This window comes from Treponema bryantii, from assembly GCF_900113965.1.
In the GTDB taxonomy this organism is placed as follows: Bacteria; Spirochaetota; Spirochaetia; order Treponematales; family Treponemataceae; genus Treponema_D; species Treponema_D bryantii_A.
The window spans coordinates 1-57671 of sequence record NZ_FORI01000010.1; the positions used below are offsets into that span (position 1 = coordinate 1).

Below are 57671 nucleotides of genomic sequence, written 5' to 3' on the forward strand. Positions count from 1 at the left end.
CCCATATAACTATCGGCATCGTATGATGACCATCTTATTTTTGCTTCAGGCTTGGCACGGGTACCGGTGAAATTCTTCGTGCCGGAAATCTGTTTTTTCAGGTTTGCCGTGACCGACTATATGTGTTTGATTCAGGACGCTTTTCCTGGAATCTTTTTCTGAATTGCGATTCAGGCTTTGCTTTTTTATTTTGAACGGAAGCTCTATTTTTCTCAAAAAAGAAGACTGCCTGAAAAAGACAGCCTTAAGTGATTATTTTTTGAGGATTCTTATTGACAAGCTGGGGCCTTATATGTGTTATACGATTTCTATTTTTCTTCTTCTTCAGTTTTCTTGAAATGTTTTCTGTAATAAATATCTGAAATTGACAGTGTATGTGCTCCATCTCGAAATGAGCCGTCTACTTGAGCGTAAAGATTACTGTGGAATTCATTTGTATATTCAATATAGTAATTGAGTTTTTCAGACAATTCATAATTTTTATAAGCAAGATATCCGATTGCAATAAATGCAAAAATTAAAAATATTTTAATACCAATTAATTTTCCTGTGTTTTTTTCTTCTTGCATTCTTCCTCCACAGAATTCTTTATCATCATTGGATTGACCAATGATGATAATTGAACATGCGATTATTGAAGATATTAATTATCATTGAGCTTGACTCAATGATAATTAATTACTATTTATTTTAAAATATAATAGACTGTATTTCCTGTTCTAGAAGCTAGGAAACCATGATCTATAGTAGCAAACCAAGCGGATTCTTTTGTAGATTCTGAATCACCGAAACCGCGTCCGAGAAGCCAATCTTTTATTTGACTTTTTGTCCATGAGTGCCGACCTTCACTTGTTAATGAACTAGAGATTTGATCCCACTGAGATGTTGTTAACTCAAGACGAACATACATACCGTCGTTTAATGTTGTGTTAAAATCAGATTGGAATGCAGAATATGTACTTACATCAGTCCAAACCGTATAGGTTTCTTCTGAAGGTGTTGACGGATTACTGCAACTCAAAATAGTAAAACAAAATGCAACAACTGCTAATAAACCAAAGTTTTTGATTTTCATTTTTCCTCCTGCGCCCCAGTGCGGGCGTCCGCCTAACATTTCTTAGACAGTTCCATTAAAGAATATTTTGAATGTTTTTTATATCTATTATAAGAAACTGTCTTTTTTTTATCATACAATAGAATAGGCTGTTTTCAAAGTTTTTTATGCGTATCTGTATAAGAGTTTTATTTTGTTTGTAAAAGGAAGTGCAATATATTCAAAAACGTTTTTTGAATAGGAGTAATAATATCCATTGTCTGCATCAATAGTGAAAAGGCCTGCTTTTAATGAAAAATAGGCAAAAAAATCACTATTTAGACTCCTTTGACTCTGCTTTCATCATTTCTAAAGCCTTGCGTTCATAAGATTTTTTACTACTTGCGGCTTTTTTCTTCCTGTAATAATAATTGAATATTATACTTTTCAATTTCTGTTAATTCATTTTCGTTGAAATCAGGATTAACAGAATATTTTGGATACCAGTTTTTTCCCCATTTATTAAATAACTCTTTTAAATCCTCAGACTTAAAATTGTATCCATGCAGAGCGTAAATTGTATTTCTCAAGATTCTTAATTGTGGCTTTGTGTACCATTTAAGCCAGGATTTTTCAGCTTTTACGTCTCTGAATTTATAACCATATCCCGGGAAAGCTCTTGGGCCTGTATCTTCCAGAATATCAGTCGTATGAATTGTAATACAATCTGTGTATTCAGGTTCAATATCTGTAAAATGCGCTTCCCACTTATTGTCTGCAATATGTGTAAAAGCAGAAGAGTCTCCTTGAGGAAGTTCGAAGCCATTCGGTTTGTCATATGGAAGATTGTTTTCCAATATTAAAGTTATATGCCCGATTTTATTTTTCCAGCTGCTTCCTGTTCCATATAAGTATTTAATAATGCAGCCTTCAGTATCATAACCATATTCAGATTTGTATTTTACAGTTGTATTTGTAATTGATTTTGCCGGAAATGTAATAGTTCGTGTGTAAGCATTTTCTAATTCGGCTGCATCAAAATTGTGATTTGAAAAATCTCTGATGATTGGAATATCAGAATAGTCCTTCAATTGTCCGTTAGTCCAGCATTTAAAATCATAAAGTTTTCCATGACCACCTATTCCCGCTTCAAAGTAGGGAAAGCCAACCAGTAAATCTACTGTTTTTCCGTGGTTGTAAAATTCAAAATCTACAGTAACTTCATAATACCTAGGCTCTAAAACAATGCTGATTACTTCTGCTTTCATTTCAATCGAAATATCTTTTTCTTCTGCAGGAATCAGATTTCCTCCGGAAGTAAAAAAATAAGTATCATTTGCAAATGCAAAAGCAGCTAAGAAAAATGAAAGAAGGCAAAAAAAATTCTTTTTCAAAATAGACTCCAATTATTTTTTTATAAAAATATTTTTCTTTTTATCAAACTTATATCTGAACATCCCCTCTTTATCAGCGTACTGTTCATTGCCACACCAGAGAGTAGAAAGGTTATCAAGATTATAGATTACACTGTGAATGGTAAGAACAAAGTCGTCTGCATTTCGGTTAGGTCTTACGGTTCTCTGCGAAACCTTGTGAAGAATATCCATAGCAGCCATTTCATCAGCAACAAGTCCGCCACTTTTTGAAAGCTCATCGTAAATAATGTTGTAGCGTTCCCAGCCGGTCAGGTCATTATTATAAACCTTATAATATCCCGGCTGAATTATAAAATTAGTAACCCACTGAAAATCACTTTCACCTTCGCGCTGGCCAATATTGGAATCCTGGTCATTGTAAGTTACAACTAATTTTCGCAGGCTTCCGTAGTTATCGCTTTCATCAGTATCATTTACCCATTCAAGAATTGCACTACGGCCGGAAGGCTCTGCAACCATTATATGAAAGGAGGTTCCCGCAGAATCGTGCATATCATAACTTCTGGCAAAGTCCACCGCTTCATCAAGAGAATCAGCGTAATCAAGAATCAATCTGATAAGGGCGGTTGGAGAAATGTCGGGAAGGTCTGTATTCTGATCTGTCGCAATCACATTTTTGCCAACTCCCTGATAGGTCATATAAATTCCGCAGCTGACTCCGGCGTCATTCATTCCGTCCAGCGGTGCATAAGGAGCGGCAAGGGCATAAGCCTTGGAAAGAAGATTATTCATATCAGCCTGGGCCGGAATATTTATAAAAGAAGTGTCCACAGTAGAAATTGAAGCATGTCGCTTTTTATTTCCTTTGACCCGGACAATGCAGGTGTTTGTTGCATAAAGGTCGTAGTTTCTTGCAAAAAGATGTTCGCCGTTTGGCTTGCGAGCAGTAAAAGAAGAACAGCCGATTTTTGAAGTATTGATTTTAAGCTTCAAAAGCCCCTTAGTCATTTTATTCATTATGAAGTCCAGAAGCTCGCGGTCATTTTTAGCGCCGCCTTGCTCAAGATAATCTTCAAAATAATAATCACCCTTAAAGGACATTTCGTAGATTCCACACTGCAGGGAATTTTCAACCCGAGGTTTTAGCAATTTAATAGAAGAAATGGCAGAGATTTCATTTCTAAAGATAAAAGTGATTATTGCAAATGCAAGCAAAATCAAAGCCAGAATCGAAGTGAATATAATACAGATGATTTTAGATACTTTTTTCATTTTCTTTTTCCTTATATTTTAATAATAAAGTAAAATGCGTGTAGTGAAAAGTCTGTGAATAGATTGCCACGTCGCATTCGCTCCTCGCAATGACAAGTCACGGTATATCGTCATTGCGAGGAGCCCGAAGGGCGACGCGGCAATCCATGCGTGTTTTTCACGCAATGACATATATTATTGTACAAACTTAATCATAACGATAGAATAGCAATATTATGGAAAACACAAAGAGAACTGTAACTTGCGGCGAGCTCCGCAAGAGTGATGTTGGTAAGAAAGTTGTTTTGAACGGTTGGGTAAGCCGCACTCGTAACTTGGGCGGCCTTTTGTTTATCCGTCTGCGTGACCGCTATGGAATCACACAGGTAATGGTTGGCGATAGTGCTAGTGATGATGTTAAGAAAATCGCCGCTTCCCTCAAGAGTGAATATTGTATCGCAGTTGAAGGCGTTGTAAATGCACGCTCAGATAAAGATATTAATGCTGATATGGCAACAGGCGAAATTGAAGTTGAAGCATCTGATATTCAGATTTTCACAACTTCTCAGGAGCTTCCTTTCTCTATCGAAGAGGTTCGCCAGAAGGACGGAACTCTCGTAGTTGCAAACGAAGATCTTCGTTTGAAGTACCGCTACCTTGACCTCCGCCGCGAGCCAATGCAGCACAATATCATCCTTAGAAGCCAGGTTGCTTTTGCTACACGCGAGTACCTCACTTCGAAGGGATTCTTGGAAATCGAAACTCCTACATTCATTAAATCAACTCCAGAAGGAGCACGCGACTACCTCGTTCCATCACGCGTTCACCCTGGAAAATTCTATTCTCTCCCACAGAGCCCACAGCTTTACAAGCAGCTTCTGATGGTTTCTGGATTTGATAAGTATTTCCAGATTGCACGCTGCTACCGCGATGAAGATGCTCGTGGAGACCGCCAGCCTGAGTTTACTCAGATTGATATGGAGATGTCATTCACAAACCGTGAAGAAGTTCTTTCTACAACAGAAGGAATGATGCAGTATATCTTCAAAAAGACTCTGAATTACGAACTTCCAGCAAAGTTTGACCGCATTGCCTGGGAAGATGCTTTTGACTGGTATGGTTCAGATAAGCCGGATCTTCGTTTTGATATGAAGATGCAGGATGCAGCTTTCATGGCTGACCTTGCTGATTTCAACGCATTCAAGGCTGGTGCCGCAAACGCAGGCCGCGATATTCAGCGCCACAAGAGAAGCGGACTTAAGGCTCTCGTTGTAAAGAACGTTGCAGACAAATACAGCCGCAAGAACATTGAAGCACTCGAAGAAGTTGCTAAGACATACAAAGCTAAGGGCTTGGCTTGGATGAAGGTGGTTTCGACAGGCTCAACCACCGACACAGTGCAGTTCGAAGGCGGAATCTCTAAGTTCTACGTTGGAAAAGAAGCAGAAATCTGCAGCAAGCTTGGTGCAGAAAAGAACGACCTTATCCTTTTTGTAAGCGACGAAAACTGGCAGCTTGCTTGTACAGCCCTCGGTGCAGTTCGTAAGCAGCTTGGTAAGGACTTGAACCTTTACAATCCAAACGACGAGTTCCACTTTGCATGGATTATCGACTTCCCATACTTTGCATGGAATGAAGAAGAAAATCACTGGGAAACAGAACACCACATGTTCACACTTCCACAGAAGCAGTACTGGGATACACTGGAACAGGATCCAGGTGCAGTAAAGGGTGACCTTTACGACCTCGTACTCAACGGATACGAACTTGCTTCAGGATCTATGCGTATTAATGATCCTGCTCTTCAGGAACGCATTTTCGAAATCGTTGGTTACAGCCGCGAACGTGCAGAGAAGGCATTCGGCTTCCTCGTACAGGCCTTCAAGTTTGGTGCTCCACCACACGGAGGAATTGCACCAGGTCTCGACCGCCTCGTAATGCTTATGTGCCACGAAGAGTCAATCCACGAGGTAATCGCCTTCCCTAAGAACAACCTCGCAGCATCTCCTATGGACAGCTGTCCTTCACCTGTTGATGAACAGCAGCTCAAGGATCTTCACATTACCTGCTACGATGTTGAGAAAGATGACTAGATCTTGAAATAACTTCAGGATGATATAAAAAAGGCTGCCCGTTTGGACAGCCTTTTTCATTTATGATGGTTCTACATATTAAGAACTCTTAAAATCTTCTTTGTGAAAATTATGCAGAGGATATCAATAATCCACAGAACGTTCCAGCCGAGCAGAATCAGGCGGATAATACCTGCAACAGGTTTTCCTTCCTGGAAGCGGGTTACAGCTCCAAATAACCATGAAGTTACCGGAATAATTGCCAGAATTACACTGATAATCCATGGTAAACCAAAATAGTCTTTACCTTTTTTTGCCATTAATATGACCTCCTATATTGTATCTAATTATTATTTTATAACGGAATAGTCAATTTGCAATATTTTTTTTTATAGGGGAGTTGGCTGACAATACGGTGGTTGAGCCTGTCGAAACCACCGCAAAATTCATGCTAACGACCGTTAATTTTCTATTAAACTAATTAACGTTAGTTACCGATATTTATAATATGAGTAAGAAAAACATTTCACAGGAAAAAATTATTCAGGCTTTTATGGCCAGTGCTTTTGATAAAAGTGCCGGTGCAAGTTCTCTGGCTGATGTAGCAGATATTCTGGAGATTAAAAAAGCCTCACTTTATAACCACTTTGAGAGCCGCGACGCTATGTATGCCGCAACACTTGCTCATTGTGCAAAAGAAATTGAGAACGTAGGTTTTCTGCAGGAAAAGACTATAGAAGGAATTAAGGGTGGAAAAACAGCTCCTTCTGCAGTATTCAAAAAGCTCATTTCAAGATATTTTGAACTTTTTGAAAACGAACCATTGTTCCAGATGTATGTTTTCGTTCACAGCGAACAGTATTTCAATCTTGATGCATTCAAAATTGTTGAAGGGGAAAACAACAGAATTTGTGATGCAATTAAAGATGTACTTTCTGCTCTCGCTGCTGCAAAGAAAATTACAAAGAAAACAGACAAAGAGCTTAAAGATGCAGCCGCATCACTTGCCGCAATTATTATTCAGCATAGAGATTTCTATATTGCAGCAAGAAAGGAAACTGTGCGCCAGAATCCAGACAGCAAGGCAGGTGGACTTTTTGCTCTTCCAACAGACGAGGCAGCCCTCAGCCGCACACTCAAGCTGGTAGATGCGGTTCTGAAGACTCTTTAATCACCGTATATCCGATGAATCTCATCGGTATACTCACCATTATCATTACGTACTACAAGCGGCGGTTCAATTGTGAGCCGCCGTTTTGCATTTTTACGGGCTTCAATCAAAACCATATTCGGTTCTTTACCCGCAAAGGGCTGAATCAGTCGCATACGCTTCATTTCCATACTGTGCTTTTCCAGTGCAGAAAAGATTTCTGGCAGGCGGAAAGGCCTGTGAATCATAAAAAACTTGCCATGAGTTGCCAGCAGTGTATCAGCTGCCGCTACAACATCTTCCAGCGTACATAAAACCTCGTGGCGGGCAATAGTTTTGGCATCCAGAGCGTTGCCACGGCCATGTTCATCAATCATATAAGGGGGATTACAGGTAACTACATTAAAACTGTGGCGCGGAAAAAGGCGGCCAGCTTCCTTCAAATCACCATGTACAATTTGAATCTGCTTTTCGAGCCCGTTTAAGGCAACACTCTGAGCTGCCATTTCTGCAGATGCTTCCTGAACCTCGAGGCCTGTAAAAGTAACCTGCGTTGCTTGAGTGCCGCGAAGTGGTGTATTGAAAGCACCCTCCGTCGACTTCCACCGCCCAGCCATCAAAAGCGGAATAATCCCGGTTCCAGTTCCAAGATCAATCACCTTGTCGCCTTCGTGAACGCTGCCTGCCGCAAAATCTGCCAGCAGAACTGCATCAATGCCGAATTGAAAGCGGTCTGTATCCTGAATTATTTTATATCCGTTTTTTAATGTGTCTGTTTGAAGCATTTCATCCTCCAGCGTCAATAAAAAAAGATAACACATTTAATAATATTGTGTTATAATAAGTAATATTCACTTTTATTTAAAAATTCTACAGAAAATTCCGTAAAATAGATATAGAGATATAAGGATGGTATTTATGGCAAAAAAAAGCAAGCTGCGTGTAATGCTTACGGTAAAGCTTCTCGTTATGTTTATGATAGTCGTAATTATTTCGAGTCTTGCTGTTGGTATTATTTCTTATAGAAATGCATCAAAAGGTTTGATTCAGGGAGTATATACTCGAATTGATGCAGTTTCTACAGATGTTGTAAACAAAGTTGTTGAAATTAATAAACGACATTTCCAGACCCTTCATGCCCTTGCAGAAATGACTGTCATTAAGGATGAAAATGCTTCCCTTGCAGAAAAGCAGGATCAGCTTACTCATATAGCTTCTTCTATTGCTGCAAACTGTGAGAATGTTGCTTTTTATGATGCAAATGGAGATGCCATTGTTGCAGATGGCCGAATAATGAACTTCAAAACAAGAGCTTATTTTTCAGAAGCTTTTGCAGGTAAAGATTATGCTTCGGATCCAACCTTAAGTCCTATTACAGACACAGTTCTCCAGCATTACAGTGTTCCGGTTCGTAATAATAATGGAAGAATTATTGGTGCAATTGTAATGGTTATCAGTGGAAATACAATTGAAGATACAATTGCGGCAATTGATATGGGTGGCGGAATGCATCCTTCTGTTATCAACTGGGCTACTTCAACCTCCGTTGCAAACTTAAATGAAAATACAGAAACCAGCGAAGAAAATGGTGGTGCTGCACTTGATGAAACACAGGGGCTTGGACTTATTCTTAATAATATTTTTGCTGGAAAAGAAGGTATAGATGAATTTGTTGATCCAAATATTCATGCTCATCTTCTTGCTTCTTATAAGAGAATTCCTGATACTACCTGGACCGTATTTGCAGTAGCTCCTTTTGATATGTATTTTGGTTCTCTTAAGCAGCTTCGTTCATCTGTTTTCCTTATTATTATTCTTACAATTATTTTCGCAAGCGGATTTATTATCTTCTTTATCAATCTGCTTATTAAACCTCTTAAAACTGTTAAGAGTTCTATTGAAACTATTGCAAGCGGAAATGCAGACCTTACACAGCGTATTCCACTGGCAACAAATGATGAAATTGGTGATGTTGTAAATGGCTTCAATACCTTCGTAGCAAAACTGCAGGGTATTGTAACAAATCTTCAGACATCTAAAAAGAATCTTATACTTGTAGACTCTGGGCTTCAGGAAACAACACAGGATGCTTCTACATCTATTACAGAAATCATTGCAAATATTGAAAGCGTAAATAAGCAGATTTTGAATCAGGCTGGTTCTGTACAGGAAACTGCCGGTGCTGTAAATGAAATCAGTGCTAACATCAGTTCGCTTGAGCGCATGATAGAATCTCAGTCTGCAAGTGTAACTCAGGCTTCTGCTTCTGTAGAACAGATGATTGGAAATATCAATGCTGTAAATAGTTCTGTTGGAAAAATGATTCAGTCTTTCTCTACTTTGCAGCAACATTCTCAGGAAGGTTTTAATACACAGAACAACGCAAATGAAAAGATTATGCGTATTGAAGAACAGTCTAAGATGCTTCAGGAAGCAAACATTGCTATTGCAAACATTGCAGAACAAACAAACCTTCTTGCTATGAATGCGGCAATCGAAGCGGCTCATGCGGGTGAAGCAGGTAAGGGCTTTGCAGTCGTTGCCGACGAAATTCGTAAGCTTTCAGAAACTTCTACAGATCAGTCTAAGACAATTGGTAATGAGCTTCAGAAGATTTCTGCAACAATTCAGGAAGTTGTTGATGTTTCAAACGATACAAATACAGCCTTTACTGCAATTACAAATAGTATTGCAGAAACCAGCCAGATTGTTCAGCAGATTAAGGCCGCAATGGAAGAGCAGCAGATTGGTTCTAAGCAGATTATTGATGCTTTGCAGTCTATGAACGACTCTACTTCTGAAGTACGTTATGCTTCTGAAGAAATGACTGAAGGAAACAAGCATATCCAGAGTGAAATTGATAAACTCCAGATGTCTACAGACTCAATGAAGGGCAGTATCGATGAAATGCAGATTGGTATTGAACGAATGAATGCAACCAGTGCGGCACTTTCCGTAATTGCCGGAACCGTTGCAGACAACATTAAGAAAATTGGTGGTGAAATCGACCTGTTCAAAGTTTAAGTAAAGAATAAATTCCTGCCTATTCTTATTCCAAGTCATTTTCTACGTCATTGCGAGCACGTAGTGCGAAGCAATCCATTATTGATTGCTTCGTCGCTGCGCTCCTCGCAATGACGAATTCTCTTGCAATCCATTTAAAATCCCATTATACTTATTTTATAATGACAAAAATCACTAAAAATGTCATTCATTTTGGAGAATAAAGTATTATGATTTTTGATGAGAATTACACAATTCCAAAAATGGTAAGGAATTCTGCAGAGCAGTTTGCTGAAGTAGATGCCCAGATGAAGCGTGTAAAAAATGGTCAGTTTGAACCTGTTCTTTATCGTGAATTGTACCAGCTTGGTTTGGATTTTGGTGCAGCTTTGCTCAGTATTGGTGTACAGCGTAATGAGCCAATTGGTCTTATTTCCGATAACCGTGCTGAATGGCTCTACGTTGATCTTGGAATTATGAATATTGGAGCAGTTGATGTTCCTCGTGGCTGTGATGCAACTCCAATCGATCTTGAGAAAATCCTTTCTGTCACAGAAGCTAAATATTGTGTTGTAGAAAATAACTCACAGGTAACAAAGATTCTTTCGTTAAAAGAAAAGTTGCCTGCCCTTAAAACACTTATTTCTATTGATAGCGATGTAAAACCAGAAAATCTTGAAAATGCAAAAACTGCCGGAGTAGAAGTTCTTCTTTATGAAGATTTGATGAAGGCTGGTCAGAAATGGCGTATTGAAAACAAGGGAAAGGTAGAAGAAGAACTTGAAAAGGGTAAGGGTGATGACCTTGCAACAATTATCTTCACTTCTGGAACTACCGGAACTCCAAAAGGTGTAATGCTTACACATCATAACTTCCTTGCTCAGCTTGATGAAATTCCAGAGCGTATCTTCCTTAATCCAGGTGATAAAGCTTTGAGCGTTCTTCCTGTATGGCACGTATTTGAACGCGAAGTTGAATATGTAATTCTTATTCAGGGTGCTGTTCTCTGTTACTCTAAGCCTGTTGGATCAATCCTTCTTGCAGACTTTAAGACACTTAATCCAAGTATTCTTCCTGCTGTTCCACGAGTATTTGAAGCAGTTTACGATGGTGTTACAAAGAAGATGCGAAAGACTGGCGGTATTGTTCTTGCTATGTTTAACTTCTTTGTAAAAGTTGCAAAGCTTCAGAAATCTATGACACGCCGCATGTTCAATCAGAATGCATGTTATACACGCTATTACACAGCAATCTGGTGGATTCTTTTCCTTATTCCATGGTGCCTTCTCTGGCCAATCTATGGACTTGGAAATCTTTTAGTATTCAGAAAAATTAAGGCTATGCTCGGAAACGATTTCCGTGCCGGTGTTGCAGGTGGTGGAGCATTCCCTAAGTTTATAGATGAATTCTTCTGGGCAATCGGAGTAGAAGTTGTAGAAGGATACGGACTTACAGAAACTGCGCCAATCGTTGCAGTTCGTCCAATGGCATCTCCAGTTTTCAGAACAATTGGTTCACCAATCCGTGGTGTAGAAGCACGAATTGTAGACCCACAGGATGGTTTTGTGCTTGGTCGCTGTAAAGAAGGTGTGCTCCAGGTTCGCGGACCTACAGTAATGAAAGGTTACTACAAGCGCCCTGACCTTACAGCAAAGGTTCTTAGCGAAGATGGCTGGCTGGATACAGGTGACCTCGCAATTATGACAATTCACAACGAGCTTTGTATCAAGGGTCGTATTAAGGATACTATCGTTCTTCGCGGTGGTGAAAACCTTGAGCCGCTTCCAATTGAAACAAAGTTGTCTGAGTCACGCTATATTAAGCAGGCAGTTGTAGTTGGTCAGGATCAGCGTTATCTTGCTGCTTTGATTCTTGTTGATGAAGACGAAATCAAGAATTACGCTTCTTACAATGGTCTTCAGTATGATACTTATGAAAACCTTCTTGAGTCAGAAGCTATTCAGAAGCTTTATGAAACAGAAATTGCAAACCTTATCAGCGCAAAGAACGGCTTTAAGATGTTCGAGCGTATTTCAAAGTTCTCCCTTATCACAAAGCCTTTTGAAGTTGGCGTAGAACTTTCCGCAAAACAGGAAATCATGCGCTTCCGTATTAACGATTTGTATAAAGATAAGATTTCGGCTATGTTTACTGAATAAGCCAACAAGCGAAAAGACGTAAAAAAAAGACCTGCATTTCATGCGAAGTGAAGTGCAGGTCTTTTTTTATGGATTGCCTCGTCGCTGTGTTCCTCGCAATGACGTACTTCGTCATTGCGTGCGATTAATACGTCATTGCGAGCGATTAATACGTCATTGCGAGCGAAGCGAAGCAATCTACAATATTACTTACTCAACAAATTATTCAAATGCTTTACAAACTCTGCAGGTTCCTTAACTTCCATACCGGCAATCATAAGTGCCTGGGTGAAGAGAACTTCTGAAACATCTGCAATCAGAGCCTCGTCGTCGCTTTCCTTAATCTTTGCAAGAATAGGATGGTCACCGTTTACTTCGAGGATTGGCTTGAGGTCCGGACCAGGCTGGCCCATTGCCTTCATCATCTGAATCATCTGATAGCTTGGGTCGTTTTCGTCTACTACGATACAAGATGGGTTTTCGCCGCTCAAAGTCTTAGAAAGTTTTACTTCCTTAACCTTGTCACCGAGAGCTTTCTTAATCTTTTCAACTACAGGTTTAAATGCTTCTTCCTTCTTCTTAGCTTCTTCTTTGTCTCCACCAAGATCTTCATCAGAACCTGCGCGGTTTACAGCCTTAAGTTCGAACTCATTCTTATATTTACCAAATCCTGGAATTACGATGTCATCAATATCATCATCCATGATAAGAACTTCAAAACCCTTGTCTGTATATGCCTTTACGAGTGGGTTAGCACGAAGGTTCTTTTCGTCACTTCCGCTGATGTAGAAGATTGACTTCTGATCAGTCTTCATACGCTGAACGTAGTCTGCAAAGCTTGTGTAGTTGTCATCACCAGTTCCGCTTGCGTCTGTAGACTTAAAGCGAACAATTTCTGCAATTTCGTCACGGTTTGCGTAGTCGCTGTAGAGACCTTCCTTCATAGGACGGTTGTAGTTCTTTACGAACTTGCTCCACTTTTCAATTGCCTTCTTGTCGTCGTCTGTGCGGTCTGCTTCTGCAACTTTCTTAGCCTTGTCTGCAGCTTCGCCCATCTTTTTGAACTCACTCAAGAGCTTCTTTACAGATGCAGACTTGATGTTATCAAGAATGCGGTTCTGCTGAAGGATTTCACGGCTTACGTTCAATGGCAAATCTTCGCTATCAATAATACCGCGTACAAAGCGCAGGTATGATGGCAAGAGTTCACGGTCATCATCAGTAATGAATACACGTTTTACATAGAGTTTAAGTCCGCTCTTGTAATCAGCCTGATACATATCAAAAGGAGCTGTCTGAGGAACAAAGAACAATGTTGTATATTCCTGAGTTCCTTCTGCGTGTGTATGAACGTAGTGGAGTGGATCCTGTCCGTCGTGACCGAAAGTCTTGTAGAACTCGTTATAATCTTCGTCCTTAAGTTCGCTCTTGCTTCTCTTCCAGAGTGCAGAAGCGCTGTTTACCTGGTCAATTTTGCTCTCGCTGCCAGTTTCTTTTCCCTTATCATCATATTTTTTCTGTTCGTAGTGAAGGAAGATAGGGAATGCAATGTGGTCTGAATACTTCTTGATAAGCTCTTCAATCTTCCAGCGAGAAGCGAATTCCTTGCTGTCGTCATTCAAGTGCATTTCGATTGCAGATCCGCTCAATTCAGGTTTATCAAAACCATATTTTTTAGCGACAGCGCTGTCTGCTGCAACCTCTTCAATTTCGTAAGAGTTTGTACCGTCAGAAGACCAATGCCAGATTTTTCCGTCACCTGCTGCCTTGCGTGTATAAACATCAATCTTATTTGCAGCCATGAATGCAGAGTAGAAACCTACACCAAACTGACCGATAAGAGCAGAATCCTTGCTGGCTTCAGCTGTAAGCTGCTCCATAAATGCCTTAGTTCCAGAACGGGCAATTGTACCGAGGTTGTTTGTAAGATCCTCGTCTGTCATACCAATACCAGAATCCTGAACAGTAAGAGTGCTGTCCTTTTCATCAAAAGTGATGTCGATTCTTGGTTCAAATTTGATTGCCTTAAAAGCTTCATCAGAAACTGTAAGATACTTTAATTTATCAAGAGCATCTGATGCGTTAGAAACGATTTCCCGGAGGAAAATGTCTTTATTAGAATAAAGTGAATGAATGATAAGTTTGAGAAGCTGATTTACTTCTGTCTGAAATTCATATTTTGCCATGATTACCTCGAAGCTTGTTATTGTCGGGCGATCCCCGACAATCTTTTTTATAGAATCATCTTTTAAAATAATAAATTTATGTACAAAAAGGCAAATTTTTTTTCTTCACCGATTCGCATTTATCGTTTAAACTATAATTATGAGAGACAATGTTAGACTTTTTCTGCGCTTTTTACTCGTAACTGCCGGTGCCGCCATTATGGCCCTGAATCTGAATTCCTTCGTCGCTACAGCAGGCTTACTGCCGGGCGGCTTCACAGGTATTTCTCTTCTTATTCAGGAAGTTTTTTCAAAGTTCCTGAATATCCACATTCCGTTTGCGCTTTTCTACTGGGGACTCAATCTTGTACCTGCCATTATCTGTTTCCGCTACGTCGGTAAAAGATTTACCCTGCTTTCTATCTGGGCAATCATTGCGTCCGGTCTTTTCACAGATTTATTCCCGGGCTTTAAGATGACAGATGATATTATGCTCTGCGCAATCTTTGGTGGAATTGTAAACGGCTTTGCCATCTGTCTGTGCCTTCTTGCAGGCGCTACCAGCGGCGGAACTGATTTTATTTCGATTTACGTTTCTGAAAAAACCGGCCACAGCATCTGGAATCATATTCTTGTTTTTAATGTCATTATTCTGGGAATCTTCGGTCTCTTATTCGGATGGAGCCGCGCCTTGTACTCAATTGTTTTTCAGTTTGTAAGCACTCAGATTCTGAACTTCCTTTACAAGCGCTATCAGAAATCTACACTTTTGATTATTACAGATTATCCTGCCCAGATTATTCAGGTGATTCGTGAAATTACCGGCCACGATGCAACTTTATTTACAGGCCATGGCTGCTATCAGGGAACAGAGCGTAAAATGCTCTACACCGTAATTTCTTCAGACGAAGAAGATAAATTACTTCGTTCCATAAAAAAAACAGACCCTTGCGCATTCGTCAACATTTTGCAGACAAAAATGCTCAAGGGTAATTTCATTATGAAAAAGCAGGATTAGTAAAGAGTTTCGCCAAGCAAACGTGCTGCAAGGTTTACAGCCAGTATTGCAGTCTGATTTCGTACATCCAGAATAGGGTTTACTTCTACAATCTCAGCTGATTTTACTTTCTTGGTTGTGGCAATCTCTTCCATCAAAAGAAGTGCCTCGCGGTTTGTAAGTCCACCAGGGAGCGGAATACCAGTTCCCGGTGCAAACATTGGATCCAGACAGTCCATATCAAAGCTTACGTGAATAATATCAACCTTTTTGAAGAAGGCCTTTACCTTTTCTACAACAGTATCAAAACCCTGGCGGTCAATATCGCTCATTGTGAAAACTGTAACTCCAGATTCCTTCATCAGTTTTTTTTCGCCCGGATCAAGGTCGCGTGAACCAACAAAACAGATATTCTTTGGATCAACCTTCTGACCTTCAAAATAAAGATTTGTGAGTTCAGGAAGTCCAAGTCCTGCAGAAGCCGCAAGACATTCACCGTGAATGTTTCCGCTTGGAGTTGTTTCGTGAGTATTAAAATCTCCGTGAGCATCTACATAAAGTACACCAATTGTCTGCTTTGTTTTGTGTGCAGTAGCGGCGAGACCTGCAAGAGAACCAAGAACAATTGAGTGGTCTCCACCAAGCACCAGAGGGAAGTCTCCTTCAGAGGTGATGATTTCAACCTCAGAAGCAAGTGTATTACAAGCCTTTACAATAGGCTTTAAATATTTTGCATTAGGATTTCCAGGCTTTTCATATTCCTGGGCAGTAGCCTTAAAAATATCTGTGTGGACGTAGGTTGTATGTCCAATGGATTCAAGTTTTTCTTTAATTCCTGCAAGACGAATTGCAGACGGTCCCATATCTGAACCGTGACGGCTGGCACCAAAGTCCAGTGGCATTTCTAAAATATGTACATTCATAATAGTGGATTCTATGAAAAAGAGATTCCCGCGTCAAGCGCGGGAATGACAAGTGCGAAAGCGCGGGAATGACAAGTGCGAAAGCACGGGAATTTTTGTGAGAAAACAGACTGGTTCAGTTTATTTAATCTTAAATCCAAAGAACAGAGCCGGGTGAACTATAGTGTCTTCTCCTTTCATTGCCCATTTGTGCTTTGTTAATGCAAAGGCTAAGTCGTTTTCACCCTTGGAGTAAATATCAAAACTTGCACCAATTCCCAAATCAAAATGCTTAAGACTAAGCGGGTTGAAAGTCATTCGCACAGAAGGAATTATAAGCTGATTGTAGTCAAACTTTGCAAGCTCTTCTTTTGTGTCTGGAAGAATATTGTTTGCAAGAACACCCTTTATAAGAACTTCCATATCAAAGCTTGAGATACCAAAGCGGAACTCAGTTCCAAGACCACCATATAATACAACTATGCGGTCTTTAAGCTCATCTTCAGATACAAAAATCTGATCTCTGTCACGTGCTACACCAAGAGTTATAAAGAGGTGTTTTGTACCACTCTGAACAAAGGTATCAAACATATCATTTGTATCCCAGTTAAAGCCTACGTGATGCATACCGTCTTTAATAAAGTTGAACACACCAATTGCAATACCATCGCTTGATTCTGCGTAGTTGAAAACACCAATCTGTACACCAGAAACCTTCTTAGCAGAGTTGAAAAGACCGGCAACCTGAACACCGTTCAAATCTTCTGCCACGTTGAAAAGTCCTGCAACCTGCAGACCATTTACGTCATCACTGGCAACATTGAAAAGTCCTGCTACCTGGCCACCGTTTACGTTCTTTGCAATATTAAAAAGTCCTGTGCCCTGAACACCGTTTACAAGATTTCCAATATTAAAGAGGCCAGAGAACTGAACACCATTAATGTAGTTGGTGTTGATATTCATTAATGATGAATACTGCAGTGCACAAACATTGTGGTCAAGTGCTCCAAAAACACCTACAGAAACCAGGGAAGTTTCTTTCCAGCCACCAATCACCGGAAGGCCTGGGAAGATAGAAAGGCGGAAGAATGCCATTTCTGCAGGATTAAATACATCAAAGAAAGAAGCAAACTCTGTCTCCGGTTCTGGAGGAAGCTGACGTTCAGGTAAAGATGATTCTGATGAAGCTGCGTCTGCAGACTCATAACGGCGTCTTGAACCTCTTGAAGGTACAGACTCTTCTTCTAAGCCATCCAGATCAAGGAATTCACCATCATCTTCTTCAACTTCTTCTGTACCGCGAATTCTGTTTGTCTTACGCTTAATTGTAGAAAGACTATTCTGGTCGAGCACATAAACCTGATCTTTTTCAAGAATGAAGTATCCCTGCTTTGTTGAATATTCATCAATGATGATTGCAGAGTACTGAGCTGCAGGAAGTGCCATAAAAATCGGCTGGCCTGCAACCTTGTTGATTTCAGAAATCAGTTTTCCCTGTGCATCGCGGATAATAAACTTACCCTTTGCTTCTTTTGAAAGAGAAAGCATTGCTTCACCGGTTGAAATATCAGAAAGTACAAGATCTCCCGAACCTACAAGAGTAATGTTGTAGTTTGGATGCTGAGGGCCTGCCTTACTGTCTTCTGTTTTAGAAAGAGTGTCGTTGAAGGCGTAAGAGTAAAGCTCGTTCAGTGTTACCTTGTTGTCTCCGGAAGCATCAGCTGCACCGCGAAGACCAGTAATCATTGCGTTTGTAAAGTAAGATGATTCAATTTCATCTGATTCCTGTGAATATTCGTTTGTTGAGCTTGAAGAAAGGTATGCGTGTCCTGTAACAACCGAAGAGTCATCAATCAAAAATGGCTTACGCTTCTGACCACCCTTTGTACGGATAAAGTTTCCCGAATAGCACGAATCAAGAATTACAACGTGAATATCACTTGGAACTTCTGTGATAGCAGCCTTCAAAGAAGAATAATCATACGGAACATCACCAAGCAGCAGAGAGTTTTCGTCTGAGTGTCCTGAGTAGTAGAAAATGAACTCGGAACGCTTAGCGTGACTGTCGCTTGTTCTGATTTTATTTGAAATTTTATCTAAGGTGTCATCAATTTTTTCTTTTGTTGGATCAATGAGGATGTAGCTGTTTGCGTCAGATACACCTCCAATTTCAGACATTGCCTTCTGAAAATTCTGTGCATCGCTGCCAGCGTACAAAAGCTGTTCGCGGCCTTTTCCACCTTTATTTGATCCAATGTAAACAGCATATCTGTCTACACCACTTGTATTTTCATCTGTTGCTGCTGCAAATACCTGAGAAAGGCAAAGCAGTGCAATAGTTATTATCATAAGTTTTTTCATGTTCTCCATCCTTTCAACTATTAATACCTGCTTTATTTTTCGAGCGTAAAAGTTACAGCCTCAGTTTTCTTTGGAAGATATGAAAGCTGAGTAATGTAATCTATATCAGTTTTATTTTTAATTTTGTTTTCAATGTCATTAAGGGTGAACTGTTTTTTAGAAGTTACCATAACAAAGCATTCAAAGTCCGGTGCGTTATCCAATTCATAAGAAAAATCGAGAGGAGTTTCATCGGCGCGGTGTTCAAGCTTAGCTGCATTCCAGCTGTTTTCCGGGAAATGGCGTGTAATGTTACCGTTTCCGTCTACGCTGAAAATTACACCGTATTCGCTTTCACCTGCGTTATAAGTAATCTGAATTACATCTCCTGAGCGGGCAAAGTCGCCGTCTTTCAAAGCCTGAATCTCAAGGCCTTTCTGGCGGTAAAGCTTAATCTGAGGTTCGCCAGAAGTTGCAGCAGGAGCGTTTCCTTTAACGCGTTCTGTAGGAGCTTGAGTAGCTGCCACTTTTGAGTTCTTAAGCCCTGCCGGAATTATAATAGCAGCAAGTAAAACTGCCGCAGCGGCATAAGAAATGAATCTTGTTGCCGGGAATTTCAAAATATTGGCGTTGCCATTGGCACGTGTGCTGCCACGTGTGTTGCCGTTCAATTTATTGGCTACAGCAGCTCTCATTGCCTGAACAGAATAGGTATTTAAAATCTCTTCATCTGATTTTTTAAGTTCATTAATTGCGGCATCGATATTTTCTTTGCCATAAACTGGGTAGAAGTTTTTAGCATCAGCTTCAGAGTTATTTATTTCCTCTAAAATTCTAGTTGGAATTGCCATACCTTCCTCCTGCGTATTCTTTTAGTTTTTCCAGACGTTTTCTGATTCCGGAAACTGACATTTTCATTTTCTGGGATGTTTCTTCAAGAGTGTAGCCGTCTACATAATGTAAGATTGCAATCTGGCGATCTTTGCTGTCGCGCTCAGAAAATATGCAGTCTAAAAGAATAGTGGTTTCAATTTTATCTGTTCCTTCAGAGCTGGCTGTATCTTCTACGATTTCAGCAATTACATCAAACTCCGGACCTGAACGCAGTTTGTCAGACCTTATTTTGTTAAGGCAGATATTTGTGGCCATAGTGTAAAGAAGGCTTGAACATACGTTCGAAATCTTTTCCTTTCTTTCAATAAGGCGCACAAAAACATCCTGCATGGCATCAAGGGCCTTTTCTTCATTTTTTAAGATGAAGCGGCAGCGTCTGAGAACCATAGGGCCGTACTGGCGGTATAGATTATCAAAATCATCCATCGACAAAGTTTTCATTGTACAAATTGTCCTGTCATTTATTTTAACACGCGAGGAGGGCTAGGTTGTTACTTTTAAAATTAATAATTATTCAATGTCAGACCGGTATAAGTCTTTGCGTACTCATCGCCGGCTGCACGAATAACCTTTTCCATCTCTTCTGTAAGATGTTTTGCGGCAATAGGCTCAGAGAGGTCTTTGAACTGGTCAATTTTGATTACAGGCAGCATGCTGATATCATAAACATAGTGTTCAACATGGTTATAGGACCAGAGAGGATCATGCTTACCAAGACCATATTTGTCGCTTCCTCCAATAAACATAGGCTGAACATCACAGCCGCAGTAAAGAGCAATGCGGGCAGCACCTTTTTTATAGTTGTTGCGACCAATGCGTGGTGAACGGGTTCCTTCTGGGAAAATAATAACATTACAGCCCTTGTCTGTAAGTTTCTTACATTCAACGAGCACATCATCAAAATCTGTAGTATTTGTAATATATGCCTGCTTAATTACACCACGGAGCGGAGTGTGAGTAAGACCGCCGCGTACAATACAGGTTGAATTAGGTACCAGTGACATAATATACACAAAGTCCAGAAGAGAAGGGTGATTAGCAATAATTACTTTGCTGTGAATATTACGGAAGGCTTGCTTATCTTCTACTTTAAGAATAGAAGTTTTGCATATGTGGAGATTTCTTAAAAATACTCTGAAAGTGTGAGAAACATAAGCTCTGGCAATAATACCAAAGTCCTTTCTTCCCAAAGTAAATAATCTGATAAATGGGAATACAAAAATAGCAAGAATTACGGCACCAAGGCCAAAACAGATGATTGCGATAATCTTTGAAATACATCTGTAACAATAGAAGAAGATATTCTTAATCTTTGGCAGCTCGCTTTTGTAGCTGATTTCATTCTTACTCATTTCAGCAGAAACCTCAAAAACTCCGAAGGTGATTTTCCCACATTAGAGAAATCATCAAGATAAACACCGTTAGACTTGTTTTCGTTACTAACTACACAGGCAAAAGCCAGCGGAGTATTGTCTTGAGGGCGTTTATCTCCATATACATCTGGCACAAGTTCATCAGCATAAACAAGAATGATTTCTTTTTCAGTTCCCGCAAGAACAGGAGCAATTGCAGCCTTAAAAGCTTCTGAAAAATCATTCTTAGAAGGATATAAAACAGAATATCCGCCTTTTAAGCCGAATGCAAGAGTGGCAGAAGAAATTGGAGTATTGAAGACAGAAAGAGAAAAGCCAGCCGGCAGAATCATTCCGTCTTCAATAATCCCCTTATTAATAGTAAATTCCCGCTCGATTTCACCGCGCAGGGAAATAAATACTAATTTAGTTTCTTTGGAAATATTTGTTTTTTCGAGCAGACTATGAACCACGTGAATTGTCATCTTTGTGATTTGCGAAAGACGACGGCGGAAAAGAGGATCTGTGTATTCCAGTTTTGGTGATTCTTTAATCTGTTCTATCTGAGCATCGCCAGCGAGCCATGACTGCCAGAGGTTTTCATCATCTGTAAGTCCCGGGGCCCACTTGCTGATACCCGAAATGTATATTTCCTTCATATTAATTCCGGTTATTATTTTTTCTTAAAGCAGAGCAATGAGTAAGCATTGCTTCCAAGGTTGTGATGTGCACAATCAAGCTTAAAGCCTGCTTCTTCAATAGCATCTACAAGTTCCTGATAACGGTACATCTTACTGTTTCCGTTAGCAATACATGTAAAGTAGAGAGAAGTTCCCATCAAAGAGTAAGAACTTGCTTCAAACTTCTGCTTGTCCCAAAGAGGTTCAAGAACCCAAACGTTAGTATTTTCGTTAGCAGCTTCGTGAACCTTCTTCAAAATCTTTGTTACCTGATGCAGAGAGAAACAGTCAAGGAACTGGCTCATCCATACAGCGTCAGGGTTAGCAGGAAGCTTTGTTGATTCTTCAAGAACGTTACCCATGCTAAAATCAACGCGGTCTGCAAAACCAGCTTCTGCAGCGTTCTTCTTTGCAACGTTAGCCTGGCCTGGCAAATCACAGATAGTCATTTTAACATCCGGATTGTAGCGGCAGCAGGTCAAAGACCACTTACCAGTGTTTCCACCAATGTCCAGAATGTGCTTTGGCTTTTTAGCAAATACAATAGGAAGAGCTTCTGGGAAAGCAATGTCAGAATAGAAGTGGTCAAATTCAAACCATGATTTTTTAGGCTGATCTGGCAAAGTTGAAAGAGCTTCGTAAACAGTAACCCACTTATCACCAAATACCTTAAGACCTTCCGGTTTTCCGTTTTTAATAGAAGCTTCAAGATCCCACGCACCTTCATAACAGATGTCGTTTGTGAACCAGAAGTTTACGCGTGTAAGATCATCTTCAAGAAGCATCCAGCCTGTTTTACCAAGCTTATATTTTTCTGATTTAGGATCAGATTCAGAATCTTCTGTTAATTTAATTACGTTCATTCCAAGTGCCATTTCACAAAGGACACCAACTCCGTATTCAGAGAGGTTAGTCTTTTCAGCAAGAGCGGCACGGGTAATACCATCGTCTCCGGCATCTTCAATTGCTTTAAGAATGCCAAGATTAATCATTGTTTTAATAGCCTGAAAAGCCAGAGGTGCAAATGCAATCTTCTGAGCTTCAAACTTTGCGTCTACAGCACGCAGGTCATCAACCTTATATTTGTTGATGTCAAAATAAGCTTTATCCATAGGACTAAAATTATACTATATAGTGACTTTTTTCAAGAAGGTGCATTTTATTGCAATCTATTGTAACATATGTCAAACGCTTCAAAGGTTTTCAAGAAAAAAATGAGTTCTATTGCTTTTTTTATACTTATTCAATAGAATGGTGCAGAAATTAGTACAAATTTTTGACGGTATAACTGTTATAGATAATAGGAAACAATTATGGATCAGTTGAAAAACGAAATTAAAGAAGTAATCATTTCTTCTCTCCAGCTTGAAGATATTAAGCCGGAGAACATTGTAGATTCTGAGCCTCTTTTTGGTGACGGACTTGGACTCGATTCTATCGATGCACTTGAACTTGGTGTTGCATTGAAGAAAAAATTTGGTGTGAAATTTTCTGCAGAGAGCGGAGAAAATAAGAAGCATTTTGCTTCTGTAAATGCACTGGCCGAATATATCACGGCTCAGAAAGCTTAATCTTTTTATACGAGGTTTTAGTATGTCTAAAGATGAAATTTTTGAAAAGCTTAAGGGAATCCTTGTTTCAGAATTCGAACTTGATGAAGGTGATGTAACTCCTGATGCACTTCTTGGAGATGACTTGGATTTGGATTCAATCGACTCTATCGACCTTATCGTTAAAATGAAGGAATTTATGCCTGCTGATAAGGGAAATGTTGATCCATCAATCTTCAAGACAGTAAAGACAGTTCAGGATGTAGTAGACGCTCTTGTACCTTACATGGCATAAGGTGAACTAAAGACTGATGAAAAAATTCCTTAAGGCGCTTTTTTATGTGATTGCAGCCGTTTATCCAATCCTTGTATTTACCCTGCTTGTGGTTTTCAAGGTGGAAACAAAGGTTCTTTCTTTGTGCATTATTGCATTAGCGGCAGCATTCTTCTTAAGTGCTACAGGAAGCAAAAAGACCAGTGATAAAAAAGGCGTTCTGGACTGGAAACCGCTTCTTAGTTCAGGGCTTTTTTTGGCAGCTGGTCTTTTTTGTTTTTTTACCGGAAAAGAGCTTTTTCTTAAACTCTATTCTGTTGTAATCAGCGCAACGCTTCTTGTAGTTTTTGGCAGTACGCTTTTCTTAAAGCCGACCATTATTTTCAGATTTGCAACTCTTGCAGACAAGTCTATTAAAGGCTCTTCCTATGAAAAACAAGTTGAGCTATACTGTAAAAAAGTAACAATAGTCTGGTGCTGTTTCTTTATTCTGAACGGAACTACCTCTGGCATTACAGCTTTTTCAGATAAGATTTTTGGACTGAGTCTTGAGCAGTCCCGCAAAGTCTGGGCAATTTACAACGGTGGAATTTCATATGTTCTTATGGGCTTACTGTTTACCGTTGAGTTTATAATTAGAAAACTGGTGGATAGAAAAATGATTAAAGCTTATCCAATTTCAAAATTTAAAGCAGATTCAAGAAAAGATGATTACGTTCTCTGTTATGAGGACACCTGGTCTAAAGGTAATTACAAAACCTGGAAAGATTTTTTGATTGATACAGCAAAGCTGCGTAAATATATAGAAAGTACAGGTGCAGATGAATTTGTTCTTCACTGCGAAGATTACTGGTATTTCCTTTGTACCTTTGTTGCTCTTCTTCAGTGCAAAAAAGCAGCTTACCTTACACAGAATATCACCCCAAGCTTTATGGCAGATGTTCGTAAGCCTGGTATGATTTTCCTTACAGATCAGAACATTGCAGACCCTTCAGCTCCATCAGTTGCAGATGCAGTTTTGATTCAGAAACTTGTAGAAGAAAGCGAACTTCCTTCAGAAACAGAATTCCGTACAACTCCAGAGATTAATGGAGAAGAAACAAGAATCTTCCTTTTTACTTCTGGAAGTACAGGAAAGCCAAAAGCTGTTCCACAGCGCATGAAGGAGTTTGAAGAAGATAACGCCTTTATTATTTCAAAGTGGGCTGGTGAGTTTACAAACCGTAAGCTTCTTACAACAGTAAGTCAGCATCATATTTACGGCTTCCTTTTTGGAATCTCACTTCCATTTACTTTGGGCTGTCCATTCCGCCGCAATCGTGTGGAGTTCCCGGAAGAGTTTGAAAAGCTTACAGATGTAAGTTATATCCTTATTGCAACACCGGCTTTCCTTAAGAGAACTGTAGAAGTAGAAGACAAGCTTGCTATGAAGAATGTCTGGATTTTTACAAGTGGCGGCGCCGTGTCGGAAGAGCTTGCCGTTCAGACAGAGAAGGTTTTCGGATTCTGTCCGCTTGAGGTTTACGGTTCAACAGAAACTTCTGGAATTGCATACCGCCAGCAGAACAAAGATAAGCTTGTCTGGACACCATTTGCAAATGCAAAAATCTGGCTTGGTGATGACGGATGTCTTCGTATCATCTCTCCATATATTAAGAATCCAGAAGGTTTTGCAACAGCAGACCTTGCAGAAATATTTGAAGATGGTCGCTTCCTTCTTAAGGGCCGTTCAGATTCAATCGTAAAAATTGAGGAAAAGAGAATCTCAATGACAGAGGTAGAAAACCGTCTGCTTGAGACAGGCCTTGTAGAAGATGTAAAAGTTGTTGCTATGATGAATGATGTTCGCCAGTATCTTGCAGCAGCAGTTGTACTCAATGCAAAGGGCCGCGAGCAGTTTAAGGATACAGAAAAGTACCTTATCAACCGCTGGTTCCACGACTTCCTTATGAAATATTTTGAGAATGTTGTAATTCCAAAGAAGTGGCGTTTTATGGATAAGCTTCCGGTAGACGTTCAAGGCAAAAAACATAAGCTTGAAATTATGGCACTTTTCGAGGAGAAATAATGAACTTTAATGATCATGATATAAGAGATGAACAGGTAATCAGCCGTGACGAAAACGCAGTTGTTCTGGAATTTGTAATTCCTGCTACAAGCGATTTCTTCGATGGACATTTTCCTCAGTATAAACTTCTTCCAGCTGTAGCACAGTTTGAGGTAATCACACGTTTTTCTAGAAAATATTTTGGAACACAGCGTTATGTTCCAAACATCAAGAGAATTAAATTTTCTGCTCCTATTAAACCTGGTACTAAGATTCATCTTGAACTTACATTTAAAAAGGAGAAAGGCACAGTCACTTTCAACATGGCAGATGCAAATGTTGAAGGTAAAGTTTATTCATCCGGCTCTTTTGCTGTGCTCGTTGAAGAATGAAATACGGATTTGTAATTCCAGTTTATAGACATGGTGCGACTCTTGAGGCTGTAGTAAAAAGCCTGCTAGCTTATAATTTCCCAATCATCGTTGTTGATGATGGAAATGATGAGGAGAACCGCGCTTTAATTTCTGGTGTTGCAGAAAAATATTCTCTGGTAACTGTTGTAACTCATGAAAAGAACGGCGGTAAAGGTCGTGCAATGATTTCGGGAATCCGCAAGGCAGACGAAATGGGACTTACCCATATTCTTCAGCTTGATTCAGATGGTCAGCACGATGCAGGAAAGTGTGAGCGTTTTATGGAACTTTCCCGCCAGAATCCAGAAGCTATTATTTGTGGTTGCCCGGAATATGAAAAGGACGCTCCAAAATCACGTGTAAACGGACGCAAGTTTGCAAACGGATGGATTCATCTTGTAACCCTTTCCTGCGATATAAAAGATGCAATGATTGGTTTTAGAATCTATCCTGTTGCACCTTTTATTTCCATGCTTAAACATACACTATACATAGACGGCCGAATGGGTTTTGATATTGAAGTGCTTGTAAGACAGTATTGGCGCGGAGTACCTGTGATTTCAGAACCGGTAAAGGTTTTCTATCCGGCAGACGGAATCTCAAATTATAATTATTTTACTGATACGCTGAGAGTTTCAGGAACCTATGCACGGCTTTGCCTTGGACTTATTCCACGCATTCCGGTTCTGTTGTTTAGAAAAATTAAAAAGGCAAATAAAAAGCATGAGTAATCAATCCCACTGGACCGAGCATCAGGAAGTAATTAAAACAAATAAGCCGCTTAAACTTCTGCTTGTTTTGTTTAAGTATACACCAGGTGTTCTGGTAAGATCATTAATTTACCCTGTATCTTTTTTTTACTGGATTTTTTCATCAGATGCACGCAAGGTTGCAAAAGAATATCAATTGCGCCTTAGAGAGTTTACAGGAAGAAATATTCCAAAACGCATAAGTCCTTACAGACAGATTCTTTCGTTCTCTCTTTGTGTTCTTGAAAAAATGGAAGGCTGGCTTGGTAAAATTAAGTTCAGTAAGATTCAGTATCAGAATGATGATATTACAAGCATCCTCGAACTCTTAAAAACCGGAAAGGGTGCAATGCTCATTACATCTCATCTTGGAAACATGGAGCTTCTTCGCAGCCTTTCAGATTATAATCAGCAGCTGGTTGGAAGAGAGGTTCCTGTTTACGTTGTAATGGACATGGATATAAACAGTAATTTTTCTCAGACCCTAAAAAGTGTAAATCCTAAGGTTTCTTTTAATGTAATCAATTCAAATGAGATTGGGCCTGATTCAATTGTAACTCTTATGGACGCTGTAGAAAAAGGTGCTCTTGTAGTAATCGCAGGAGACAGAACTTCTCCATATTCAAAAGAAAAGAACATTAAAATCAGCTTCCTTGGAAAAGATGCATCATTCCCTTACGGAGTATTTTTGATGCCTGCTCTTATGAAGTGCCCGGTTTATTTTATGTTTGGACTTCGAAGCCGACTTTCAATTTTTAATCCAAAACAGAATGTTTACATTGAAAAGTGTCATACAGATTTTAACTGCCCTCGCTCAGAACGTGAGGAAAGAATTATTCAGTGCTGCGGCGAGTTCGTAGCACGCCTGGAAAAATACTGTATTTTGTATCCTTATCAGTGGTATAACTTTTTTAACTTCTGGGAGTAGAAACCACAATTATAGGAGTAACCGATGAAGAGAAGATTCATATTAATATTGCTAACTCTCATAACTTGTTCACTGTTCGCTCAGCCCATAACAACTCTCGAAGGTGTATGTGCTTCACTTGCCGCACACCCAAACACCACCGGCGATTTCACTCAGACTAAAACAATCCAAACGAACGGTCGTAAGTTAAAATCTACCGGTAAATATATTATCTGTCCTGAAGGAATCGTATGGAAAACTGAAAGGCCTGTTCCTTCTTCTTTGATTCTCACAAAAGACAAGATGATTCAGGTTGCAGCAAACGGCAAAAAATCTGTAATGGATGGAAAAGACAATCAGATTTTTTCAAATATTTCAGAAATCTTGAGTTCAGTGTTTTCAGGAAATGCTGCTTCAATCAGAAAGAATTTTAACTGCGATTTCCAGATGAAAAACGACGGAGAATGGTCAGTGAGTCTTGAACCAAAAGACTCTACAATTGCTTCAGTAATGAATACACTTGTGCTTTCTGGAACATGTACAAACAGTAATGATGCAGAAATGAAAAGCCTTGTTATTTCAGAAACTTCGGGCAATACAATAAGCTACGAGTTTACAAATCAGAAATATCCAGAGGAACTTTCCGCAGATGAAAAACAGAACTTTATTGTTGAGTGATTCCTTCAAAAATCTTTCACAGAAAAAACTTTTTGGCGCATGGATTTTTTACCATGCTGCAATTCTTATCTTTTTTCTTGTATCTCTAATTATATTCCGTGGCCGTATAGGCGTGGATTCAGATCTTTTTAATCTTGTTCCAAAAAGCATTTCAATGGCTTCCGTTAAAAAAGCCGATGACAAAATGATGTCGGTAACTTCGCAGAATGTTTTTGTTCTGGTTGCAAATGAAGATTTTGCTGAGGCAAAGCGTGTAGCAGAAGAAGTTTACGCCGGTCTTAAAGACAGCAAAAATTTTGAGTCAGTTTCACTCTATAACGATGTAAGTGCAATGGGTGAGATTACAGATTTTCTGTATCAGTACCGCAGCTACCTTATTGATGAAAAAACTGCAGACGCCATTTTAGCAAGTGACGAGGGTGCACAGGATTTTGCCCTCGAAGCTTTATCTAAGGCGTACGGCGGCTTTACGATGCTGCCGCTGGATAATATAGATTCTGATCCGTTCCTTCTTACAGAATATCATTTGCAGAATTATTTAGCCGCTGTTCAGAATGCCGGAACTGCAATGAGTGTAAAGGATGGTGTGCTTGCTTCGAGCTTCGAGGGCAAGTGGTATGTGATGATTAGAGGGGTACTGAGCCGCAGCGGGGCTAAGCTTGCCTCGAAGAATAATGCGATTACAGAAATCTATCGTGTGTGCGATGCCGCAGTTGCAGGCGCCCCAGATAGTGGAACAACCTTCGTTTATTCAGGAACACCATTCCACAGCCATGAAAGTTCAACTTCTGCAAGCCGAGAAATCTCAGTTATTGCCACAGTTTCAATGCTCGCTGTAATAATTCTTTTGATTTTCATTTTCCGCTCGGTTCGCCCGCTTGTATTTTCTGTAGGCTCAATTTTAATCTCTCTTGGAATTGCCGTAGTTGCAACCCTGGCAGCCTTCCACAAAATGCACGTAATCACACTCGTGTTCGGAACCTCGCTCATAGGTTCTTGTATAGATTACAGCCTTCACTTTTTTACCCACTGGGCCGCAAACAAAGAACTTAAATCCAGCATAGAAATCAGAAATCATATTTTCTCAGGCCTTTTAATGGCAATCATTTCTACCGGAATCTGTTTTGCAATTTTACTTTTTGCACCATTTACAATCCTCAAGCAGATGTCTTTCTTCTGCCTTACAGGACTCATCAGTTCTTTCCTCACAACAATTGCCGTATATCCTTACATTAAACTTCCGGCAAACAGAGGAAACGTTCGCTTTACAAAAGGCTTTTCAAAAGTGATTGTTAAGATGGAACAGAAGTGGGTAGGCCGCACAGTTATAATTTTCCTGTTTGCGTTCTCAATTATTTCAATTGCAGTTTTCCATAAGAACGTAAAAGTTAAAAACAATCTGCTTACACTTTATGATATGAAGGGCCGCCTTCTTCAGGATGAAATTACAGCCTCTCAGGTTATTCAGTATACTCCGGGCGGCTGGTACATTGTTAGCGGTGATACAGAAGATGAAGCGCTCGCAAATGAAGAAAAGCTTCGCCGCCAGTTTGAGGCAGCCACAGAAGGTAAGATTGGTTATGTGAGCACTTCAAGCTTTGTTCCTTCAAAGGAAGTTCAGAAAAAATCACGCGAAGCTTACAAAAAGCTGATGCAGTCTGTAACAGAACAGCTTGAGGCTCTTGGTTTTGATGATGTAGAAAACTTCGATGCAGTAATGTCTTTAATGAACGACTACGAAGTTAAAAAGAACCAGTATGTTTCTTTCGAAAACGGAAACGTTCCACAGTTCATTGAATCAGCAATTTCTTCTGCATGGCTTGGTAAAGTTGATGGTAAATACTTTACAGTTCTTCTTCCAACTCAGGTAACGGATTATGCCCTATACCGTGCCCTCGCAGATGCCGATGAAAATGTTTACTTTATCAGTAAATCTCAGGACATCAGTGTAGACCTTGATAATCTCACAAAGATGATTTTGAAGTTCTTTATTGTTGCCTATATTCTTATGTTTATAATGCTCCGCTTCTTCTATTCATGGAAGCAGGCACTCAAGATTATTTCAGTACCGTTGTTAATCATTCTTGTTGTTGTTGCAGTTTTTGCGCTTGCAAACATCAATATGGAATTCTTCTCTGTAACCGGACTCATTCTTGTTTTCGGCCTCGGTCTGGACTACATCATCTACATGATGGAAAACGAAAAGAAGGTTTCAGAAAATTCTGTTCTTGAGCCTTTTGCAACAATGGTAAGCTTTGTCACCACCATCATCTCTTTCGGTGCTCTTGCTCTCAGTTCTTTCAAGCCGGTGCATCTGATTGGTCTTTCAATTTTTATTGGTCTTGCCACAGCCTATGTAAGTTCGTTCTTCTACGGCCGTCATGCTCAGAATGATAAGTAAGAACACCTAACTCAATTTCTCGTAGTTATGTTATAATTGATAGCTACGAGGTAAAAAATGAAAATGGAAAAAATGCCGGAAGTTACCAGAAATGAAAATGGTGCCTTCTGGAAAAACACTTACGAAAAATTCGAAGCCCTTGTTTATGTTCCAAAAACAGAACTTCAGGGGGATATTTTAAACTATGGTTTTAATTCACCATATCTTCTTATCTTTGCAGAAAAGCCTTTAAATTATAACGAAGCAGTTTCCTTTGCCCGTGAAAAGGGTTTTGAAAAACTTGCTTCGAACTTTGCTTCAAGCGTAGTATTTATTTCACCAGTTGCAGATGGAAAAGTTTGCCACTGGAAAAACGCAGAGCCAGATATCCTTTCAGAAATTATTTCTAATTCAAGAATTCATCAGTATCATAAAGATGGAGTTGTAATTGCAAATAACTTTTTCCGTCATTCAATAGACGGTTACTATATCCGCGGAGCAATTTTCCGTGCAGTTCTCATTGGCTTTGGTCAGGGAGCAGATTATATTGCAGAAAATTGTCTTCATCATTTTGAAGGTGATGGACTTTGGGGCCGCTCAGACCTCGCTCCAGCAACCTGCATTCTGAATGAACTCACAGTTGCTCCGGAAGTTGGCGCAGATGATATTCCTGTAATTTCATACGCAAACAGTGAAGAAGCAAATGAGCTTTTTGAACAGCGCTGCAAGCATTTTATTAAACGCGACGGCCAGCCAACTGCAGAAGAATTCATTTCTGATTATTACAGCTTTGCACGTCAGTTCCGCCGAATGAACGGACCTCTTCAGATTGATCTGGATCTTGAAAAAGATGGCCTTGTAATTGAACCAGGTATTGCAGAAGAAAAAACTTCACCAGATAACTGTGGCGACGACAAAGGTACAGCAAATCATAAAATCGGATATTTTGCCTTTTATAACAAAGGACTCTTTGATGGCGCTGCTAACGGAACTTCAAAACCGGTTCCTCTTGTACTTGGCTTCCATGGTGGTGGAGACAGCTGCTTCTTCTTTGCAACAATGGCAGGCTGGGCAAAAATCGCTCATCGTCATAACTTCCTGCTTGTTACAATAGAAAATCATCTGAACAGTACAGCAACAGAAATGATTGAACTTCTGGAAATCTTAAAGAAAAAATACAACATCGATACGCACCGCATTTATGCAACAGGCTTTTCAATGGGTGGATGTAAAACCTGGGATATGGTTCAGGAATATCCACAAGTGATTGCCGCTGCCGCTCCAATGGATGCAACTTGGGATGTAGGCTTAAATGTTTATGGAAATAAAGTAGAGAAGGGAATTAATACATCAGTTTCTGTTCCAATTTTCTATGCCGGTGGAGAAGTAACTCCGCTTCCAGAACTTCCTTTCCAGGAGCAGAAATGTCTGGACCGCATGGCTTATGTTCTGCTTTTGAATAATGCAGAAGCAGCTGAACGTTATGAAAACGAAGTAAAACTGGAAAATAAAGATAGCTGGGAAAACAAAATCTGGGGAATTAATGGCGATGAGGTAGAGCAGTCTTATGACGAGAGTCGAGACGCAACCCTCACAATGCAGAAGTTCCGCAGTACAGACGGACGTATACTCAGTGTGTTTGGAAGCATCAGCGGACAGGGGCACGACTGTCGTGAACATACCTGCGAGCACGCCTGGAAATTTATGAGCCAGTTCACACGAGATTAGAAGTTCTGCTATAATTATTGTATGACTACATCAAAGAAAGCTGAAAACGTACGCGACGTAATCCGCTATTTACAGAAATTTAAGAACGCTCTTCTGGTTATCTATCTTGATGATAAGACAATCAGTTCACCGCTTTTTTCTTCGCATATCCGGGATATTGCACTTCTGCATCAAGCAGGCCTTCATGTAGTGCTGATTCCCGGCGCACGCCGCCGTATCGACGAAGTCTTAAAGAACGCAGGAATAAACTGGACTTATAACGAAAACATTCGTGTTACAACTCCAGATGCAATGCCACTTATTAAGATGGCTGCCTTTGATGTTTCAAATACAGTAATGACAAGCCTTGCCGCAAATAATATTACAGCCGTAATCGGAAACTGGGTAAGAGCCCGCGGAAGAGGAGTTCTGAATGGTTTTGATTACGGTACTGCCGGCGAAATTGATAAACTCGAAACAGACTCAATCCGCACCGTTTTGAATGACGGCTTTATTCCGATTTTCCCGTGCATCGGCTGGAATAATGCGGGACATCCTTATAACATTTCTTCAATGCTGCTTGCAAAACAGGTGGCAATGAATCTTAAAGCAGACAAGCTTTTCTTTATGATGTTCAATGAAGAAATCAACGCTCAGAACTACTGTATTCCAGACGGCTTTTCACTTTCAGAAAGCGGTAATATTCCGGCAATGAGCCTTGAAGAAGTTGATTCATTCCTGATGGAAAATCCTTCTGCAGATGGAGATATCAAAAATCTTTTGAAGGCTGCTCAGGAAGCTTGCCGTGCCGGAGTAACTCGTGTTCATATTCTTGATGGAAATATGGATGGAGTTCTTCCTTGCGAAATCTTCAGTGGCCTTGGTTCAGGAACAATGATTTACACCGGCAACTACGGAAAGGTTCGCCCAATGGAGCAGACAGATATTCCTTCAGTTCTTGCGATTATGCGTCCGTTTATCGAAAGTGGAAAACTTCTTACACGTACAGAAGAACAGCTTTCCAGAGATCTTGCAGATTATATTGTTTATGAGCTTGATGGTGGAGTTCATGCCTGTGCTGCACTTCATTTTTATGATGATGGCCAGGCAGAAATTGCGGCAGTTGCAGTTGATGAAAATTACGCCCACATGGGAATTGGTCCAAAGCTGATGGACAATCTGATTGACCAGGCAGGGCAGGCAGACGCAACTTCAATCTTCATTATGACAACTCAGACTGCAGACTGGTTCGAGCAGCTCGGTTTTGTTGAAGATACAATTGAGTCTTTGCCTGCAGAGCGCCAGAAGCTCTGGACTCCGCAGCGTAACTCTAAAGTTTTCCGATTAAAGAAGTAAGAATAGCAGTGGCCTTTTTATGTGTTGTTGCAGAAGGATGCCAGTCGGCACCAATGCCATCTGACTCAAGCTGCTGCGTAAACGCGAGTGCTTCGGCCCGCACCTTTGGGAAATCTTTTTTGAAAAGCTCAACCGCTTCTTTTACAGAATCGTTGAGCGCCTCTCCCATAATTCCAAGACAGCATATAATTTTTGCTTTCGGGCTTCGTCTGTGAACAGCTTCAATCAGGTGGCGAAGCTGCGCAACATATTCAAGGCGGCGGTCTTCAATTCCGCGAACCCAGCTTATATCATTTGTTCCAAGGTGGATGATTACAACGTCTGGCTCATAATTCGCCCCACTGTCCCACACCTCAGGTTCAAGGCCTAGCCTGAGCGAAAGCCACTTGTCCGTGTACGGCCAGTTTGCCTGCATAAGCCAGTGAGTGTCCGGCAGGTTCACGGTTTCTGGATCAACGTAATTTGAAATGAGACCAATTCCGCTCCAGCTGCAAAGCTGAACCTCAGCGCCCAGCGCCTTCGCCGTCTGAAAAGCATAAGCCTTATCGGGGCGCTCCTGCTGAGTAGTAAAAGTATCCTTCTCCCAAACACCCTCGATTCCGTAACCGCAGGTAATGCTGTCGCCGATGAACTCGAGTTTGAGGGGCGCCGTACCGCCAGTGGTTGAGTAGGCGTTAGCCGTATCTCCATCTATTTCAACTTCCTTCAGCCCGGCGTATCCGAACGCCGCCTCGCTGAATTTCATAACACGCACGCAAACGGTGCGGACCTCGTCAGATTCAAAAAGAGTAACGCGTGTCTCGCGCTCTCTTAAAGTCACACGAAAATCCGGCTCCTCCGGAATCGCCCCAATACTGGTATCGCTTCCTTCAATAACAAAAATTCCAAGCACAGCCTTATTTTCTTCTGACCATTTATCAGGATCGCTTACAAAAACAGCTTCGGCCTTTTTTCCGGTCATCACAAAACAAAAGCCGCTTGCCGAATAATCAAAATAACGCACCCCGTCATTGTCCAGGTAGCGCCCGCTCCACATAAGTTTGTCAAAAGAAAGTTTCATAAAATCTCCAGATATCTGCTATAAACTGGTGGTTGAGTAGCCGCGAAGCGGCGTATAGAAACCATCAGTTACTTAATACACTTCGTGGCTTTAATACACACAGCCCGCTCAAGCAATGCAATTTCTGGCAAGGCCGGAAGCTCGGCATAGTAGTTGTAGAGCCAGTCGCCGTCCTTTGCTTCGTACGGGTCGCCTGCAGGTTTACAACCCTTTTGCGGACAATTCATTCCATCAGCAGGCGGCAGGAAATATCTCAGCTTAAAGGTACCAGGCTTCTTCACAGCATTTTTACTTTCAAAGAAGTAAGGCATTAAATCAACATATTTTGTGCCCGGTGCTTTATAGAACCACCAGCCGTTAAATTCAATCATCATGTTAAGCTTTTCAAGTTCGCTTGGGAAATGAAGCTCAAACTGAACAGGAGTCTTCGAAAGTTTTACAGGAACCTCAACCCCTTCGGCATCTTCGGAGCCGCCCCAACGGAGAGTAACAGGGAACTCGGTAAAGCTTTCTCCCTTCTTCATGTTCTGTGTGAAAAAATCTCTGTGCAGCTGCTCACGGTACATCGCCATAATCGGCTGCTCAATTCCAACTTCACTGTTGTTCGGGTCAGTAATTTCAAGACCAAGGCGGCCGTCATCGCGGAACTGATAGAAGGTAAATGCACTAAGCCACTTTTCCTTATCCTTCTGAAGCAGTTCCATAAATTCTTTCATCATATTCGACTGAGCAAAAGGGCCTGCAACATCACCATCAGCATTAAGTTCGCTCAAGACCATAGGTTTTTTCTGCCCTGTGATTTTCTGAAGTCTTTTATAGGTGAGCTTACATTTTTCATAAACTTCTTTTACGCTGTAGCGCGCATAGTTGTGAGTGTCTTTTGAAACAAGGTCATTAGGCCAGCCCCAGTGCAGCGAAAGATAATTATCGCCAGACCAGATATCAGCAGCCTTGTGAGCCTCAAGGAAAATGTCTTCCATTTCAAGCTTGCCGTCTGCCATATACATTCCGGCACATAAAATCATCTTTACGTTCGGAGCGTACTTGTGCATAACGCGGCAGCACATAACAAAGAAGTCTGCAATTTCCTGATAAGTTGCGCGGCGGGTATAGCAGAACCAACCACCGGTACATTCATGATTCACACGAAGCAGCACGCGGCCGTAAGGTCGTAAATCCTTTGCAATCGGAATAATATCTTCTTCCTTAAGATGAGGATCAATTGTCAGAGTTAAAACAACGTCCATTCCGTGTTGGCGGATTTCCTTCATAAAATTAAAAGGCTCGCCGTCCCGTAAACCTTCGCGACCACCACGGTAAGGAAAGTAGTTTTCATAAGGTGAATCCCAGGCGCCCCTTGATTCGTGGCCGGTGTCAATTTCACACGCGCGGGTAGGCCATTCCTTATCGTTCGGATAGTAGGTATACATCAGGCTGATTCCCCGGTGAACCTTTTTAAGCTTCTGGAGAATATAATCCTGATTAACATAAAGACCGCGTTCGCTGCCGTCTCCCATATCAAGGGCACATTTTGCCGGAGTTAATAAAACCTTATTCATGTTTTCTATTATACAGTTAAAAACCACAAAACAAATAGGGAAAATTCATCATCCTCGGTCCCTGAGCGGAGTCGAAGGAAGCTGGAGATGTCAGAAAATTTAGAGATTTCCCCCATCAATATTTACTTCCAAATGTATAACAACCTGTTGTATAATTATCTTTTGGGATCATAAATGAAAAAGTATAAAACATATCAGATTATCTTACTCGTAATTGTCAGTCTCTTATTAAACCTCTGCGGTAAAAATTTGGCTGAGGCACTGAACCTTCCTTTATGGTTGGACTCTTTTGGAACCGTACTCACCGCCTATGTTGCCGGTCCTCTGCTTGGCGCAATAGTCGGAGCCGCAGGTAACGTAATCTATGGTTTTGTAAATCCCATCTCGTTTGCCTATTCAATTACAAGTATAAGTATTGCCCTCGTTGTAGGATATTTTGCCCGTCGCGGCAGTATGAAAAATGTTTTTAAAACAATGTCTCTGAGCGTTCTTGTAACCGGAGTCTGCGTTGTTACTTCCTGCATCCTCAATCTGATTTTTTATGATGGAGTTACAAACAATTTCTGGGGCGACGGAATTATTGAACTTCTCAAGCACTGGGGCTTTCCTCGGCTGGTACAGATTATCATTGGCGAGTTTTATGTTGATTTTGTGGACAAGGTTTTCACAATGGTTGCCGTATATGTGTTCATTCAGGTTTACAGAAAGATAAAAAAATACCTTCCAAAGTTCCTTGTACTTCAGAAAGAAAAAGGCTCTGGTGAAGAAAATCTTACAACAGTAAATGTAAAGATGTTCTCAATTTTGATTTTCTTACTCGCAGTATTTATTGCGCCAGCACAGGCAAAGGCTTCAACTAAAAAGTTCGATACCTACATCAAAACAATTTACAATAATACAAACGGTCTTCCTGGTGGCGAAGCAAATGACATTGCCAGTACCCCGGATGGAATCTTGTGGATTGGAACTTACGCCGGACTCTACCGCCACAACGGAAAAGAGTTCTACCGTATGAGCGAATACGAGTCAGTAAAAACCGTGCGATGTCTTTTTGTAGACAGTAAAGGTCAGATGCTCGTTGGTACAAACGACAACGGTATTTCAGTTATCGAAGGCGAAGAAGTAATTTCAACCCTCAGCGAAAAAGAAGGCCTTCCTTCAGATTCAGTGCGCTGCTTTGCAGAAACTTCAGATGGCCTTTACTACATTGGTTCTGCCGCAGACCTCGCAGTTGCAAAACAGCTGGAAGATGGTTCCCTGCAAGTTATAAAAGTATTTATTGAAGCCGGTTCAGTTCAGCGCCTCACTGCAGATAAAAATGGAAACGTAGCAACAGTAACAGCAAGTGGAAAACTTTTTTTGATTAATGATTTGCAGATTGTTTCATCAGTTCCAGCCTCACTTGAATCAGAAAAATTTGTTTCTGCCTGCTTTACAGAAGATGGAAAACTTTACGCCGCAACAGAAAGCAACAAGGTTATCGTTTTCGAAATCGCCGGAAATACCTTGCAGTCAGTAAATACAATTTTCTGCGACCCTCTCAAACACATCAATTCCATTGTTTCAAATTCAGAAGTTCTGTTTTTGTGTTCAGACTCTGGAGCAGGTTATATTGATTATAAAAATGGAAATCGTTTCTCACTTGTAGACACCGGCCTTTTCAATAACTCAATTGATAACATGATAGAAGATTATCAGGGCAACCTTTGGTTTTCTTCTTCCCGCCTCGGACTTCTCAAAATGTGTGAAACAGCCTTTGAAGAAATTTACCGTTCAGCAGGTTTTGATGAAGCAGTAGTCAATTCAGTTATAAAGTTCAACGGCAAAATTTATTTTGGTACCGATGATGGTCTTTCAATGATAGATGCTGCAACAGGCCGTGCTGAAGAAAATGAACTTACACTAAAAATGAAAGGTCTCCGCGTGCGCTGTCTTATGCAGGACAGCAAAAACTGCATGTGGGTTTGTACATATACAAAAGGTCTTTATCGCCTCAATAAAGCTGGCCAGATTACCGCTTACGAAACAGACACCGCTCAGCAGTTCCGAGTTCTGCTTGAGCTCAGTGACGGAACAATTGCTGCAGCCGGTAAAAAAGGACTCACCTTCCTAAAAGATGGTGTAGTTCAAAAACGTCTTACAAAAGCAGATGGCTTTGATAATCAGGTAGTACTTACACTTTCTCAACTTGATGATGGAACTCTTATTGCCGGTACAGATGGTGGTGGAATTGCCGTTATCAAAGATCAGAAAATTGAACGCCTTCTCCAGCGTCAGGACGGACTCACTTCAAACGTAATTTTGCGTACCGTTAAAGATTATAAAGGTTCAGAATCAACCGGCGCCTTCTACGTAATTACAAGTAACGGAATCTGTTATGTAGATAAAGATTTTAATATCACTCCTCTTTCAAATTTCCCTTATTCAAATAACTACGATATGGTAGTTCGTGAAGACGGAAATATTTTTGTACTCGGTAGTGCAGGTATCTATGTAGTAAACAGAGACGAATTACTTTCGCTAAATAAGGTTGATTACATCCTTCTTGATTTGAAACGTGGCCTTCTTGGTTCTCTTACAGCAAACTCATGGAACTATATTGATGAGGATGATAATCTTTATCTTTCGTGCGATACAGGAGCAAACTGCCTTAATCTTAAAAACTTTGATAAGGTAGACACAACCTGCCGCCTTCAGCTCAAAACAATTATCGTAAACGGAAAGCATTATTCAGTTAAAAAAGACCTTCCGTTTATCATTCCTGGAGACAGCGACAGCATAGAAGTAGTTCCGGAAATTCTGAATTATTCTATTAATAATCCTTTCATCAGCCTTTATCTGGAAGGTGTAGATGAGCATCCGAATGTAATGACTCAGAACGAACTGGTGAGTGTAATCTATTCAAATCTTAAATCAAGAAAATATAATCTTCATGTTTCTCTGCTCGACAGTAAAGGTCAGAAAGTAGTTGAAGAAATTGTTTATGAAATTGAACATCAGAGTCACATTTATGATTACTGGTGGTTTAAGGTTTACGCCGCTCTTGTTTTGATTATGATGATTGCCTGGCTCACCTGGTACATCACAGCCGCAATTCAGAATCTTCGTTTTGAAAAACAGGAAAAGGAACTTTCTTATATTCGCGAACAGGTTCACATGAGTGATGAAACAATTCTTTCTATTGCAAAGGCCGTAGAAGCCCGCGATAAAAGAACTGGCCGTCACTCACTTCGCGTTGCCGTTTATTCAATGCTCATTGCAGCAGAGCTTGGTTTTGATGGTGAAGAAATTGAAAATATGAGACAGATTGGTCTTCTTCACGACATTGGAAAAATTGGTGTACCTGATTCAATTTTGAATAAGCCTGCAAAGCTCACAGAAGAAGAATACAACATCATGAAAACTCATGTTGATATGGGTGGGGAAATTCTTAAAGACTTTACTCATATCAAAAATGTTGCCGACGGAGCAAGATATCATCATGAGCGTTATGATGGCACCGGTTACAACTGCGGCCTTAAAGGAGAAGAGATTCCAATTCAGGCTCGCATTATTGGACTCGCAGATGCTTTTGATGCAATGACATCAAATCGTGTTTACAGAAATGCAATGCCAATGGATGATGTAATTGAAGAATTGAAAAACGGAAAGGGCACACAGTTTGATCCTGCTCTCGTTGATATTCTTCTTGAGCTCATCAACTCTGGCCGCATCGACGTTTACGAAATCAACAAGCAAAGCGCCGGAATTGAAGACTAAAAAAACAAAGCAATCCTCATTATCCTCTTGACACAGTGTTTAACAGATTGACTGTAAATTAATTCTACTATAAAATACATCTATTAACATTGAAAATCTTTTTATTGATATGGAGTAAAATCAATGGCAACAAAGTATGTTTACTTTTTCGGTAACGGCGACGCTGACGGCGATGAGTCAATGCGCGCTGAACTCGGTGGTAAAGGTGCAAACCTTGCTCAGATGGCAAAGAAACCTTTAAGTCTTCCAGTTCCACCTGGATTCACAATCACAACAGATGTTTGTCAGGAATTCTACAAGCTCGGTCGTAAGTACCCAGCTGGTTTGAAAGCAGAAGTTGATGAATATCTTGCTAAGCTTGAAAAGGCAATGGGCAAGAAGCTCGGTGATGAGAAGGATCCTCTTCTCGTATCTGTTCGCTCAGGTGCTGCTATTTCTATGCCAGGTATGATGGATACAATCCTCAACCTCGGTCTTAACGACAAGGCTGTTCTTGGTCTTGCTGCAAAAACTGGTAACGAACGTTTCGCTTGGGATGCTTACCGCCGCTTTATTCAGATGTACGGTGATGTTGCAATGGGCGTTGATCATGACAAGTTCGAAGCAATCATCGAGAAAGTAAAGAAGATTCGTGGAATCAAAGATGACCCAGAATTGAACGTAGACGAACTCAAGAAGATCGTTGAAGAATACAAGAAGATGTACAAGAAGGAGAAGGGTGAAGACTTCCCTCAGGATGCTAAAGTACAGATGTGGGGTGCTATCGGTGCCGTATTCGGTTCTTGGATGAACCCACGTGCTATTAAGTACCGCAAGCTCAACAACATTAAGGAAGGTGCTCTTAAGGGTACAGCCGTTTCTGTAATGGCAATGGTATTCGGTAACAAGGGTAACACTTCTGGTACTGGTGTATGTTTCTCTCGCGACCCTTCAACTGGTGAGAACGTATTCATGGGTGAATACCTTATGAACGCTCAGGGTGAAGACGTTGTTGCAGGTATTCGTACTCCACAGAAACTTTCACAGCTCGAAAAAGAAAATCCAAAGGTTTATGACCAGCTCTGCAAGATCCGTGCTCGTCTCGAAAAGCACTATCACGATATGCAGGATATGGAGTTCACAGTTGAAGAAGGTAAACTCTATATGCTCCAGTGCCGCAATGGTAAGAGAACTGGTGCAGCTGCTGTAAAGATGGCTGTAGACATGGTAGCTGAAAAGCTCATCACAAAAGAGCAGGCTCTCCTCCGCGTAGAACCAGAGCAGCTCAACCAGCTCCTCCTCCCACAGTTGGACAAGGAAGCTGTAAAGAAGGCTACAGAAATCGCTGCTGGTCTTAACGCATCACCTGGAGCTGGATGTGGTCAGATTGTATTCACAGCTGACGAAGCTGAAGCTTGGGCAAAGGCTGGAAAGAAGGTTCTCCTCGTTCGTAAGGAAACTTCTCCAGATGACATCGCAGGTATGGCTGTTGCTCAGGGTATCTTGACTTCTACAGGTGGACGTACATCACACGCTGCCGTAGTTGCTCGTGGTATGGGTACTCCTTGTGTTTGTGGATGTTCTGATGTTACATTCAAAGATGCTAAGACAATCGTTGTAAAAGGCAAATCATATAAGGAAGGTGACTTCCTCACAATCGATGGTGCTACAGGTAAAGTATACGAAGGACAGGTTGCTGTAAAACCTGCTACTATCTCTGGCGACCTCGAAACATTCCTTGGTTGGGCAGACGAAGTTCGCGCTAAGTCTACACGTACAACTGCTTCTGGACAGAAGGTTAAGGGATTCGATGTATTCGCTAACGGTGATACACCAAAGAATGCTGAAGATGCATTCCGCTTCGGTGCAAAGGGTATTGGTCTCTGCCGTACAGAACACATGTTCTTCGACGAACCAAAACTTACTGCATTCCAGAAGATGATCGTTTCTGAAAACACAGACGATCGCAAGAAGAACCTTTCTAAGATTCTTCCATATCAGCAGAAAGACTTCTACGAAATCATCAAGGCTATGAAGGGTTACCCAGTAACAATTCGTCTCCTTGACCCACCTCTCAACGAGTTCATCCAGGCTGAATCTAAGGATCAGCTCAAGGCTCTCGCTGAAAAACTCGAGATGAAGCCAGCTGTTCTTGCTGCTAAGGTTGCTGCTCTTGACGAACACAACCCAATGCTCGGACACCGTGGATGTCGTCTTGCTATCACTTATCCAGAAATCTACGAAATGCAGGTTGAAGCTATTGCTCGCGCAACAGCTCAGTTGGACAAGGAAGGCGTTGCTCACGAAGTACAGATCATGATTCCTAACGTTGTTTCTTACCGCGAAGTTGAACAGATCCGTGGACAGGCAGAAGCTGTAATTGCAAAAGTAAACGAAGAGTGTGGAACAAAACTTAAGTTTGCTATCGGTTCTATGGTTGAATTCCCAAGAACTGCTCTTATCGCTGACAAGGTTGCTCAGTTCGCTGACTTCTTCTCATTCGGTACAAACGACCTTTCTCAGACAACATTCGGTTTCAGCCGTGATGACTATGGTAAGTTCATCGAATCTTACCTCGATCAGAGAATCCTCGAAGACGATCCATTTGCTACACTTGATCCAGATGGTCCAGGTGCTCTTATGGAAATCGCAGAAGCTAAGGGACGTTCAGTTAAGAAGAACCTCCACCTTGGTATCTGTGGTGAGCATGGTGGAGACCCAGCTTCTATCGCTCTCTGCTACAAGATTGGTTTGAACTACGTATCTTGTTCACCATTCCGCGTACCACTCGCTCGTCTTGCTGGTGCACAGGCTGTTATCAAGGCTAAGAAATAATAGCTTTATAACACTCGGTGGTTGAGTAGTCCGTAGGGCGTATCGAAACCACTATAGAAGGCTGCTCGTTTATTGCGGGCAGCCTTTTTTTATGTTATATTATCCACATGAGTAAACATAACATGCAGCTCCTTCAGGAGCTTTCACTGAAAAATGGTCCGCTTTGCGTTGGCCTTGATACAGATCCTTCTTATATTCCAGAAAACATTCGTGCTCAGTATGAGTCACCGGCAGCCGCTGTGCTTGCTTATAATAAAGCAATTATTGACCGCGTTGTAGCTGATAAATCTGCCTGCTGTTTTAAGGTTCAGATTGCTTATTATGAAGCAATGGGGCTCGAAGGAATGAAGGTATATTCAGAAACCTTAAAGTACATTCGCTCAACAGGTCTCATCGCAATTTCTGATATTAAACGCGGTGACATTGGAGCTACTTCAGATGCCTATGCTCGTGCTCATTTTACTGGTGATTTTGAAACAGATATCATTACAATAAATCCATACATGGGTTTTGATACTCTTCAGCCGTTCACAAAATACAGTGCGCCGGAGCAGGGCGGTAAAGGTGCCTTTGTTCTGCTTTGTACAAGTAACCCTGGAATGACAGACATTGAACACCAGAAGCTCGAAGAAGGCGGCCTTTTGCTTGAACGCGTTGGTGCCGAAATTGAGCGCATTGGTGATGAGTTCAGATATTCGTGTGCAGATTATAATGACCAGACTTGTGGTATTTTTGGTGCAGTTGTTGGTGCTACTCAGGAAGATGATGCCCGCTGGCTCCGCGATAAATATGCAAACACCTTCTTCCTTATTCCAGGTTACGGTGCTCAGGGTGGTGCTGCACGTATTGCTGCAACCTTGCTCGACAAGGCCGGCGGTACAGTAAACTCAAGCCGCGGAATCCTTTGTGCATGGAAAAAAGATGAAGAGATTGCCGCAGCCCGCGACAACGGTACATTAAAGCTTGAAGATATTGCTGCAAGTGCCGCTCGTGCAAGCCTGTTCAGCAAGAACGACCTGCTTGGCGCTAAGGCTAGTCTTTAGTTGAGTTTTCAAATTCCGGCTCATAAATTAATTCGTAGCCGGAATAAATTGTCAGAAAACCGGTTCGGTCGCCAACTTCTAAAATCTTATAAATCTTACTAAGTTTATTGCGCAGGGCTCCTTCACTTCCATTAATGCTCCGCGCAATTTCTTTATATTTCTTATTATCAAGAACTTGCTGAAGAAGATACATATCGCTGCGTTCAAGTCCTTTGAAGGAAGCAATGTTTAAAACCTTATCTTTTGTAGCCATCTTGTATGACATTTGTTTTGCATATTCAGCAAAGAAGAATACAAAAATTGTGATGACAAAAGAAATAGCAATTTTTGTAATCAGATGTTCAGTAAATTGTTCATCATAAAAAACAGGAGCTATCAGACAAATAATATAGACTGCAGCAAAAATAAAAATCTTAAGTTTTGTATTTTTCAAAAAGAAGCCGCGGATTACAAAGGTTGCAACGCATAAAGCAAACATTGGAATTCCCATATAAGGCTGTTGAGAATTAGTCAAAAGAGCATCAAAAGAATAGAATAAGGCCATTAATCCAATTAGAATAAATTTCTGAGGCTTAAAAATCAGAAATATAAAAATTCCAATAAAAATACAGTTATTTATAATTATGCTGACATATCTGGTATACAGGGCTTTTGGTAAAACTTCATATTCAGAATGATTAACAATAATATCAAAGATGCGCATTCCTGTTCGCGCAGTCAGAAGAATTGTGGCAAATAAAGAAAACAGAGAGACTGCTTTCATAAACTTTTTAGTATAAATAATAGACATGGTTATAACCTACTTTTTTAGATTTTGAATTATTATACAATATATAATTGAAAAAATCCCCTTTTGACAGTATTGTAAATAACCAAAGATAAGCGAGGTTTATTACATGTTTAAGGATTGTCAGGGTGTTCCATATCCAGTTTTTGCAAAAGGTGTTGTTAGTGAATGTGCTCCGGTTGTGGGAGCAGTTCCTTTTGGAAGCGTTTATTCATTGAAGGTTTTGCTGGAGGCAGGTTCACAGGAGCCGGCAGCTGGACAGTTTTACATGCTTCATGCAGTTCGGTCAGATGTTCTTCTTGGACGCCCGATCAGTGTTTATCATTCAGAAGTTTTAAGTGAAGAAGAAGGAAGCCGCGTAGAGCTCACCTTTTTGATTTTGCTCAAGGGTAAGGGAACAAAAGAACTCTGCTCGCTTGATTTTGGCGACCTTATAAACCTTATCGGCCCATGCGGAAACAGATTCCCTGCTCCGGTGGTTGAGCCGAAATCTACGGTGGTTGAGCCTGTCGAAACCACCGCAGTTCGCGGAAAAGTACTCATCATCGGCGGCGGCATTGGCGTAGCCCCTGTAGCCGGTTTTGCTGAGACTTTGCCGGAAGGTTCATACGACTTCTACGCTTCCTTCAAAAGTGGCAGCTACGGTCTTGAAAATCTTAAAGCAAACAAACTTGTAATTACAACAGATGATGGCAGTGTAGGCGTTCACGGAATGCTCCCCGCTGCCCTCACAGAAGATACCTTGCGCCAGGGCAACTACACAGAAGTATTCGCCTGCGGCCCAACTCCAATGCTCGCTTATATTCAGAAAATCTGCCGTGCTGTTGGAGTAAAGTGCTGGCTTAGTATGGAAGCTCACATGGCCTGCGGAGTAGGGGTGTGCCTTGGCTGCGTAATCGATACAACAGAAGGCAAAAAGCGCTGTTGTAAAGAAGGTCCTGTTTTTGATGGCGACATTCTTCTATTTAATCCTGTTACAGAAGTGGCAGGAATCAAAGTTCAGCCACGCCGTGAACCTCTCCCGGAAAATCAGGAACCGGATCTCAGCGTAACAATTAAAGGCGTAAAGTTCCCTAACCCGGTAATCGGAAGTTCTGGAACCTTTGGCTTTGGTGTAGAATACAAAACTCTGTTTGACGTTAATCGCCTCGGTGGAATCTCAAGCAAGGGGCTCACTCTCGAGCCACGCCAGGGTAACGACGGAATTCGCCTTCACGAAACTCCAAGTGGACTCATGAACAGCATCGGACTTCAGAACCCTGGAATCCCACATTTTATAGAACACGAACTCCCGGAAATGCTCGCACTAAAACCAGTTGCAATCGCAAACCTTTCGGGTTCTTCTATAGAAACTTACGTAGAAGGCGCAAAGCTTCTGGATGCAACAGACGTCCCTGTAATAGAACTCAACATTTCCTGCCCTAACGTAAGTGCCGGCGGAGCTGCTTTTGGAATGACCTGCGTAGGTGCAGAACAAGCCGTTCGCGCTGTACGGGCCGTAACCACCAAGCCTCTCATCGTAAAACTTACACCACAGTCACAGGAGCTCGTACCGGTAGCCCTTGCCTGCATAGAAGCCGGAGCAGATGCAATCAGTCTTTGTAACAGTTTCCAGGGAATCGCAATCGATATTGAACGTGGTGTTCCAGTATTCGACAAACTCAAGGCAGGTTTTGGCGGCCCAGCCGTTCGCCCAATCGCCGTGCGCCTTGTTTACGAAGTGGTAGAAGCAATCAATAAACTGCCTGCCGAAAAGCGCGTTCCGGTAATTGCCATTGGCGGAGTTGCAACCTGGGAAGACGCCGTAGAGTTCATTATGGCCGGAGCATCAGCCGTTCAGGTAGGAACCGCAACCTTTGCAAATCCAAACGCAATGGTAGAAATCATAGATGGCCTAAGTGCCTTTATGAAGCGCAAAGGTTACCATAATATAGAAGAAATGCGCGGAATTATTCAAAAATAAAGCCTGAAAGGCCGGCGGTCAGTGTTAAAGAAAGAGAAACTGCCGCCGGAATATCAAAAATAAGAAAAATCTTACCCTTTTTAAAGTAAAAAAAAACTCACTACAACGTTGTAATCCGAGAAATTTGCGTTTATTTAACTTTTTTAAACTTGCTTTTTTGTCAAAAGGTCTTAATATATTATGGGTTAAGATAATAGGGAGAGGTGTCGATATATATAGATAGGGTTTATTATTGAAAAAAGTATTAGCATTAATTATGAGGTGTTGATATGAAGAAAATTACTATTGCCTTATTGGCGCTTATATCTCTTTTTACTATTTCCTGTGAAATAGGTCTGGGTGCGGCCGTAGATACCGAGCCTCCAGCACTTGATATAGTAACACCTCCGGTAGATGCAATAATACGCGATAATTTCGCCATCAGAGGTATCTGGTCAGACGACGGAGCAATCGATACAATCTCCATCAAACTCGACCGCACAGACGGAAAAGGTTCCTCACTGGAATTCGCCGGTGAGTTTGTAGAAAGTAAAGATAAGCGTGGTTCTGGAACCTGGACAGCCGAAATTCCTGCTAAATCAAAACCAGTAACAGACGGAACCTATCAGGCCGTAGTTACAATTAAAGATGCAACCGGCCGTACAACAACTCAAAGTACAACCTTCACAATCGATAATACACCTCCTCTTCTTATTTTACAGCGCCCTGCTACAGATATCTCTACAACAGACGAAAGCTCAATCGACACTTATGGTAAAATTCTTACACTCGAAGGTCGCGCTGCCGACGATAACAACATTGATCATATTGATGTAAAAATTTATTCAGACCCTGGAAAAACAAACCTCATTCATACAATAACTCTCAAAAACGTTCCTCTCTCAATTGCCCTCGATGCAGCAAAATGGGGAGACGAAGCTTATAACGCAATTTATGGAAACACAGTAGAAGATAAAAAGCGCTTCTATTGTTCTATTGAAGCATACGATGCTGCACAAAGATATCCTGCAGACGGTTCAGACCAGCAGGCCGCAGACAAAAACGGAAACTGCGCAAATTACTACTATCTGTATAATGAAATAGCTTCTTCAAGCATTGCAGATTACAAGGTAACAGAACTGTACTCCGTTCTCAACGGCACCAGCAGTCGTGCCGCCACCGACACCAAAACCGTCAAAGACCTTCTCACAAAACTCAAGAAGGGTACAGGTCAATTCTTCTTGAATCCAAAAAATAATCCAACCTTTAAACTTGCCAGCTGGAAGGCACGAGAAACTCCTGCAGATGAAGAGTCTGGTTTTGTAACCTTTCATGGTGCTGGTATTAGTATTGATGTTGAGCCAGGTCTTGATTCGTATCCAATAGATAAGGACTCTCTTAAAGTTTACTTTATTGAAGCAGAATACAATTCAAGTACAACTCCAGTAATTAAGTCTGGCGCTCCAAAAATGTATCTCTCTCCTGATGATATGGATATTAAGGGTGCCTCATCTTATAAAATTGCAATTACTATTGATACAGGAAAGTCTTTATGTAATGAAGCTGGTGAAACAGTTGAAAGTTATAAATTAAAGACCTCAAAAGATTATCTTGTTGTTGTTGAAGGTTATGATAAGATAGGTAGTACAAGGGGTAATCCTCTTATTCCAGAAAGCCTTTCTTCAGATTTAACAGGATATCCAATTCATATTGCAAATGCTGGTGGTGCTCCAGAAGTTAATGTAACTTATTATAAGCTTAATTCAGAAGCTAATACAGATTCAATTATATACATGCCAAAGTATGCTGTAGATACAGAAACCCCTTCAGTGCTTACTTTGTCTGGAACAATTGATTTTAAAGCTCCATATGAAAATGCATCTTCATTAGATGGTATTGAATTCAAAGTGTTAATAGATAACGATGAACAGCATCCAATTTATACAAAAGCTAATCTTAATTATGAAGTTGGTTCTTCTATCTATACATTTACAGATTTAGCAATTACAGGTACAAATCTTGGAACTTCCGATCAGCACGAATTAACTATCTATGCAAACAATGGTTCTTCTGCCTGGGTAAGAAAAACAGTAGTTTATGATACAGATGGTCCTGTTGTTGAAGTTAGTAGTTTAACTCCTGTTGCAAAGAAATATGATGAAGATGAATCTACAGATGGAAACTATTATCTGAATGGTAAAGTTTCATTTAAAGTATCATTTAACGATGCAAAAGATATTGTTGATACAAGTAAAAGAAAACCAAAGGTTGAATTTGTACATGTTGACAATGTAGTAAATATTAAGAGTGGAATTACGTCATTGTCAGAAACAATTAAAAATGTTGATACGACAAATTCATCTCTCATAGATGATACAGATAATACTGTAATAATTCGTGTTACAGCATATGACCGAGCAGGAAACAAATCGGTATATAATGTAGTTGCTAAAGATGATGATGGTACACCACAGGTATATAAGGTTTCAGAAACAGTACCTGAAAATACAAGACCTTATCGTATTGATCAGGATACAGATAAGCCATATATCGTTATACCAGAAAATGCCACAACAAAATCTCTAACATATACTTATCCACAAATCACTGACAGTACAAATACTAATAGAAAGAATATTTATAATGAAAATGATAAACTTCGCTTAAAATTTATTGATGACGATGGTGTTAAGAGATATACATTTGCAATTAGAAAGATAGCAGATGGAGATGATGTAAGTAATCTTGCTCGTACTGGAGTTCAAAGTGCAGAACTTACTCCTGTGCAAGAATTTAACTTTTCAACCCCTCTTACAACAGCAGGTTTCTATGCAGTTTGGATAGATGTAGAGGATATTTATGGTAATATTCGAGAAATGGCCGATCCTTTCTTTATTCAGGTTGCACCAGCAGCTCCTGTCCTTACACTTGACAATGATAAATATATTACAACATCAACTTCTGTTACTGAAAGTGCAATAAAAGCTCCGTTAAAAGTAAAAATTTCAATTGATTCAACAGAAGAACCTTTTGAAATTCGAAGGAAAGAAATTACAACATCGAATACAGATCCAGATTTTGACAATGCAGATCCAATTGTAGAGAAGACTTCTGAATCACCAAGAACAACCGCAGCTGGAACAACAACAGCATATGATTATTATACGATTGATTCTACAAAAGCAGATGGTGAATACAAAATTAAATATTTTGTAAAAGATAAGAATGGTAGTGTCGGTGTAAAAACAGCTACCTACAAACTTGATAAGACAGCACCAACAATAACAACCCAAAAATTTGTATTGAATCAAACTCAAGAAGATATTGCTGATAATAAGTGGTATCAGACAGATACATTGTCTTTATTAGTAACCGCTAATGATGGAACTAATGATTATAAATCTGGTCTTTTATCAATAGAATATTCTCTTAATGGCGGTGAAGGTACACCTCTTACACCACAGCAATCATCACAATCTACTACAGATGAAACATATAAGCGTAACGTAACATTTGCAGAAGGTACAAATTCTCTTATAATCCGTGCAATTGATAATGTTGGAAATAAGAGTGAAATAACGAAGACTGTAAAAATTGATATCAGTGCGCCTGAATTTAGTGTGGCTAATTCTCAAAATATGATTTACATCAATAAATCTACATCAAATAATTCTTTGGTGCTTACTGGTGAATATAAAGATAACCAGAGCGGTGTAGATGAACTTGTGCTCTCATTAGGTACTCAAAATGCTGAAATCAAGTATTATGCAGAAGCTGTAAATGCAGCAAATCCAAAGAGTCTGGAAGATGTGGCTGAATCTGATTGGAAAACCTATGGCACAATAACTGATAAGGCTAGTATAAAATACTGGAAGGCTGAATTCTCAACTGCAAAACTAAATACTGTATTTAATAAGGATGCAAATGGTAACCTATTAACAAAGAGTAAAAAACTTACGATTTCTGGAAAGAACCTTTGTTCTCCGGCAAAAGCAATCCCAAATGCCTCTATTCCTGATATTACAATCATGATGGATATAGATGAGCCTGAGTTTGAAAGCATTAGCATTAAGTCAGCAAATGGCAAGGGTGTATATCAGAAATCTGACAATGAATACTTTATAAGCACAACTTTGGGTGATACATTTACTATTTCGGGAATTGCTAAAGATGATACAAGTAGTGTAAAGTCTGTTACTTGTTCAATAGATGGTACTGAACTGGATCCTGTCGAGTCTGCAGGCTGGAGCTTCCCTATTACATTTGCTTCTACAGATACAGAAAAAACAATTAAACTGTCTATAACAGATAAAGCAGGAAACAAATATAATAATGGAACAGAAATAACTATTTCTGTAAAAGTTGATGATCTTGCACCAAAAGGTATTCATGCACTCGATGATAAGCATAAAGATTTGTATTTCCGTATTGGCGACAATAACAATGATGATATTTCAGTATTAACAGAAGATGATAAGAATGTTGGCGGTAAATACAGTGAAAATACTTATGGAAACGCAAATACTATAAAAGTCCGTGGACGTTTTGATGATTCTGGTAGTGGCGTGAAGATGATTTACTATAAAGTAATAAATGCTGGATCTACAACAATGTCATATTCAGAATTAAAGACCAAGGCAGAAGATTTCCTTGCAAATTCAAATTATACTACAAATGGTGGAGAAAACGGATATACAGGTTACTTTGCACCTCTTACTTCAGACGAGGAAGAAACAAAACGCGTATTCTTTAATTCAACAACAGGTAAAATTCCTGAAAAAACAATTGCTTCTTCTGGAAAAATTGCAATAAACACAATTGACGATGATAATGATTCAACTGATGATACAGTATATGTAGTAAATTCTGATAAAAAAATAGATAATAAGTATTATGAAAATATAACTACAAATTATTCATCAATTCTCTCTGGTTTTACAGAAGGAACAAACTATCTTATCCTTGTTGCTGAAGATAATGCAGGTAATGCAGCATTGGATACTATTATTGTAGGAAATGTAGGCGACTATGCATCTGAAGAAGGCCGTATATATTACAATGCATCTCTTAATGTTGATACAGAACTTCCAACTGCAGAAGCTGATTCTACAGAAATCAAATATACAAATGCGGAAGAAGGTAGCACAATTATATTTAGTGGAACCGCAAGAGATGACGATGCAGGTGTATATGGCCTTGTTATTAAGTCAAATGGAAAAGAGATAAAAGTAGGTGACACCACAAATGGAATTCTCACTTTGTATGGAGATAAAGGTGATCACAATCGTACCTGGTCTGTTGAGATAAAAGCAGATGAGGTGTTCGGTTCTGCTGATGATGGAAGCAAAAGTGTTTCTGCTTTTGTTATAGATTGTGCAGGTTCAGGAAATACACAAACTGTACCAGTAGGAACTGTTATAGTTGATACAACTGGTCCAACTGTAAAACTCACCGCACCTGATGATGCAGATGCTGACACTGAGGGAGTTCAAGTAAATGGTACAATTTCATTGAGTGGAACAATTAGCGATGCAAATGTACTACCAGCTGTTGCAATTACTGGTTTGCGTTATAATACAACTTCTAAAACGCTTGCAAATGATGATCCAGGTTGGCATAATTTTGCTGATTTGCCAGGGGTTACTCTTTCATTCAGTGGAAATTATACCTTCACAATTGGAGGAGTTGATACAACAAAGCTTGATGATGGAACCTATTATATCCAGGCTGTAGCAACCGACCAGGCAGGTAATATAGGATACTCATCTGGAGACGAAATACGAGAAATAAAGATAGCCCAAGACTCCGACCGTCCAAAGGTAAATATTACAAACCTTACTTATGATTCAACACTTAGTAAATATCTTCTCAAGTATGGAACAAACTCTCAGGTCACAGGTCGTATATCAGATGATGATGCAAAATCCGATAAGGCTGTAGATACATTTATAATTTCTGACACGCCTTATACTGGAACAGGAACAGTTACAAATCGTGTAAAATCATATACTGCTTCAACAGGTGACTTTACATATGAGCCAGGTAATACTGAAGATGGACAGAAAACCTTCTATATCTACATAAAAGATAATGGAGGAAAAGAATTCTATACAACCGCCTCTACAACATCAGAAAGTAATCTCAAGAATCCAAAGATTCTTCTTAATGGTGCAGCACAACCTGAGACTGTAAATGAATCAGAATTTAAATATCTTTCTGATAGTAGGAGTCCTGCAAGTGGTGTAGGAAAAGGGCTTCCATATTATACTGAATCTTCTACCAAGAAATTAGCAAAAGATTCCTCAAAAAATGAATATGCCATTGATAATGATAATTCAAATCTTAATTCAAGTTTTATCTTAGGTGGAACTGGAAGGCAGTTTGTAAAATTCTACTTTACTGCAACTGACTACAGTGGTATAGGAGGAATGACTCTTAAGATTTCTGATACTAAAGCAAGCCCAACTGTAAAATTGCAATATACAACAGCAACTTCTATTACAGGAGCAGAGGAAGGGGAACTTGAAGGTTATACTCTGGATGTTGGTGAAGGAAAAGGAGAATTTAATGATACGGATGACAACTCACAAGCGGATTGGACAACAGATTATATTGATATATCAACTTGGGAGTCAGGTCAGTATTCAGTAGAAGTAAAATTCTTTGATAAGGTTGGTCTTTCAGCAAAAGCAACCTATTCATTCTATGTAGACAATGAAGGTCCTACTATTGAAGTTACTTCTCCGGAAAATGGCGAAGAAAAAACAGCAACAATTAAAATTGCTGGTACTACAGCAGAAAACGGAAATGCCGGATTAAATAATATCTACTGGCTTATTCCCACAAGAGCGCAGGTTTCAACTGCGGAAGGAAAAACTTCTGATGCAGAAAGATTTTCATATCTCAAAGGTTTGTCATGGAATGGTGGAAAAGATTCTCTTGCTTCTGGAAAGACAGTAAGCAGCTGGGAATTCCACTTCGATGGAGTCTATGATGAAGAAACTTCACAACCAGCTAGCTATATCTTCAAAAAAGGTAACCCGGCATTTGGTATTTACGATAAATATGACACAACAAAACCAGCAGAATCGTTTGCTTCAGCATATTCTGATGGGGTATATACATTGCCAGTTTACTTTATGGCAACAGATAGTCTTGGTAACTATACTATAAAAGAAGATTGGATTATTCGTCATAATCCAGATGGAGATAAGCCAAAGGTAACAATAACATATCCAACAACAGAAAATTACGATAAAGATTCGAATGGTAATCCTCTTGGATATACTACACTTGGTGGCACAATTTCTGTAACTGGTAGTGCAGAAATACCTTCTAATACTACAACAGTAAAGAATGTTTATCTTCAGATTGCAACAAGTGCAGGCAAATTTGATTCCGAAGATAGAAGTAAAGCAGGAACTGGAACTGGTAATTATGGTTTTACAGTTGTAGATGCTTACACAGTAATAAATATTATTAAGGGAACATCATATGCAACTGCAACTATGACAGACGATGTGGCTAAAACTCTTGGTTTTGAATCAAAGAGTGCTATGGATTCATGGTGGGGAATTGCAGCTTCTGGTGGAACCTCATGGAGACTTCCTCTTAATTCAGATGGAAAAATGAATCCATCAACAGGAACAAATGATATTAAGATTCGTGCATGTGCTGTGAATGCAAATGGAAAAATGGGTGCCTGGACTCAGGGAGAGAATGTCATCTCAATCAAAATTGATAAAAATGTTCCTGAAATCAGTGAGATTGTAGCCCAGTATTCAGATACTAATGGAACTCCTGTAAAGATTTCAGCCGCTCCAACAACAGCTCCTACTGCAAAGCAGCATTATGAATCAGATATGTTCCTACGCGGTTATTGGGCTCTTGTTCTTGAAGTGCTTGATGAAACCGGAATAGAAACGGTTAATGTAAAGACAGGCGACGAAGCGGTAACACATTATAAATCTGCCCTTTCAAAGAATTCTAAAACAGGCTATACAGTATATATTCCTATAAATGATGAAGTTACTTCTGTTACATATGATGTCGAAGTAACAGATAAGGTAAATTCACAGAATTCAATTCCTCATACAACAAAGGCAAGTTATAGCTTCAAACTTGATAGCAGAGCTCCTTCTTTGGATGCAATAAAAGATGGGGTTGGAAATACACTTTCCGTAGATGATGAAAATACAGTAGAAAACAATGATTATGTATTTGGTATAAGTGGTTCTTCAGATGATTTTGATGGCGGTTCCGGTGTTAAACACGTTGTCTTCTATTACATGAGAAAATCTGGAACAACAAAAACAACAATAGGTAATCAGGTAATCCTTGATCCAATGATTGTCCCTGTAACTCAAACTACAGCTGGCGTTACAACTACAACTTATGGAAAGGAAGCCTTATCAGGAATGACAGAGCTTACTTTTGATGATACTCCAGAAAAACTGTATGCAAAAGCTGTTGCTGGAGCTGTAAAAGATGGCGGAGAAGGCGCATTTAATAAGTTTACTGCAACTACAGCTTCAGAGATAGATTCTCATATTCGAATTGGAGGTCTTGTAAAAATAGATGGTACCTTCAGAGTGATTTCTGATGTAAATGGTGGAGATGTTACGTTCACCCCTGCAGCAACAGCAGCCTCAACAGGCAGCACAGCTTACTTCCCGATTGCACAGGTAATCGATAATACAAATACTGCAAGTGATAAAACAACTAATCCGTTCACTTTTGGTGAGGGAAAAGATGATGGCGATAAAATGATAGAGTCCTTCACTAGAAATGGTACTGTATGGACATGGGATGCTTCTATTAATTCTATGAACCTGCCTGATGGTCCAGCAACACTTGTTGTTCTTGCATTCGATAATGCAGGTAACGTAAATGGAAAGCACTTTAACGTAATGGTTGCAAATAATTCTCCTAGAATTGCAAAAGTTTTCCTTGCAACAGATTTGAATAAAGATGGTTCATTCTCAGAAAATGAGTTTGAAGCATATAATATCGGCGCAAAAACTGGAAATAGTTCTACAGGTACTGCTGCCTACGAACTTACAACAGCCGGATTTGGTACATGGAAGAAGGATGTTGCTGGAAAGTGGAATGAAGAATCTTCTACCCGAAAAGCATTTACAATTAAGAACGGACTTGCAGTACTTCCAGAAATTGTTGGTGGAAATGGAACCGTAAAACTTGTATTCAATAACAATGACGCTGCAACTACAATGACTGGAACACCAGGTTCGGGTACGGCTCTTCGTAGTTCAGAAGCTTCTACACTTAATATTTCTGCAACACTTACAGGAGGAGATGCTCTGTCTGGAAAACCATATTGGAAGATTTCTTCAACAGATGTAGGTGATTCAAGTGCAGAAGGTTCAAATAAGCAAATGTCATTCACCTTCTGGGATGAAACAGAAGAATGTACTCAGGGTAATAACTCACAGTATGCATTCCTGCGAGTAAAGGACTTTACAGTAGACCAAATAGATAGTATTGCTCCAAATGTTGTAGTAAATCCATTCTTCTGGACTTCTGCTAGTGCTAACAGTCTCTACAACAATAGTGCTGCTAATGGTCATATTGATCTTGAAGCTGATTTGGAAGGAACAGCCGCTGGAACTTTATATGGTGCTGATCCAAAAGTTTCAGGAAAGATTGTTCTTAGAGGAACTGCTTATGATGATACACTGTTGAAGACATTGTCATTCACTATGACAAACTTCAAAAAAGCTGCAAATGCAACAAGTGATACAGTCTTTGCAATGGCTACATACCAGACTGGTACAAATGCCGGTTGGTCAGTTGAATCAAAGACAATGAGTTCAGATGGTTATGAAGTTTCTATTGAACCTGTTTATATGAACCAGGATGGTCATAAAGTAAACTGGACAGTAGCAATAGATACTGCACTTCTGAGTGACGTAGCTCATCTTAATGCTGTCTTTAATGTAGTTGCAACAGACCAGAAAGCTGGTACAGCTAATTCATCTGCAGATAGTACAGGTACAGCAGCAGGAACAACAGATGCTACAAAGCATAAGCCAAGCTACACAATGGACGTTGTGCCGTATATTACTGGAGTAAAACGTAATGTTAAGTACAACACAAACCGTGCTCGTTCGGGTGCAACTCCTTTGTTGCGTAGTGAAGAAGGAAATATAATAGAGGGCTTTAACTTAGGCTGGTATGCTGACGATGCAACAGAAGCAGAAAAAAATAAGTATGCTGTAAGTATTATTCCAAACAAAAATGGTACAGGTACTGCTCTTGCGATGGAAGAAATTGCTTTGAGTAACAGTACTCTTACATTTAAGCTTCCGTCAACAGCAAAAGACGGCTACCTGACTGTCAAGATTAATGATGTACAGTCTCTAAACAACTATAACAATGATAGTGCAGCGTATAACAAAGAAAACACTGCAAATGTTTCTTCTACAGACTATTGGACAGATACACGTTATGTACGCGTATGGCAGAGTAATACGAGTGATTACTTTGCAGGAAGTACATTGCCGATTTATCCTTCTATGGCTATGGGTACAAACGGAACCTTGTATGCATCTTGGAGTAATTATTCTAAATCTGACGTTTACTATGCTGCAGTGAATAGTCAGACTGCAACTCAGGTTTATCATGGATATGACCCACCTGAAGAAACAGCAATCTCTGTTGCTGGTGCGGATAAGGTAAATGTTTTCTATTCAGCAAATTACCATGGTGGAAATTCATTTAATTGGACTTCAAATTCTACAAGTGCTGGTGGACTTTATGCTTACGATAGTAATGCGCCTGCAATAAATTGTTCTAGACAAGATAATAATGCATTTAGGTTTGAATTGTTTTATCATAATCAGCAGTTACAGCAGTTTAAAAATTTGAATATTAAACGAGTTGATAATGCGACTGATGGGCTGATTCATGTTGCATATTATGATACGGTAACCAATTCTATCCATTATTCTGAAATTGCTGGTAATTATAATCCTTCTGGAACTATATATCTTTGGGAAAATAATAGGGTTTATAATGGTGGAGATCCAGCCGACTATCATGAAATTTCATGGATAAATATTGATGGTAAAGCAGATGAACAAGATGAAAATTATCCTGATAGGTTAACTCCATCTACAACAAATCATAATTATTATGGTACTAATTATAATTGTGAGAATTATGAGACATATACTACAGCAGATGGAAGTGAAAGATATTACAGATATTTTGATAATTATAATTATAAGTTGTCAACTTCGCAGTTTGAAGATACTGCCAGAACAGAAGCAAC

At 40.1% G+C, this 57671-nt stretch carries 37 protein-coding genes (1 of these 37 running past the window's edge); 20 read left to right on the forward strand and 17 right to left on the reverse strand.

Translation table 11 applies throughout. From position 1 onward, the window contains the following. Window positions 1–308: 308 nt before the first annotated feature. The 4 genes from BM161_RS12020 to BM161_RS12035 all read right to left on the reverse strand — a co-directional run bounded on the left by BM161_RS12020 (window position 309) and on the right by BM161_RS12035 (window position 3681). The gene (locus tag BM161_RS12020; protein WP_074933041.1) at window positions 309–569 is read right to left on the reverse strand and encodes a hypothetical protein; all 261 of its coding nucleotides are present in this window, start codon (window positions 567–569) and stop codon (window positions 309–311) included. Between the two features lie 116 nt (window positions 570–685). Continuing rightward, window positions 686–1075 (reverse strand): hypothetical protein, encoded by a 390-nt coding sequence (locus BM161_RS12025; protein ID WP_074933043.1) that lies wholly within the window; start codon window positions 1073–1075, stop codon window positions 686–688. 356 nt (window positions 1076–1431) lie between these two features. Then, window positions 1432–2427 (reverse strand): YARHG domain-containing protein, encoded by a 996-nt coding sequence (locus tag BM161_RS12030; RefSeq protein WP_074933045.1) that lies wholly within the window; start codon window positions 2425–2427, stop codon window positions 1432–1434. A gap of 12 nt (window positions 2428–2439) precedes the next feature. Next, a complete protein-coding gene (locus tag BM161_RS12035; RefSeq protein ID WP_074933047.1) occupies window positions 2440–3681 on the reverse strand; it encodes a carcinine hydrolase/isopenicillin-N N-acyltransferase family protein in 1242 nt (413 codons plus the stop codon). 215 nt (window positions 3682–3896) lie between these two features. Here BM161_RS12035 and aspS point away from each other — a divergent pair, with 215 nt between their 5' ends. Further along, window positions 3897–5753 (forward strand): aspartate--tRNA ligase, encoded by a 1857-nt coding sequence (aspS, locus tag BM161_RS12040; RefSeq protein ID WP_074933049.1) that lies wholly within the window; start codon window positions 3897–3899, stop codon window positions 5751–5753. A 71-nt stretch (window positions 5754–5824) separates the two neighbouring features. Here aspS and BM161_RS12045 read toward each other — a convergent pair whose 3' ends face one another. Then, window positions 5825–6052, reverse strand: a complete 228-nt coding sequence (locus tag BM161_RS12045) for a hypothetical protein (RefSeq protein WP_074933051.1) — start codon at window positions 6050–6052, stop codon at window positions 5825–5827. A 188-nt stretch (window positions 6053–6240) separates the two neighbouring features. On the opposite strand from BM161_RS12045, the gene BM161_RS12050 reads away from it, so the two are divergent. Continuing rightward, entirely contained in the window at window positions 6241–6903 is a 663-nt protein-coding gene (locus tag BM161_RS12050; RefSeq protein WP_074933053.1) for a TetR/AcrR family transcriptional regulator, read from the forward strand. Here the strand turns inward: BM161_RS12050 and BM161_RS12055 are convergent. Continuing rightward, entirely contained in the window at window positions 6900–7667 is a 768-nt protein-coding gene (locus BM161_RS12055; RefSeq protein WP_218150255.1) for a tRNA1(Val) (adenine(37)-N6)-methyltransferase, read from the reverse strand. The genes BM161_RS12050 and BM161_RS12055 overlap by 4 nt on opposite strands. A 133-nt stretch (window positions 7668–7800) precedes the next feature. Here BM161_RS12055 and BM161_RS12060 point away from each other — a divergent pair, with 133 nt between their 5' ends. Together BM161_RS12060 and BM161_RS12065 are read left to right on the forward strand one after the other, a co-directional pair. Beyond that, a complete protein-coding gene (locus tag BM161_RS12060; protein ID WP_074933056.1) occupies window positions 7801–9906 on the forward strand; it encodes a methyl-accepting chemotaxis protein in 2106 nt (701 codons plus the stop codon). Window positions 9907–10115: 209 nt separating this feature from the next. Beyond that, window positions 10116–12044 (forward strand): AMP-dependent synthetase/ligase, encoded by a 1929-nt coding sequence (locus BM161_RS12065; RefSeq protein WP_074933057.1) that lies wholly within the window; start codon window positions 10116–10118, stop codon window positions 12042–12044. Between the two features lie 185 nt (window positions 12045–12229). Here the strand turns inward: BM161_RS12065 and htpG are convergent, their stop codons facing one another. Next, window positions 12230–14209 carry a molecular chaperone HtpG gene (gene htpG, locus BM161_RS12070; RefSeq protein ID WP_074933059.1) on the reverse strand — a complete coding sequence of 660 codons (1980 nt, stop codon included), beginning with the start codon at window positions 14207–14209 and terminating at the stop codon, window positions 12230–12232. 139 nt (window positions 14210–14348) lie between these two features. On the opposite strand from htpG, the gene BM161_RS12075 reads away from it, so the two are divergent. Further along, the gene (locus BM161_RS12075; RefSeq protein ID WP_074933061.1) at window positions 14349–15206 is read left to right on the forward strand and encodes a YitT family protein; all 858 of its coding nucleotides are present in this window, start codon (window positions 14349–14351) and stop codon (window positions 15204–15206) included. Here the strand turns inward: BM161_RS12075 and rocF are convergent. The 7 genes from rocF to BM161_RS12110 form a co-directional block, all read right to left on the reverse strand. Beyond that, a complete protein-coding gene (rocF, locus tag BM161_RS12080) occupies window positions 15203–16108 on the reverse strand; it encodes an arginase (protein WP_074933063.1) in 906 nt (301 codons plus the stop codon). The genes BM161_RS12075 and rocF overlap by 4 nt on opposite strands. A gap of 120 nt (window positions 16109–16228) precedes the next feature. Next, a complete protein-coding gene (locus BM161_RS12085; protein ID WP_074933065.1) occupies window positions 16229–18448 on the reverse strand; it encodes a caspase family protein in 2220 nt (739 codons plus the stop codon). Window positions 18449–18480: 32 nt separating this feature from the next. Beyond that, window positions 18481–19278 (reverse strand): hypothetical protein, encoded by a 798-nt coding sequence (locus BM161_RS12090; RefSeq protein WP_074933067.1) that lies wholly within the window; start codon window positions 19276–19278, stop codon window positions 18481–18483. Continuing rightward, the gene (locus tag BM161_RS12095; protein ID WP_074933069.1) at window positions 19262–19762 is read right to left on the reverse strand and encodes an RNA polymerase sigma factor; all 501 of its coding nucleotides are present in this window, start codon (window positions 19760–19762) and stop codon (window positions 19262–19264) included. Before BM161_RS12095 ends, BM161_RS12090 begins: the two co-directional genes overlap by 17 nt. 62 nt (window positions 19763–19824) lie before the next feature. Further along, window positions 19825–20673 carry a lysophospholipid acyltransferase family protein gene (locus tag BM161_RS12100; protein WP_074933071.1) on the reverse strand — a complete coding sequence of 283 codons (849 nt, stop codon included), beginning with the start codon at window positions 20671–20673 and terminating at the stop codon, window positions 19825–19827. After that, on the reverse strand, window positions 20670–21332 hold the full coding sequence (locus BM161_RS12105; protein WP_074933073.1) for a beta-ketoacyl synthase chain length factor: 663 nt from the start codon (window positions 21330–21332) through the stop codon (window positions 20670–20672). Before BM161_RS12105 ends, BM161_RS12100 begins: the two co-directional genes overlap by 4 nt. A gap of 14 nt (window positions 21333–21346) precedes the next feature. Next, window positions 21347–22465 carry a methyltransferase gene (locus BM161_RS12110; RefSeq protein WP_074933075.1) on the reverse strand — a complete coding sequence of 373 codons (1119 nt, stop codon included), beginning with the start codon at window positions 22463–22465 and terminating at the stop codon, window positions 21347–21349. A 201-nt stretch (window positions 22466–22666) separates the two neighbouring features. Between BM161_RS12110 and BM161_RS12115 the strand changes: the two genes are divergently transcribed. The 10 genes from BM161_RS12115 to argA are packed head-to-tail and all read left to right on the forward strand — an operon-like array spanning window position 22667 to window position 33414. Beyond that, window positions 22667–22924 (forward strand): phosphopantetheine-binding protein, encoded by a 258-nt coding sequence (locus tag BM161_RS12115; RefSeq protein WP_074933077.1) that lies wholly within the window; start codon window positions 22667–22669, stop codon window positions 22922–22924. Window positions 22925–22946: 22 nt separating this feature from the next. Further along, on the forward strand, window positions 22947–23198 hold the full coding sequence (locus BM161_RS12120) for an acyl carrier protein (protein ID WP_074643826.1): 252 nt from the start codon (window positions 22947–22949) through the stop codon (window positions 23196–23198). Between the two features lie 16 nt (window positions 23199–23214). After that, window positions 23215–25245: an AMP-binding protein gene (locus BM161_RS12125; RefSeq protein ID WP_074933079.1), complete on the forward strand. Its 2031-nt coding sequence runs from the start codon at window positions 23215–23217 to the stop codon at window positions 25243–25245. Next, window positions 25245–25616: an ApeI family dehydratase gene (locus tag BM161_RS12130; RefSeq protein ID WP_074933081.1), complete on the forward strand. Its 372-nt coding sequence runs from the start codon at window positions 25245–25247 to the stop codon at window positions 25614–25616. The genes BM161_RS12125 and BM161_RS12130 overlap by 1 nt, the downstream gene beginning before the upstream one ends. Next, entirely contained in the window at window positions 25613–26368 is a 756-nt protein-coding gene (locus BM161_RS12135) for a glycosyltransferase family 2 protein (protein ID WP_074933083.1), read from the forward strand. The genes BM161_RS12130 and BM161_RS12135 overlap by 4 nt, the downstream gene beginning before the upstream one ends. Continuing rightward, the gene (locus BM161_RS12140) at window positions 26361–27314 is read left to right on the forward strand and encodes a lysophospholipid acyltransferase family protein (protein ID WP_074933085.1); all 954 of its coding nucleotides are present in this window, start codon (window positions 26361–26363) and stop codon (window positions 27312–27314) included. Before BM161_RS12135 ends, BM161_RS12140 begins: the two co-directional genes overlap by 8 nt. 24 nt (window positions 27315–27338) lie before the next feature. Then, complete coding sequence (locus BM161_RS12145) at window positions 27339–27971, forward strand: LolA family protein (RefSeq protein ID WP_083425794.1); 633 nt, start codon at window positions 27339–27341, stop codon at window positions 27969–27971. Then, on the forward strand, window positions 27943–30372 hold the full coding sequence (locus BM161_RS12150) for an MMPL family transporter (RefSeq protein WP_074933090.1): 2430 nt from the start codon (window positions 27943–27945) through the stop codon (window positions 30370–30372). The genes BM161_RS12145 and BM161_RS12150 overlap by 29 nt, the downstream gene beginning before the upstream one ends. Before the next feature lie 57 nt (window positions 30373–30429). Then, on the forward strand, window positions 30430–32079 hold the full coding sequence (locus tag BM161_RS12155; protein ID WP_074933092.1) for an alpha/beta hydrolase family protein: 1650 nt from the start codon (window positions 30430–30432) through the stop codon (window positions 32077–32079). A 21-nt stretch (window positions 32080–32100) separates the two neighbouring features. After that, window positions 32101–33414, forward strand: coding sequence for an amino-acid N-acetyltransferase (gene argA / locus BM161_RS12160; protein ID WP_074933094.1), 1314 nt, complete (start codon window positions 32101–32103; stop codon window positions 33412–33414). On the opposite strand, the gene BM161_RS12165 is transcribed toward argA, so the two are convergent. Together BM161_RS12165 and BM161_RS12170 are read right to left on the reverse strand one after the other, a co-directional pair. Continuing rightward, window positions 33389–34474, reverse strand: coding sequence for an SGNH/GDSL hydrolase family protein (locus tag BM161_RS12165; protein ID WP_074933095.1), 1086 nt, complete (start codon window positions 34472–34474; stop codon window positions 33389–33391). The genes argA and BM161_RS12165 overlap by 26 nt on opposite strands. Window positions 34475–34542: 68 nt before the next feature. After that, window positions 34543–36033, reverse strand: coding sequence for a hypothetical protein (locus BM161_RS12170; protein WP_074933204.1), 1491 nt, complete (start codon window positions 36031–36033; stop codon window positions 34543–34545). Window positions 36034–36207: 174 nt separating this feature from the next. Between BM161_RS12170 and BM161_RS12175 the strand changes: the two genes are divergently transcribed. The 3 genes from BM161_RS12175 (at window position 36208) to pyrF (ending at window position 43649) form a co-directional block, all read left to right on the forward strand. Further along, complete coding sequence (locus BM161_RS12175; RefSeq protein WP_074933097.1) at window positions 36208–39792, forward strand: HD domain-containing phosphohydrolase; 3585 nt, start codon at window positions 36208–36210, stop codon at window positions 39790–39792. A gap of 123 nt (window positions 39793–39915) precedes the next feature. Next, the gene (gene ppdK / locus BM161_RS12180; protein ID WP_074933099.1) at window positions 39916–42606 is read left to right on the forward strand and encodes a pyruvate, phosphate dikinase; all 2691 of its coding nucleotides are present in this window, start codon (window positions 39916–39918) and stop codon (window positions 42604–42606) included. Window positions 42607–42713: 107 nt separating this feature from the next. Further along, the gene (pyrF, locus tag BM161_RS12185; protein ID WP_074933101.1) at window positions 42714–43649 is read left to right on the forward strand and encodes an orotidine-5'-phosphate decarboxylase; all 936 of its coding nucleotides are present in this window, start codon (window positions 42714–42716) and stop codon (window positions 43647–43649) included. Here the strand turns inward: pyrF and BM161_RS12190 are convergent. Further along, window positions 43639–44412 carry a hypothetical protein gene (locus tag BM161_RS12190; RefSeq protein WP_143090566.1) on the reverse strand — a complete coding sequence of 258 codons (774 nt, stop codon included), beginning with the start codon at window positions 44410–44412 and terminating at the stop codon, window positions 43639–43641. The genes pyrF and BM161_RS12190 overlap by 11 nt on opposite strands. Window positions 44413–44545: 133 nt before the next feature. On the opposite strand from BM161_RS12190, the gene BM161_RS12195 reads away from it, so the two are divergent. Together BM161_RS12195 and BM161_RS12200 are read left to right on the forward strand one after the other, a co-directional pair. After that, window positions 44546–46399, forward strand: a complete 1854-nt coding sequence (locus BM161_RS12195) for a dihydroorotate dehydrogenase (RefSeq protein WP_074933106.1) — start codon at window positions 44546–44548, stop codon at window positions 46397–46399. Between the two features lie 269 nt (window positions 46400–46668). Next, window positions 46669–57671 carry the 5' portion of an Ig-like domain-containing protein gene (locus tag BM161_RS12200; protein WP_074933108.1) on the forward strand. It continues 646 nt past the right edge of the window, so only the first 11003 of its 11649 coding nucleotides appear in the window; its start codon is at window positions 46669–46671; its stop codon lies beyond the right edge, outside the window.

Excerpts from the sequence above, each read along its gene's own strand:
- BM161_RS12150 (WP_074933090.1), top strand. The coding sequence starts at position 27,943 with ATGAAAAACAGAACTTTATTGTTGAGTGATTCCTTCAAAAATCTTTCA.
- BM161_RS12110 (WP_074933075.1), bottom strand. The coding sequence starts at position 22,465 with ATGGATAAAGCTTATTTTGACATCAACAAATATAAGGTTGATGACCTG.
- BM161_RS12100 (WP_074933071.1), bottom strand. The coding sequence starts at position 20,673 with ATGAGTAAGAATGAAATCAGCTACAAAAGCGAGCTGCCAAAGATTAAG.
- BM161_RS12120 (WP_074643826.1), top strand. The coding sequence starts at position 22,947 with ATGTCTAAAGATGAAATTTTTGAAAAGCTTAAGGGAATCCTTGTTTCA.
- BM161_RS12075 (WP_074933061.1), top strand. The coding sequence starts at position 14,349 with ATGAGAGACAATGTTAGACTTTTTCTGCGCTTTTTACTCGTAACTGCC.
- BM161_RS12025 (WP_074933043.1), bottom strand. The coding sequence starts at position 1,075 with ATGAAAATCAAAAACTTTGGTTTATTAGCAGTTGTTGCATTTTGTTTT.
- BM161_RS12145 (WP_083425794.1), top strand. The coding sequence starts at position 27,339 with ATGAAGAGAAGATTCATATTAATATTGCTAACTCTCATAACTTGTTCA.
- ppdK (WP_074933099.1), top strand. The coding sequence starts at position 39,916 with ATGGCAACAAAGTATGTTTACTTTTTCGGTAACGGCGACGCTGACGGC.
- rocF (WP_074933063.1), bottom strand. The coding sequence starts at position 16,108 with ATGAATGTACATATTTTAGAAATGCCACTGGACTTTGGTGCCAGCCGT.
- BM161_RS12115 (WP_074933077.1), top strand. The coding sequence starts at position 22,667 with ATGGATCAGTTGAAAAACGAAATTAAAGAAGTAATCATTTCTTCTCTC.
- BM161_RS12155 (WP_074933092.1), top strand. The coding sequence starts at position 30,430 with ATGAAAATGGAAAAAATGCCGGAAGTTACCAGAAATGAAAATGGTGCC.
- BM161_RS12130 (WP_074933081.1), top strand. The coding sequence starts at position 25,245 with ATGAACTTTAATGATCATGATATAAGAGATGAACAGGTAATCAGCCGT.
- BM161_RS12170 (WP_074933204.1), bottom strand. The coding sequence starts at position 36,033 with ATGAATAAGGTTTTATTAACTCCGGCAAAATGTGCCCTTGATATGGGA.
- BM161_RS12105 (WP_074933073.1), bottom strand. The coding sequence starts at position 21,332 with ATGAAGGAAATATACATTTCGGGTATCAGCAAGTGGGCCCCGGGACTT.
- BM161_RS12175 (WP_074933097.1), top strand. The coding sequence starts at position 36,208 with ATGAAAAAGTATAAAACATATCAGATTATCTTACTCGTAATTGTCAGT.
- argA (WP_074933094.1), top strand. The coding sequence starts at position 32,101 with ATGACTACATCAAAGAAAGCTGAAAACGTACGCGACGTAATCCGCTAT.
- aspS (WP_074933049.1), top strand. The coding sequence starts at position 3,897 with ATGGAAAACACAAAGAGAACTGTAACTTGCGGCGAGCTCCGCAAGAGT.
- BM161_RS12195 (WP_074933106.1), top strand. The coding sequence starts at position 44,546 with ATGTTTAAGGATTGTCAGGGTGTTCCATATCCAGTTTTTGCAAAAGGT.
- BM161_RS12190 (WP_143090566.1), bottom strand. The coding sequence starts at position 44,412 with ATGAAAGCAGTCTCTCTGTTTTCTTTATTTGCCACAATTCTTCTGACT.
- BM161_RS12125 (WP_074933079.1), top strand. The coding sequence starts at position 23,215 with ATGAAAAAATTCCTTAAGGCGCTTTTTTATGTGATTGCAGCCGTTTAT.
- BM161_RS12165 (WP_074933095.1), bottom strand. The coding sequence starts at position 34,474 with ATGAAACTTTCTTTTGACAAACTTATGTGGAGCGGGCGCTACCTGGAC.
- BM161_RS12050 (WP_074933053.1), top strand. The coding sequence starts at position 6,241 with ATGAGTAAGAAAAACATTTCACAGGAAAAAATTATTCAGGCTTTTATG.
- pyrF (WP_074933101.1), top strand. The coding sequence starts at position 42,714 with ATGAGTAAACATAACATGCAGCTCCTTCAGGAGCTTTCACTGAAAAAT.
- BM161_RS12020 (WP_074933041.1), bottom strand. The coding sequence starts at position 569 with ATGCAAGAAGAAAAAAACACAGGAAAATTAATTGGTATTAAAATATTT.
- BM161_RS12095 (WP_074933069.1), bottom strand. The coding sequence starts at position 19,762 with ATGAAAACTTTGTCGATGGATGATTTTGATAATCTATACCGCCAGTAC.
- BM161_RS12090 (WP_074933067.1), bottom strand. The coding sequence starts at position 19,278 with ATGGCAATTCCAACTAGAATTTTAGAGGAAATAAATAACTCTGAAGCT.
- htpG (WP_074933059.1), bottom strand. The coding sequence starts at position 14,209 with ATGGCAAAATATGAATTTCAGACAGAAGTAAATCAGCTTCTCAAACTT.
- BM161_RS12060 (WP_074933056.1), top strand. The coding sequence starts at position 7,801 with ATGGCAAAAAAAAGCAAGCTGCGTGTAATGCTTACGGTAAAGCTTCTC.
- BM161_RS12140 (WP_074933085.1), top strand. The coding sequence starts at position 26,361 with ATGAGTAATCAATCCCACTGGACCGAGCATCAGGAAGTAATTAAAACA.
- BM161_RS12055 (WP_218150255.1), bottom strand. The coding sequence starts at position 7,667 with ATGCTTCAAACAGACACATTAAAAAACGGATATAAAATAATTCAGGAT.
- BM161_RS12035 (WP_074933047.1), bottom strand. The coding sequence starts at position 3,681 with ATGAAAAAAGTATCTAAAATCATCTGTATTATATTCACTTCGATTCTG.
- BM161_RS12045 (WP_074933051.1), bottom strand. The coding sequence starts at position 6,052 with ATGGCAAAAAAAGGTAAAGACTATTTTGGTTTACCATGGATTATCAGT.
- BM161_RS12085 (WP_074933065.1), bottom strand. The coding sequence starts at position 18,448 with ATGAAAAAACTTATGATAATAACTATTGCACTGCTTTGCCTTTCTCAG.
- BM161_RS12135 (WP_074933083.1), top strand. The coding sequence starts at position 25,613 with ATGAAATACGGATTTGTAATTCCAGTTTATAGACATGGTGCGACTCTT.
- BM161_RS12065 (WP_074933057.1), top strand. The coding sequence starts at position 10,116 with ATGATTTTTGATGAGAATTACACAATTCCAAAAATGGTAAGGAATTCT.